Origin of the sequence: Acinetobacter seifertii, from assembly GCF_016064815.1 — a bacterium.
In the GTDB taxonomy this organism is placed as follows: Bacteria; Pseudomonadota; Gammaproteobacteria; order Pseudomonadales; family Moraxellaceae; genus Acinetobacter; species Acinetobacter seifertii.
The window spans coordinates 2,364,528-2,422,198 of record NZ_CP065820.1 but is presented as its reverse complement, the minus strand read 5'-3'; the positions used below and the strand labels follow the sequence as shown (position 1 = coordinate 2,422,198).

The window sequence follows — 57,671 nt, the reverse complement described above, 5'->3', positions numbered from 1 at the left end:
AACCTGAACGTAGACCCGGTAAGTTAGAACGCTTTGAAAGTGAGTGGAATACGATACAGTTTTTGTAGTCATCTCGTCCAAGTTCAGCACAAACTTCTAATAAACCTGTAGGTGCTTGGTCGAACCAAAGTTCTGAATAGCATTCATCAGAAGCAATTACAAAATTATATTGATCTGATAAAGCAATCAGCTTTTTAAATTGCTCTTTAGAAAGCACTGTACCTGTTGGATTACCCGGAGTACATACAAAAAGAAGGGCTGTCTTTTCCCACACTTCGGCTGGCACAGCATCAAAATCGCCTAAGTAACCGTTTTCTTCTGTGCAATTAATGAAATATGGCTTTGCACCTGCAAGTAACGCTGCACCTTCATAAATTTGATAAAATGGGTTAGGCATTACCACATATGGTGCATCTTCACGATTAATCAAAGCTTGAACAAAAGAGAAAATCCCTTCGCGCGTACCAGATACTGGTAAAATGTGGTTTTCAGCACTAATGCTGTTAAGTTTAAAACGCTGAGTTAACCAGTTTGCAATGCTTTGGCGAAGTTCAGGTAAACTTTTGCTGTTTGGATAAGTTGATAGATGGTTGAAGTTATCAATAATAGCCTGTTTAACAAACTCTGGTGCTGGGTGCTTAGGTTCACCAATTGATAGAGGAATCAATGGGAGATTAGCAGGAGTAGTATCCTTAAAAAGCTGGTTTAACTTTTCAAACGGATACGGATGTAATAACGACAAGCTAGAGTTCATTAAACAGTTACCAAGTAGTTGAGTTTCAGTGCTGACAAATTTGATTAGATGCTTCATCTAATGCAGCTTTCAGTTTTTCCGAGAAGAGTTTGACCTCTTCATGATTTAGCGGTTTTCCATCTTTTTTGGTGACAAAGAAAATATCTTCTGCACGTTCACCTAAAGTTGCGATTCGAGCTGAATGGATGTCTAAACCTTGCATCATAAATAAACCACCTACACGTGCAAGTAGGCCAGGATGGTCAAGTGTTGAAATTTCGACCATGTTCTGCTGTAAAGCTTCATTTAATGTTACGTCGACTGTATTTTCAATATCAAAGTGACGCAATTGACGCGGGATACGGCGTTGCATGAGTCCCGGATATTGATCTGGTTGGCTAAGTGCCTTCACTAATGCAGTTTTAACGGTTTCTTCACGTTCAGGATCAGTCAGCAATGTACCAAAACGATCAAGTACAACATAGGTATCTAAACTAAATGCAGTAATTGCTGTGATAATTTTTGCATCTTGAACGTCTAAATTCATGCGATCTAACACTGCAACTGTGGTCGCAAACAGGTTTGGCTGATCACGTGTATAAATAAAGATTTGAACGGCATCTTGAGCAGCTTTACGATGAGCACGTAAAAGTACTAATGGTTCAGGATTATCACCGTGTTTTAAAATTGCTTGTGTATGCCAGGCAATTTCATCGGCAGATTCTTTAATGAAGTATTCATCACCAAGTTCTTGCCATACCTTTTCGACATCTGCCAATGCGAAGTTATTTACCAGTAATTCACTTGCTGCAAATTTGGTATCTTCAATCAGCATTTGGTAGTCAACAGGGCGGCCTAAGCCAGTACGAATTACATCACGAGCATGCGTATAAAGTTGACGCATGAGGGATGCGCGCCATGTGTTCCAAAGTTTTGGATTTGTCGCATTAATATCCGCCACCGTTAAAGTGTACAGATAATCGAGATGTTCCATATCGCCAAGTTTTTCTGCAAAATCTTTTACGACATCAGGATCAGAAATATCTTTTTTCTGCGCTGTCAAAGACATGAGTAAATGGTTTTGAATAAGCCATGCGATTAATTTACATTCACGCTCTGTAAATCCGTGTGCACGGCCAAACTCAATCGCATCTTCAGCACCAAGTTCACTATGGTCACCACCACGACCTTTGGCGATGTCATGGAATAATGCCGCTATAAAGACGATATCTTGGCGAGCAAGACGCTGAAAAACTGAACTGACCACAGGGAACTCTTTAGCGAATTCAGGTTCTCTAAATCGGTTTAAGTTACGCAGTAATAATAACGTGTGGGCATCGACTGTATAGATATGGAACAGGTCATATTGCATAAGCCCCATAATTTGCCCAAAAGCAGGAATATAGTTTCCTAAAACACCATAACGCTTCATCGCAACCAATGTATCGTATAGGCGATATGGTGAGCGAATAATTGACATAAACAGCGCTTGGTTTTCTGGGTTATTACGGTAACTTTGGTTAATTCTTTTCGCCGCAAGAATCAGTAAACGCAAAGTACGAGCACGAATACCCTCGATATCTGGTCGATTCGCTAAAATATAGAACAACTCTAGAATAGCGCTTGGATGTTCTGCAAATATTTTATGATGTTGTACGGCAAGTTTGTTATCGACAATTTTAAAATGATCATTAATCACTTCAATTTTGCGTTCGTAGTTGGGGAGTCGAGGTGTGATGACAGACTCACTAAAATACGCGAGTAACATTTCATTGAGTGTCGAAACCTGTTGTGCAGTACGGTAGTAGCGCTTCATGAACTGCTCAACACCATAATTTACAGGTTGGCCTTCTTGACGCACATATCCAAACTTTGCGGCAATTTCCCTTTGGTGGTCAAAGAGTAGACGGTTTTCATCACGTTTGGCTAAGCGGTGCAAATGGTGCCGAATTTCCCAAAGGAAACTTTCAGCTTCTTCTAGAACGGCTAATTCAAATTCTGAAATGAATCCTAAATGTACTAAATCATAGATACGGTTTACGCGGAAATGACGTTTAGCAATCCAACCGATCTGATTAATATCACGAATACCACCCGGAGCATTTTTTATATCAGGCTCTAAGTTACTTTCTGTGTTGTTATGTTGATGGTAGCGCTTGGCTTGTTCTGCCATTTTCGCGTCATAAAAGGTTTTATCTGTCCAAGTCTGAGAGACGATACGACGAGGCCATTTTGCAAGCTGAGTATTACCCGTAATTAAACGGGCTTCAATGAGTGTGGTTGCAACCGTTAAATCAGTAGCGGCCTGCTCAACACAGCTTTGAATAGTTCGAACACTAATACCAGGTTTAAAGTTTCCGACATCCCATAATGAAGAAATAAAGGTAGAAATTCGCTTTTCGTTTTCTTCAGTAATTTCATGTTCTGACAAAATCATGATATCGACGTCGGAATAGGGCAACATTTCACGGCGTCCATAACCACCTACAGCGAAAAGGCCTAGACCTGTCTGATCCAGTTCAGCATGTTTCCATAAAAAGATCAGCGCTTCATCAACTAAATCTGAACGTGCTTTAATGATGTCACGAATAGATTGCCCATTTTCATATGAATCCTGCAACTGCTTTTCTACATCCGTTCGCCATTGATTAATGGCTTTAATATCATGATGACTTGAGACGTAGTTCAACAGTGGCGATGTATTGATCATGAAAATGGGTCTACCAATAAATAAAAATTAAGAGTTTGTTTGAACGATTACTTGATCAGCGGTTTCTTTCGCTAAAGTACGGGCAAGATCAGTATTTTCAGCACGAGCAGTTGCAACACCCATGCGACGTCGTTTGAAGCCTTCTGGTTTACCAAACAAACGTAAGTCTGTGTCTGGATGAGCTAAAGCTACATTCAGATTGCTATAACTTAAATTGTTGGCATCTACTCCAGCATAAATTACGGCACTTGCAGCAACACTGTGGCGTGCTGTGTTTACAGGTAAACCTAAGATTGCACGTGCATGTAATTCAAATTCACTTTGATACTGAGATGCTAAAGTCACCAGACCAGTGTCGTGTGGGCGAGGTGAGACTTCACTGAACCAAACTTTGTCACCTTTAATAAATAGTTCTACACCAAAAATACCACAGCCACCAAGTGCTGTTGTCACTTTATTTGCAATACGTTTTGCTTCTTCAAGTGCTGCAGGAGTCATGGGTTGAGGCTGCCAGCTTTCTACATAATCGCCTGCATCTTGACGGTGACCAATCGGGTCACAGTAGTGAGTTTCAATTTCACCAGTTTCAGGGTTTTTAGCACGCACCGTGAGTAACGTAATTTCAAAATCAAAATCAATTTGAGATTCAATAATGACTGTGCCTTGGTTAACACGGCCACCTTGCATCGCATATTCCCAAGCCGCATCAACTTCATCAAAACTTTTTACACGAGACTGGCCTTTGCCAGAAGAAGACATGACTGGTTTTACAAAATTAGGATAACCAATGTCATCACAAGCAGCACGGAAGCTTTCTAAAGAGTCAGCAAAGCGATAAGCAGAAGTAGGCAAACCAAGCTCTTCAGCCGCAAGACGGCGAATACCTTCACGGTTCATGGTCAGGTTTACTGCTTTAGCAGAAGGAATGACAGTAGCGGTTTGATTTGCTTCAATTTCAAGCAAAACCTCGGTTGCAATTGCTTCAATTTCTGGAACAATTAAATTCGGTTTAACTTTTTCAATGAGTTGTTTTAATTGAGTTGGATCAGCCATGTTTAACACATAAGAAAAATGTGCAACTTGCATAGCTGGTGCGTGATCATAACGGTCGGCTGCATGTACTTCTACACCAAGGCGTTGTAAGGAAATTACAACTTCTTTGCCAAGCTCTCCTGAACCTAACAATAAAACTTTAAATGCAGAAGATTGAAGTGGGGTACCGAGTGTCACGCTCATGCGAATCATCCTGACAAAATTATTTTTTTAAGCATAGCAGAACTTATGGTGGAGTTAAGCCTTATCACACATAAAAAAATGAATTTTGTCAGACAATGATGCAGATAATTTTTAAACGTTAACCTGATAGTTTAGACGCATTTCATCTGCATTTTGACCACGGATGCCCCAATTCTCTTTAGGTGTTTCAAAAATAGTGATTTCAATATCTTGTGGGGTAATTTTGCAATACTGTTCAATATTACGAAATAAAGTTTGAATGAGTCTTTTCTTCGCTTCAGTACTTCTGCCAGCAAACATTGAAAGTTCAATAATGATGTAGTGTTGGCTTCGATCTGAAGGATAGATAAAGTTTTCCGGTTTGAGACTCATAAAGCGTTGAAATCTTTTCTCGACAGGATATTTCAACTCTTCAATAAGAGCCTGATGAATAGCATGAGAAAGCAATTCTCGATACTGCATGATGGTTTGTTCATTTGCATAAATTTTAACTTGTGACATTTTTATCTCTAATCGCTAGATGGTGTTATCTTTTAATAAATTTAAAAAAATGAGTTTTTCATGCTAGAAGCTATTACTATTAATCACTTCTAGCCTTTATATATTATATAAGCATGATCAGTTTATCTATTTATAAAGGTAAATATGTGTAGATCAAACCATAAACGAGTGCAGCAGTTAAAGTCGCTGGAACAATTTTCTTAAATTTAAAATAAAGGGCTGCTAAAACTATAAAACCCATAAACATTGCGAAGCTCTTGTTGGGAGTTTCAAGTAAAGGGGGGAGAGTTGCAACTACAAGCATGGCGCTAATGGCAGAGATACCAATACTCCCTAAAGCAATTTTTATCCAGACAGAGCCGCGTTTTTGATGAGTACCTTGTAGTTTTTGTATAACGAAGAACGGGCCAAAACGTGAAGCAAAATTGGCAATACCGACAATAATGCCGACCAATATAATTTCTAAGTTCATATTAGGCTTCAACCTCTTCATGCTGTTTCAGCACATAGTGTTTAAATAAACCAGCTAAAATGCCTGAAAAAATACCAATAAAAATAGCTGCTGATAAGTTAATCCAATAACATGCCAAGGCTGAAACGACCAAAGATACTGCAACGACTAAAGTATGTTTGCGCTCAAAAGCTGCGAGCAAAAAGCTTAAAAATAAAGCGGGTAGTAAAAAGTCTAAAGCTGCTTGTAAAAATTTTGGAAGATGGGCGACTTGATCTGCAAATAAGCCACCTAACAATGAACCAGTTGCCCAAGACATCCAGCTGAACAGACTTAAGCCTAACATCCAAGATTCAGACCACTGTTGTTTACGTTGCGAAAGTTGAATCATTCCACTGGCAAAAACTTCATCTGTAAGCCCCCAAGCCCAAACAGCCGTCTTTTTTAGATTTAATTTATTGGGAATCAAGTTATACAGTGCTGGACCATAGAGTACATGGCGAATATCTAGTGCAATGACTGTTAGCGCCGTTAACCAAATAGATGAACCACTAGCCAAAAGTGCAACCACAAGAAATTGGCTTGCACCAGCATACATTGAACAAGAAAGAAAAAATGCTTCCCAAGGACTGAAACCAAATTGAGATGCAGAAACGCCAAAGGCAAAAGAAACAGGTAAATAGGTGAGTACGATGGCTTGGCTATCTTTGGCACCTTGCCAAAAAGTTGCTTTTTGAGCAGCCATCTGTTGTTGATTCGACACGATACACCTTGGCTGTAAAACAATTATAAAAACTTGAAAGATTGAGTATTGTAGCCGAATTTAATAGCATAGTGCCGAAATGTTTAATTCGGCAGTTTGATATGTTCAAATCAAAGACTCGTTTAGTTTATATCGCCATCCTGAGTGCAAGCGCATTTATATTGCAGGGTTGTGATGATGAACATAACCCAGATAAAAAAGTTGAAATTAAACCAGCGCCGAAATTAACCAATGATGCAACAGTCTATGCGAAAAAGGCATGGACATTAATTAACTCTGTTGACCCTTTAGTTTATGGAAAACAGCTTAATCAGATAAATGATAAGGTTCGCAAACCACTACGTCAGCTGAGTACGGACTGGCGTATTAACGTAAAAATGACAGATTCGGTAACTGAAGGAAAATATGCACTTTGCCGAAAAGCCTTAACTAGTCTAGATGTATGGGCACGAGAAACACTGGAAAATGAAAAAACAGTTGCTCAAAAACAAACAGACTACGAACGTGATAAACAGCAGTGTAAGGAAGCAATTGATAACCCAAATTTGGGAAATACATCTCCGAAATAATGGTAATAATAAAAAAAGCGAGATTTAGAATCTCGCTTTTTTAACACATAAATTAATATTAATTATGGTTTCTTAGCAGTGTTTGCAGTTTTTACAGCATCTTGTTTCATTTGATGAGTAGCTTGATTTGCTTCTTGTTTAGCGTTAGTCGCGCTAGTCATAGCAGCATGTTTCTTCTCATTCATATCTTTCTTAGCTTCTTTTTTAGCAGTCGTTTTGCCGCTCATAGCAACACATTTACCGCCTTTATGATGTGGTCCAGTTCCTCCTTGGAGTTGAGTTCCTTTTGGACATGCAAATGCCGAAACACTTAACATTGCCAATACGCCAGCTGTAAGAATTGTTGATAATTTTTTCATGTTAATCAGCGCCTTGTTGAGTATTATTGCTCAGTTCGAGTGTAAGATGAAAAATTCTGTTTTGGAATATTTATTTTGTGAAATAGAGTTTGAACAATGTTTTATTTTGCAGTGTTATCTAATTTTTTAATTTAATTTTAAGTTTTTATTATATAGATTTTTTTAATCTATTTAACTAGTAGATTTTGCAATTAAATTTAACTTTTCAATGTCTAAAATTTCAATTTTTCTGAACGCAATTTTAATAATATTCTGCTTTTCTAATAAGTTTAACTCATGATTAACAGTCTGTCTTGAGGTAGTGAGCATATTTGCTAATTGTTCTTGAGAAATATGAATTTGTCTTTCTTGTATAAGAATGTGATTACCATAACCTTCCAAAATAAACAAAAGACGTTGAGCAAGTCTTTGAGAAATACTGCGTGTTTGTATAGCAATCTGTTCTAAAAAAACATATCTGAGTTTTTGACTGGTTAAACGAGCAAAGTAGTACCAATAATACGGATTGTCTTTGAGTAATTGATTTAATGGTTTGGCAGGAATATGTAGAACGGTACTTTTTTTCAAGGCAATGGCATCATGTGAGCGCGGTTCATGGTCAATCAGAGATATTTCACCAAACCACATAATTGGCTCAGCAATTGCAGAAAGAGCTTCATTACCATTTACATCGACATAACCCAAACTAATTGAGCCTTCAAGCACAGTGTAAATGCCATCAAAGATATCTTGAGCGCGGAACACATAACTATTTTTTTCAAAAGTAATTTGCTTACCATGTTCTAAAATAAAATTTTGAAATGCTTCTGGAAGCACACTAAACCATGTATTTACTTTAAGTCGATTAATATAAATAAGATCCAATATCAGTCCATCCATGAAAAAAATCATTACTTTGTCAAATAGCTGACAACTTTAAGTTTTCCTTATTTGTACAGTATGACTATATGTAGATGAATAGGGAATCACTCATGACAAATCTGGAGCAACAGCTTAGCAAATATGCGGCTTATCATTTAAACCATCAAAATATTTTGACGCATTTTGTTGGTATTCCACTTATTGTATTTTCAATTTTATGTTTAACAGTGAGAGCTGGAGTTGATATTGGCAGTTTTAAACTGACTTTAGCTATGGTGTTGATTGCAGTTAGTACGATCTATTACTTCATTTTAGATAAAGTATTTGGTTTACTCATGCTGATTATTTTAGTTGCTGTGTATCCATTGGCAAGCCAAATTGCCGAGCTTTCTTTAGGACAATGGTTAGCGGCAAGTATTGGTTTCTTTGTAGTGGGTTGGGTCTTTCAGTTTGTTGGACATTATTTCGAAAAGAAAAAACCTGCCTTTGTTGATGATGTGATTGGACTCGCGATAGGGCCGTTATTTGTATTGGCAGAATTTATATTTATGCTGGGTTTTAGAAAGCCTTTGCATGCACGTATTTTACAAGAGGCACGCAGTAAACGAGAGACGATGGATTTAAGTCATTAATAATAAAAAAAGCCCCAATATATTGGGGCTTTTTTAGCTTTAACTTAAACGTTAAAACGGAAGTGCATTACATCGCCGTCTTGAACAACGTAAGTTTTACCTTCTAAACGCCATTTACCAGCTTCTTTAGCGCCGTTCTCACCGTTGTATTGTACAAAGTCATCGTATGCAACAACTTCAGCACGGATAAAGCCTTTTTCGAAGTCGGTATGAATCACACCAGCTGCTTGAGGAGCGGTTGCACCAACTTTTACTGTCCAAGCACGTACTTCTTGTACACCAGCAGTGAAATAAGTTTGTAAACCTAAAAGCGCATAACCGGCACGAATAACCACGTTTAAGCCTGGTTCTTCCATACCCATTGCTTCTAAGAATTCAGCACGATCTTCATCTTCTAATAATGAAATTTCAGCTTCAATCTGGTTGCAAAGAGGAACAACGATAGCGTTTTCTTCAGCCGCAAGTTTTTTAACTGCGTCTAAGTGTGGGTTGTTTTCAAAACCATCTTCTGCAACGTTTGCAATATACATGGTTGGTTTTAAAGTCATTAAACCAAAACCACGAACTAATTTACGCTCGTCATCAGATAAATCAGCTGCACGAGCTGGTTTACCTTCGTCAAGTAAAGGTTGGATTTTTTCTAAAACTGCTTTAGTTGCTACAGCTTCTTTGTCACCGCCTTTAGCAACTTTAGTTAAACGTAAAATTGCTTTGGCAACAGTTTCAAGATCGGCAAGCGCAAGTTCAGTATTGATGGTTGCGATGTCGTCTAATGGATCAATTTTACCATTTACGTGAATTACGTTTTCATCTTCGAAACAACGTACAACATGAGCAATCGCATCAGTTTCACGGATGTTAGCAAGGAACTGGTTACCCAAGCCTTCACCTTTTGATGCACCAGCAACAAGACCTGCAATGTCCACAAATTCCATTGTAGTTGGCAAAATACGCTGTGGTTTAACAATCGCAGCAAGTTTGTCTAAACGTGGATCTGGTACAGGAACAATACCTGTGTTTGGTTCAATGGTACAGAAAGGGAAGTTTTCCGCTGCAATCGCTGCTTTCGTTAATGCATTGAAAAGGGTAGATTTCCCTACGTTTGGCAGACCAACAATACCGCAATTAAAACCCATGAAAACCACTCACAAATGTGTAAATTAAAAATTGTCGCTGATTTTACATGAAAGCCATGACAAAGTCATGGCTAGAGCGGGGTTGTATTGCTTTTAAACTTTACGTTTATCAAGTTGCTGGGCTAATGCATCACCAGTCGCTTGTACCAGCATGACTAAAATAATGAGCACTAAAATTACAGCTAACATAATTTGCATATCAAAACGTTGATAACCATAACGATATGCGATGTCTCCTAAGCCACCTGCACCAATAGCACCTGCAATTGCTGATGAGTTAATCATAGTCACAATAGTCACGGTAAAGCCCGCCACAATACCCGGCAAAGCCTCTGGTAAAAGCACATGCCAAATAATTTGTTTACGGTTACAACCCATGGCTTGTGCAGCTTCAATTAAACCTTGATCGACTTCGCGTAAGCTGACTTCTGCAATACGCGCAAAGAAAGGAATTGCAGCAATAGTCAGCGGAACAACGGCTGCCCAGACCCCATAACTTGTCCCGACAATCCAGCGAGTAAGCGGAATAAGTGCAACCATTAAAATAAGAAAGGGCACAGAACGAGTAATATTAATGACCCAACCCAAAGCTTGATTAATCTTTTGTGATGGGTGAATGCCATGCTCAGAAGTGCTGACTAAAACAACAGCAATCGGTAAGCCAATTAAAAAAGCAATAAACGCAGATGCACCTACCATGAGTAAGGTATCTACAGTTCCAGTAATTAATAAATCAATGAGCTGGTCGTGCATAGCCAAGTACCTCAAATTTTGCAATTGCAGTTGATGCATCTTGTCGTATAGATGAAAGATCAATTTCTACGTTAGGAATACCGACTAAAAGTGAACCAATAATGTGCTCTTGAATGGTATCGACCTGACTTTGATATAAATTGACGGGTGCTTTAAATCTGGCAAGTAGTTCTTGAATATCTGGAACCTGATGTGCTTCAGCTTCATATTTCAGTTTTACAATAATATGAGTTGAATCTTCATCGGGTAGAGGACTGATTTCAAAAGGCAGAGTGATCTGCTCAAGGTTCAGTAACTCTTGAGTAATTTGTTGCTCTGGTCGTGAAAATACAGACCAGACTTGCCCAGCCTCTACAATTTCACCTTGGTCAATCACCACAACTTGATCACAAATTTCTCGAATGACCTGCATTTCGTGAGTAATTAATACAATGGTGAGGCCTAGTTCCTGATTAATCTTTTTAAGTAAAGCCAAAATAGTAGCGGTACTTTCTGGGTCAAGTGCTGAGGTGGCTTCATCACACAGTAAAATTTCTGGGTGGTGAACAAGTGCACGTGCAATACCGACACGTTGCTTTTGTCCGCCTGAAAGTTGTGATGGATAATGACCAGACTTATCTGCAAGACCTACGAGTGCCAGAACTTCATTTACACGCTCATCGATATCTGCTTTGTTGTAGTTGGAAACTTTTAAGGGCAATGCCACATTTTCCCAGACTGTTTTTGCAGACATTAAATTGAAATGTTGAAAAATCATTCCAATGCGTTGGCGAGTTTGAATAAGCTCGGAATGACTCAATTCAGCAATGTTTTGTTGATGAATATGAATACTGCCTGTATTTACTTGTTCTAAGCCATTTAACGTGCGGAGTAGGGATGATTTTCCGGCACCACTTTTACCAATAATGCCTAAAATCTTACCTTGAGGAATATCAAGGTTAATCTCTTTTAAAGCATGCAGTTTTTGACCCTGCGATTGGTAAAACTTATTTAAACCACGAATTTTGATATGAGGTAGGGAAAAATCAACTTGTGATCCAAAACTCACCATTGTCATTCTCCTTATTTCCAGCCTTGAAACCACATACCTTGGCCAAAGTCTTTATCCAGAATATCTTGTGCTTGTTTTGAGTTCTGGAATGCTTTAACAAAGGTTGCAAGTTTTTGGTTTTTATCTTGGTAATCGCGACGGGTCACAAACAAAATTGCATATTTTTTATCGATTGGATCTAAAAATAATGCGCTATGTGGGTCGGTTACCTTTGCCATTTTTAAGTAGTGAGGGAAGCCGAAAATTAAATCGACATCGTTATATGCATGTGCTGTCTGCGGGCCTTCAACCTCAACAAAGCTCAGCTGTTTGGGATTAGCAATAATGTCTTGAGTGGTTGAAAGTTCATTATTAATGTCTTTAAGCTGAATTAAACCTGCACGGTGCAATAAAATTAAAGCGCGAGCTAAATTGACGGGATCGTTTGGAATAGCAATACGTGCATTTGAAGGTAAGTCTTTAAGTGATTTATATTTTTTTGAATATAAACCCACATGACTTCCTGAACCCACGGCAAATGCATGTAAGTCATAACCCGTTTCTTTTACAGCATTACGTAGAAATACGCTTTGCTGGAAAAAGTTTGCATCAATATCACCGTTTTGTACGGCAACATTTGGTGCTCGCCAGTCAGAAAATTCAACGAGTTTGACATGAATGCCTTGCTTTTCTACTTCATTGGCAATACTTTGTAATAACTCAGCATACGGTGGACTAATGCCAATCGTTAAAACATCATCGGTTTGTTTATTTTTAATATAACGGTAACCGACGAGACCCAGAACTACGATAATAATCGTAATTCCGAGTAACCAAGGCTTATGCTGTTTGAACTGAATTGCCATAATCTTTCCGTTATTACTTCCAGCCAGGGAACCAAAGTTTTGGCCCAATCTCAGCATCTAACACAGCTTTAACTTTTGGTGAGTTTTGATAGATCTCAACAAATTTCTTTAATTTGTCGCCCTTATCTTGATAGTCGTCACGTACTACAAACAAAATGGCATAACGTTTATTGGTATTGTCATCCAGTAAAAGCGCACTATTAGGGTCAGCTGTTTTTGCTAAGCGTAAGTAATGTGGATAGCCAAAAGCTAAGTCAACATCATCAATTGCACGAGCAGTTTGTGGTCCTTCAACCTCAATAAATTGCAAGTTTTTAGGGTTTGAAACAACATCTTTGAGTGCAGATAAATGATTGTTTGAATCTTTAAGCGTAATTAATTTAGCTTGTTGTAAAAGTAGTAGGGCACGACCTTGATTCACTGGATCATTTGGAATGACTACACGTGCGTTTTGTGGCAATTCATCAAGACTTTTATATTTCTTTGAATACAGTCCCACATGTGATGCTGCACCCACTGCAAATGCCTTTAATTTAAAGCCGGTTTCTTTAATTGCATTGTCTAAGAAAGGTTGATGCTGGAAAAAGTTCGCATCAATATCCCCATGATTTAAAGTAATATTTGGGGTATTCCAGTCAGAAAATTCGACCAGTTTTACATTTAAACCCTGCTTCTTTGCTTCATCGGCAGCAGCTTGTAAAGGTTTTGCAAATGGTGGACTAATGCCAATCACAAGTTCATTTGAGCCACTTTGACGATGTTTATTCCATAAGAATAAAGCAACGAAAAGGACTACAACGACTAAGCCTACGCCTAGCCATTTTTTAGAGACTGTTTGAGCCATGTCTATCTCCAAATTTAAGCGATTATTTCTTCAATTTTTGTTAAGTTTTTGCTGTTGTTATAGGGACTACATCGGAACGCTTGAACAGGGTGTTGTTCTGGTAATTGATCACCCCGATTAAAAATTTTGTTCCGTAGTGAACCCGTTTTATATGAAGTTTTATAGCGACCACGTTGCTGTAGTTCAGGAATAACCAAGCGAATAAAGTCGTGGTGAGACTCCGGTGCAACTGTACGTGTCAAATTAAAGCCATCAATATCTGTCTCATCTAAAAGATGAATTAAGTATTCAGCAACTTCTTCGCCACTACCCACGATGAGGGGATAACGACCACCTAAAACATGCTGAGCTTTTAAGTCATTTTTCGTGATTTGTTGCTCTTTAAATTTTTCGGTAATCGAAACAATGCTGTTAATTTTTTGGTAAGGAATCGCTTCATCGTCAGCAAATTTACTTAAGTCGATGCCAGTTGAACTCGCATAATGCGCGAGGCCAGCTTCAGGACTTGCATACTGACGATATTCATTAAGTTTTTGTACAGCGAGATCATGTGTTTCGGCAACAACAACGGTGATGCCAACGAAGACTTTAATGTCATCCGCTGAACGGCCTTGCTGTTCTGCAAGAGCACGAATCTTTTTCACTTGTTCGCGTATTTTTTCGGGTTTGTCGCCACCAATAAATACACACTCAGCATGGCGAGTCGCAAATTGCATGCCTTTTGGTGAAGCACCTGCTTGAAACAGTGTCGGGGTGCGTTGCACAGAAGGAGACACCTGAAATACACCTTCACTTTGGTAATATTTTCCGTGGTGGTGAATAGTGTGAACTTTAGATGGATCTGTAAAAACACGCTGTACTTTATCTTTTTTAACGGCGTCGTTTTCCCATGAACCTTCCCAATATTTGTAGCAAAGCTCTAAAAATTCTTCGGCTTGTTCATAGCGAGCATCGTGGTCTTTTAAACCTTTTTGACCAATTAAGCGTTCGGCACTGTCTAGATAACCTGTCACAATATTCCAGCCAATACGACCTTGAGTTAAATGGTCAAGACTCGCAAAACGGCGGGCAAACTGATATGGATGCTCATAGCTTAAGTTCACAGTGACTCCAAAACTTAGGTTTTGAGTGACTGCCGCCATAGCTGAAATGAGTGTAGATGGGTCATGGCTCGGAAGCTGAATGGACTCTTTTAAAGTCAGATCAATACCATTTTGATAGACGTCATAGACACCTGTAATGTCCGCAATAAATAAACCATCAAATAAACCACTTTCTAAGGTTTTGGCTTGTTCTGTCCAATAGCTTAGTTCATTAAAGCGGTGTGATTCATCACGTGGATGTGTCCATAAGCCATGATTGATATGCCCCACACAGTTCATGTCAAAGGCGTTTAGTAAAATTTCTTTTGCTTTAAAATCAGCCATTACAATGTCCCCCGACGAGGTGGTAGAACACCGTTAAGTACATAGTTCCCAATAAAGTAATATTTCCATCTTGCAGCATCATGCAACGTATGCACACGTGCATTGCGCCAGAAGCGGTCTAGGCCATCTTGTGACTGACTACCACGGCTTCCTGCAAGTTCAATCAGCTTAGACGATGCTTTGAGTGCGATATCACTACTATGAGCCCGTACTTTGGCCACATCAATTGAAGCTTTTGCAATGCTTTCAGGCGTGGTTTCAATTTTTGCGGCATCAATTGATTGAGCGGCTTGTTTTAATAACACTTCACTTGCCCGTACATCGACAGCAATGCGTCCTAGCTCATAAATCGTTAAAGGATCTTGGTTGGCCGTTTCTACATTTGAATCAATCCATGGGCGGGCTTGATGCACTCTTTGCAAGCTTTCTTCAAAGGCTCCACGTGCAATGCCTACCTCAATTGATGCATGCATAATTTGAGCAAAAGGGCCCACTAAGGTTGGTTGTAAAAATGCAGTATCAAAAGGAATAACATCATCCGCATCTACAAAAACCTGATCAAATTTAACTGTGCCGCTGCCTGTGGTTTTCTGCCCAAAACCAGACCAGTCATCAACAAGTTTCAATCCTTGTGAACCACTTTTTACAAAGGCTAGATATTCTCGGCCTGCATCGTCTAAAACTAAGGTTGGAATACGGTGAGCAAATAAACTTCCTGTGCAGTAAAACTTTTCACCCTGAATCAAATACCCATTTTCATGAGGACGAATGTTGGTTTGTTTATGGGTTGAAGTTTTAGTTTTAAACTCGGCAAGTGCATTACCGAAGCGAGTGCCATTTAACACTTCGCCATATAAACGTTGTTTTTGAGCTTCTGTGCCTGTATTGCGCAATACTTCTAAAGCGTAAAAATGGTTTTGTGGAATTTGTCCGATTGAACCATCTGCACCGCTTAAAAGTGCAATCACTTTAGCGACTGTATGACTTGAAACTTCGGCACCGCCATATTGCTTTGGCACTGTAATTGCCCAAAGACCAGATTGGCTCAATGCATCGATTTCGGTATAGGGTAAAATTCGCTTAGAGTCTCGCTCAACTGCGGTTTTTTTAAATTGCTCAGCAAACTGTTTGGCAATTTCTAATGCTTCAGCATCATTTTGAATAATGTGTGCTTGGCCAGATGCCGATGTTTGTTTAGTTTGAACCGATTGATATGAAGTCATGACAATTTCTCCTTAAATCCAGGCATGGCGGGCAGGGAAATGACCATTAAGGTAATAATTGCCAATGGCATGTAATTTCCAACGAACGGGGTCGTGTAAGGTATGTACACGGGCATTTCGCCAATGTTGATCTAAATTGTGTTGGCTTAAACTTGAACGGCTACCGCCTAGTTCCAGCAATTTTTCAGAGATTTGTAGAGCCGCATCATTGGCATAGACTTTTGCTTCTGCGACCAAAATTGAAGCTTTTGCTACCTGTTCGTCAGTCACAGTTTCAAGTTGATCAAGTTCATCTAAATATTCAGCAGCTTCATCAAGCAGTAAAATTGCAGCATCGAGTAAAATATTTAACTTACCTACTTCTTGCAGGGTGTAATGTTCAAAGCTGGCTTTTTCAACATTTGCATCAATAATTGGACGTGCTTTATGAATAGTCGATAAAGTATCGTCAAAAGCGGCTTCTGCAATCCCCACATCAATGGCAACTTGTAATAACTGAGAATAAGCACCGCGATAAGTAGGGGCTTTAGTTAATAAGCGTTCATCAAAAATAAGTTCTGGATTAACTTCAACTTGATTTAATTTAACTGTACCACTCGCTGTCGTACGTTGCCCAAATCCATTCCAGTCATTAATGACTTCAATACCTTGAGCTTCTCGATTCACAATGACTAAAACCACATGACCTTCAGGATGAACCGCTTTAATTGCGAGCCAATGCGCAAAACTTGTACCTGTCGAATAAAACTTTTCGCCGTTTAAAATATATTTGCCGTTTTCAATGGTAAGTGTAGTTTTTAAAGTTTTTGAGTCATGTGTATTACGTTCTGGTCCACCGTTAGCAAGACGTTTGCCTGCCAATATTTCTGAAAAGATAAATTGTTTTTGTTGTTCTGTGCCCATAATTTCGATCAGGTTTAAAAGGCTAATCTGATTTTGTGGAATCTGACCAACGTTCGCATCACCTTTACTTAAAATACGAAAGACTTGAGCCAAAGTTTTATTGGACACAAAAGCACCGCCATATTTTTTTGCAATGCGAATTCCACCTAAACCTTTTTGACTAAAGCTTTCGATTTGCTCTAAAGGAAGTTGGCGTTGTTGATCACGTGTATTACGACCCTCTAAAGCAAAATCAGCCACTTGATAAGCAGCATTAATGGCTTGTTGATCATTTTGAATGACTTGGACGTATGCCGTCGTTTTAGATAGAGAATTAGACATAATGACACCTTGTATTGCTGTCATCACCTTACAAAAGAAATATTTTTCCACTAAACGAGGACTTATGCTCAGCTTATGAATAAAAATGCAAAGCACTTTTTTTGATTTTTAATAGATAAATATAGATATAGAAATTTATTATAAATCAATTAATTATAAAATATATTGGCTAAGAAAATTACTAAACTGGTTTTAATATGAAAAAGAGCTATAAGTACGGTAAAAAAAGATATAAAAAATATAGACCTAACTGTCAGTGAAAAATGAGCACAATATCCATTGTTTTCATTAAAAATAGCTTCTAAAGTATCTACTTAACGACGACGATTTTTGTACGAATAGTCAAATAAAAATAAACGTGGAGATTTTATGCGGGTTTTGTATCAGTTTCCTTTGTCTCATTATTGTGAAAAAGCTCGCTGGTTGTTAGACCATAAAGAACTTGATTACGTTGCACATAATTTGATTCCAGGCTTCCATCGTGCATTTGCACAACTCAAAACTGGGCAAAATTTATTGCCAATTTTGAAAGATGAACAACGTTGGATTGCTGAATCAACTAAAATTGCACTTTATCTGGATGATACTTATCCAGAGCATGCACTTTTGCGCCGTGATGAACAACTTCGACAACAAACGCTCAAGATAGATAGCTTGGCAGATGAACTTGGTGTACATGTACGTCGTTGGGCACTTGCTCATACTTTAGCCCATGGAGACCATGCTCTAGAGATTATGATGGGTGAGCAAGGTTACTTGCGCCAGTTTGAAAAAATATCAAAACCTTTCCTCAAAACTTTAGTAAAGAAGAACTATAAGCTTGAAGGGGAAGTTGTGAGCCAGTCAAAAGAACGTATGGATGAACTTATAAATGAGTTGAATCAGTACCTCATCGAAAACCAAGCACGTTATATGGTTGGAGACCGCTTAAGTCTCGCCGATATTTCAGTATGTTCTATGCTTGCACCTTTACTTGAAATAAAAGGTACACCATGGGAGCCCGAAGAGGATGAAGAGGTGTCACCAGAGTGGAGCAATTATCAGAAAGCTTTACTTGATTTGCCGCTTGGACAATATGTTTTAAGAATATATCAAACAGAAAGAAATGCTCGCGTTGATTGGCGAGGCATTTAATCTATAGGTTTTATAAAAAGGCTCGAAATAAATCGGGCTTTTTTTATATTTGTAGAAATATTTTAATTGTAAAAAACATGACTATAAATTTTATAAATGAATTTTATTAAAACATTTTTATTTATTATTTTGAGGTTGGTTTTGTTTTTAAATTACAAACTTAGACTTTTAGTCTAAATGCCTAATAAAATTAATTTTTCTTTTTATTAATAAAATAGTTTTTCTAAAAACAGTTTTTAGAAAAAATTAAGCCACTTTATTGTGCATGTGTTTACAATGTAATCAAAAATTGCCACATTTAAGTGTAATTAGATGAGCTTAATAATAGACAGAAGATTAAAATATAGATTAAAGTAGAAACATGTGAGCAGTTTTAAAGGTATTAACTCTGCGAAACAGATAAATAATAAGTGAAGCAAATGGATGAAGTCCTACTTGGAAAAGTTGGCTCGATAATTGCAATTTAATAATAAATCACTTTATTTCTCTATAAGAATGATTCTGTAGACAAATAGAGGAATGATCATCAAGGAGTTCTTATGAAACGTTCTGCAACCTCTCTCATTGTTTCAACAATTATGCTTTGTACGGTTGGTGCTACTTCTCAAATACAGGCAGCAGACACATTAGCAAAAATCAAAAGTACTGGAAAAATCGTTATTGGTCACCGAGAATCATCCGACCCAATTTCATACGTTGTTGGAGGTAAACCAGTAGGTTATGCAGTCGACATTTGTAACCAGTTCGCAAATGATATTAAGAAAGAATTGAAAATGCCTGGTTTAAAAGTTGAATACAAGGCAGTCACTTCATCAACACGTATTCCTGAGCTTTTAGCAGGAAATATTGATATGGAATGTGGCACGACTACAAACTCTAAACAGCGTCAGCAACAAGTTGGTTTTTCAACGAACTACTATGCAACAGAAGTGCGCATGGCTGTTAAAGCAAACTCTGGTATTAAAAGTCTAGCTGATTTAAATGGTAAAGCAGTGGTTACGACTCAAGGTACAACATCAGACAAGTACATTAAAATGAATGAAAAAGGTCAGTCACTTAATGTACAAAACATTTATGGTAAAGATCATTCTGACTCATTTGCCATGATGGCATCTGGTCGTGCCGCAGCATTTGTAATGGATGACAATATCTTAGCTGGTCTAATTGCTAAGTCATCTACACCAAAAGCATTCGCAATTGTAGGGCCAGTACTTTCGTCAGAACCTTATGGCATCATGATTGCTAAAGATGATCCAAAATTTAAAGCAGTTGCCGACCGTACCGTAAATAATTTATGGAAAACTGGTCAAATGGACGCTTTATATAAGAAATGGTTCTTATCTCCAATTCCACCAAAAAATACTAATTTAAATATGCAGCCAAGTGCATCTTACAAAAAGCTTAAAGCCCACCCAACAGATGCAGGGATCTAACTCGTTCCTTTTGTCCTAAATTTACTTGTGCAAGTGTAAAACCTCATTTGCACAAGTGGTCTATTTTCTAAGATATTCATTTAAGGGGCAAACATGTCAGTCGGCTCGCTAAACTGGACTATATTCTGTGCGGAGTCTAATGAATATGGTGTCGATAAAGCCGCATGGGCAGAATCAGTTTGTAAAGTCATTGGTAGCTCTAGCTACAATGCTTATGCTGAGGCGCCCACTTGGTTACAAATGTTAGGTTCTGGTGTCTTTACTATGGTATGGACTGCTGTTGTAGCCTTTCTTATCGCATTTTTATTAGGTTCTCTCCTTGGGGTAATTCGTACTTTACCCAACAAACCGCTTGCATTTATCGGCAACTGTTATGTCGAAATATTCCGTAATATTCCTTTAATTGTACAGTTATTCTTCTGGGCTTTTGTATTCCCAGAGTTCTTACCAGATAGTTTAAGTGCCGGAAGTGGAGACGTTGTAGCAGGTGGATGGTGGAAAAACCTTCTAAATCATCATCCTGCTGTTATTGGTGTTTTTGCTTTGGGTCTATATACCGCAGCACGTGTTTCTGAGCATGTAAGAGCGGGGATTAACACAGTTTCTCGCGGACAAAAGTTCGCAGCTTCTGCAATGGGTTTTACAACGGCGCAAAGTTATCGTTATGTGATTTTACCAGTTGCATACCGCACTGTATGGCCAACTATTACTTCAGAAGCAATGAACGTTTTTAAGAACTCAGCAGTTCTATATGCGTTAAGTGTTTTGAACTTCTTCGCTTATACCAAAACCATGCGAGAAGAGACTTCTCAGGATATTATCATTCTTATTCTGTCTACACCGGTTTATTTAATCATTACCTACACCATTAAATTTGTGATGGCATGGATTGAAAAACGTATGGCTGTACCAGGTTTAGGTTCGGGAGGAAAATAATTATGGATTTTTCTCTATTACATAATCCTGATGTTATTGCTGCACTCAAAGAAGGTTTTATCTTCACGCTTACGGTAACGGTACTTGCGATGATGGGAGGGATCCTGATTGGAACTCCATTGGCAATGATGCGTTTATCTAACAGCACAATCGCAAGTAACTTTGCGAAGTTCTATGTCGATCTATTTCGTGGTATTCCATTAATTCAGGTCATCTTTATTTTCTATTTTTTGTTGCCGAAAATATTTGAGTTTCAATCAGATACTTATTGGGGGCCATTATTTTCGAGTGTTGTGACCTTTGCTATTTTTGAAGCTGCATTTTTCTCGGAAATTGTACGTTCCGGTATTCAGTCTATTTCAAAAGGTCAGGTCAATGCAGGCTACGCTTTAGGTTTCACCTATGGTCAATCTATGCGTTATGTGGTGTTACCGCAGGCCTTCCGTAATATGCTCCCAGTATTACTTACTCAAACCATTATTCTCTTTCAGGATGTGTCATTAGTCTATGTGATTAGTGCACCAGACTTCTTAGGTCGTGCAGATACATTGGCTAATACCTATGGTCCTGAAACAAAAGCAACATTCTACTTAATCGTCGCTGTGGTGTATTTCTGTAGCTCGTTTGTACTATCGCAATTAGTCAAACGCTTACAGAAAAAAATTGCCATCATTCGCTAATTGGAGATTTTAAATGCCAATGATAGACATCCAACATATCTCTAAATGGTATGGTGATTTTCAGGTTTTAACAGATTGCACGACGAGTATTGAAAAAGGTGATGTCGTTGTTGTTTGCGGGCCATCTGGTTCAGGAAAATCAACGCTCATTAAAACCGTAAATGCTTTAGAACCATTTCAGCAAGGTGACATTATTGTTGATGGGGTTTCATTAAAAGATCCAAAAACTGATCTTGCAAAATTCCGTTCTCGCGTAGGAATGGTGTTTCAGCACTTTGAACTTTTTCCGCACATGACAGTTTTGGAAAATTTAACGATTGCTCAAGTGAAGGTATTAAAACGCTCAGTTGCTGAAGCTCGGGAAAAGGGACTTAAGTATCTGGAACGAGTTGGGTTACTTGCGCATAAAGATAAATTTCCAGGACAACTTTCTGGTGGACAACAACAACGTGTTGCAATTGCTCGCGGATTATCTATGGACCCAGTCTGTATGTTGTTTGATGAACCTACTTCGGCACTCGACCCTGAAATGGTAGGAGAAGTGCTTGAAGTGATGGTACAACTTGCAAATGAAGGTATGACCATGATGTGTGTTACTCATGAAATGGGTTTTGCTAAACGAGTATCGAACCGTTTAATTTTCATGGATGAAGGGAAAATTCTTGAAGATTGTCCAACCAATGAATTTTTTGATAATTTAGAGGCTCGTCACGAGCGCGCTAAACTTTTCTTAGAGAAAATTCAGGCAATGCATTAATTGTGACAATAAAAAAAGAGCCTTTAAAGGCTCTTTTTTTATATCTAGCTTTTAGAAATTATATTTAGCAAGTAAATTTATACGTGAGTAATCGCCTTTATCACCTGCAAATGTTTCACGCTGGCCGTAAGTGTATTCTGCACCTAAGTCAATGTTCTTAACTGGGTTCCAGATTAAATTAACCAGCGCATTATAAATTTCTTTGTTATAGCTGGTGTTATTTAAATTAGTATTGGCATATGTGCTGTCATCTTTATACTGAACTCCGCCAATTGCGAAAGTAGAACGTAATATTGGATTCCATTTGCGTTGATAGCCAATAACAGCGCTATCAAATTCTCCTAAGTTGATATCTTGACTAACTGTGTCATATGCATAAGCAGAGTTGCTATAAGATAAATATCGACCATCGCCTTTAACATGATAGTAATTCGCCATAACACTATCTTGAGGGGTAATATCATACTTTCCGCCTATGCCGACACCCCAACCAAATTTTTCTTCAGATGAACTATCTTTAGGTGCGACACGGTTTTCGTGAGCAAGCCCATGAAGTTGTAATAAGCCTTTATTATCGGCAGTTTTAAAATCATAACGCGTTGTTAGAGCAGGGAAACGGCTTCCACCCGCAACATTTCCTACTTTTTCAACATCGCCACCTTCTAAAGCAAATAAGATTTTTTGTTGCGCATCAATCGGCTGGGTATAGCGGACTTGTACGGTACGGGTTGTTCCTGTGCCCACTGCACCTGTAAAGTCTAATGTTTCTGGAGATGTATCGGTATTTACGAAAGGTGAAGTCGTTTGACCTGCTAACCATTTACCTAAAGACATATAAGCATGGCGTACACGGAAAGTTCCACTGCCATTGTCGCCATTACCCCCCATAAAGTCGGCTTCAATTTTTCCGGTTAAATCACCATATTGGGTAGGTCGAAGAATATCTAGACCAATACGTGTAGTTGCAGCAGATACATTTAAAGAATTTTGTCTTGGATCATCTTTATTTAATGGGTAATTGGCTGCATTTGAAATGCTTCCATTTGAACCTTTAAAGTCATAAGTTGCATCTACTCGTACGTTTCCATAGAGCTTAACTTGAGTTTGTCCATCAGGCATTTGCATCCATCCAGGTTTGCCTTGTGGAGCAGGTGGATTTGCCACAGTTGCAGTTTGTGGAGCTGCTGGAGTATTAGCTGCAAGTGCTGTTTTTTGCTGACTTGATAGTTGCTGAACCAGTTGTTTTAATTCACCGACCTCTTTGCGTAAAGCATCTACTTCTGCATCAGTAGCAGCATGGGCTGGCACCATTATACCTGTTAGGCTAACAGCACTCATGGCAAGAACTAAAGTTTTGATTTTTTTCACAGGTATTCCCCACATCGGATATAAAATTTTTCCAATATCTGCATATCAAAAACAGTGCCAACTTTTTGAAATTCTGAAAAGTAATTGATTTTATTTAGAAAATACTCATTATTCTTAAATAACATATTGTTTTACTAATGTGTTAAATGAAAAGTTGAAAGGATATAAGGCTATAAACCATTCCAAATGCGCTATAAACGTCATACTACTGCACAGTTAACAGGCACAGGTTTGGTCAACATATTGAAGTAAAGCTTAATTCTTTTTTTAATCGTGTTTGATTTTTAAAGTAGACTTGGCTTTAGGATATACTGTTCACTTATAAAGAGTACTGATTGGAGAAAAGAATGGAGTTAGACCGTTTTGATAAACAAATTCTGGAAATTTTGTCTCATGAAGACCTGAATTTGAATGAGCTCTCAGAACGGATTAATCTTTCAGTTAGCTCTGTTCATCGCCGCATTAAGCACTTAATTGAAGCTAATATCATGGGACAGCTTAAAAGAGAAATTAACTTTAGCAAATTGGGTTTTACCTTACATATTTTGCTACAAGTCTCTTTAAGTAAACATGATAGCGAGACCTTTGATAAATTCCTCTCTGAAATTGAAGCTATTCCTGAAGTTACAAATGCATTTTTAGTCACTGGTCAAAGTGCCGACTTTATTCTTGAATTGGTCGCACGTAATATGGATGACTACAGCGAAATTTTATTAAGACGGATTGGTAAAATTGACAATGTCGTCGCTCTACATTCGAGCTTTGTGATTAAAGAGTACAATGTGTTTAACTGTTATAACTTATTAAATAAGCTATAAAAAAACGCACCAATCGGTGCGTTTTTTAATTTCAATGTTTGGTTTAAGCATCTAATTGAGCTAAAACTTCATCTGAGAATTCAACGTTTGTATAAACGTTTTGTACATCATCAAGATCTTCAAACATATCGATCATTTTGAGAATTTGTTTTGCTTGGTCAACATCTGTAATTTCAGCTTTAGTTGAAGGGCTCATTACAACTTCAGCGTTATCAGATTTTAAGCCCGCAGCAGCGAGAGCATCTTGAACATCACCAAAAGTTTCTGGTGAAGTAATGACTAAAATTTCATCTTCTGAAACTTCAATATCTTCTGCACCAGCTTCTAGAGCAACTTCCATGATTTTATCTTCTAAAGAGACATCTTCAAAAGTAATTTCACCACGCTTAGTAAATAGATAAGATACAGAACCCGCAGTTCCTAAATTACCATTTGTTTTACTAAAACAGTGACGTACATCTGGCACTGTACGGTTTAGGTTATCTGTCATTGTTTCAATAAGAACAGCAACACCACCAACGCCATAACCTTCGTAAGTTACTTCTTTTAAATCATCATTATCTTCACCACCCACACCGCGTTGAATCGCACGGTTAATGGTGTCACGTGTCATATTGACAGAAAGTGCTTTTTCGACAACAGCACGAAGGCGAGGGTTACTAGCAGCATCTCCACCACCAAGTCTGGCAGCAGTCACAATTTCACGAATATATTTAGTAAAAACTTTACCGCGACTTGCATCTTGTTTAGCTTTACGATGCTTAATATTGGCCCATTTAGAATGACCCGCCATGGAAGTGAACTCCAAAAATTAAAAAATGCAAAAGTGCCAGAATATTATCATAGGCATGGTTTTCTTGAAAACTGTTGTCCTATGTTTTGTTAACCAATTAAGCACGCTTTGAGAGTCTAAATTTAGCTAAAAAAATAGACTCGAAGTTTGTGACTAAATTGGTTAGCTAATCTTTACATCAATATCATATTGCGCATAGAGTTCTTTAATTGTTTCAAGATCCTTTTGCAAATCTGAAGGGTAAATTTTGCCTAAAATACCGCCTTTTTTTGTTCTTGCATTTGCGTACATCAGTACGATTGGCACATTAGCAGCTTTAGCAATATGCCAGAATCCAGTACGGATAGGTCTGCGTTCAGATCCATCTTTTGCACGTGTTGCTTCAGGTGCAATGACTAGATTAAATGTATCGTGACTTTGAAATTTTTCGACCATTTGAGAGACAATATCTTTACTCGCTTTTCGATCTACAGGTATTCCACCTAATTTCTCAAGAATAGGCTTCATTGGACCTTTGAAAAGTTCCTTTTTTATTAAAGTATGAATTTTTAGGTCTAACATTTGAAACAGAGCAATAGATAAGATTGCATCCAAATTGGAAGTATGCTCAAAACCAATAATAACTTGTTTTTTCTCAAGAATTGTAGGATCTACATCATAGGTCCAACCAACTGCTTTAAAGATAGAATTGCCTAAAAACTTTTTCATAGAGATGTGGGAGACAATAAGGATGCGGAATTCTAATATGAGTTTGTCCAAAAAGGTAGAAAATTATCACTGCAGTAAATTTCATTTATTTTAATATTAATACTCAATAAACTTTATATTTATTAGTGCTATATTTTAACTAGTCAATATAAAAATATATAATATATTGGTTTGGGATTAACTTTTATCAGTTCAACTAAGATTTTCAGTTTTAATTAAATACTCGATATATTGCCATTTTTTGTTAGGATCAATCAAATCTTTATCAATTGTTCCATCAATGATAATCCCATCAATAACTGAGATAAGCATATGGGTAAGCGGAGTAGGGTTTTCAATACCAAGCTCTACTAATAAACTATTTAATAAATTGATTAACCAATTTGTATATTCTTGAAATGGTTCTCGAATTGAAGTGTATTGTTTAGATACTTCAATAAATGCCTTCTTAAATAGGCAGCCGTTAAAGTTTTCACTGTTAATCCAGTCGATATACCAATTAAAAATCAGATGTATTTTTTCAAGTGGCTCTGCATCTGGATGTGCATTCAACCTTTCATAAATAGAATTTTGTATATTAATGTTTCTATGCTCTAGGCACTCCATGATTAAACTTTCTTTAGAAGGAAAGTATTTATAAAAAGTCATCTTGGCGACATTTGATTCAGCAATAATTCTATCTACGCCCGTAGCGTTATAACCTATTTTATTAAAAAGGTTTAAAGCAGTATTTATAATATCTTCTTTTTTTGACATTATTTTTCCAGATAGTTAGAACTAATTATGAGTTGGCATAGCTTTTGATTTTTTAATCAATTTGATCATAATCAAAAACATAGTTTGATTCAAGTTAATATTATAAAAATAATCTTTATTATTTTTAAATTTTTTTTAATATTCTATTTGATTTAATATAATTTTAATTCTAAGATTGATTTTTAACAAAAGGAGTTTGGGTTTTAGCGTAATTCTTTGTTTTTAAAATAAAATATGGAAATCAGATAACTTTAATAAGTTTAACGAGAGTGAATTATGCCAAAAAAATTTGAGAACTTTAATAATCCTAGGAAAAAGGCACTCGCAGGGATGAAACAAAGCATTTCAGCTGAGCTTTGGGATAAAAATCTAGACTTTTTAAACCAATTAAGAGTTAAGATTTCAAAACATCCTGTTTCTCATCATCCCGCAATAGAAATTTTAAACAATGGAGAAATCAGTAAACAAAATTTAAAGCGTATTCATTTAGAGTATCGCCATGCAATTGTACAAACTTTTACAGATGCTTTATTAATGGCTCAATATCAGACAAAGCAATTAGAACCTAAATTGCATGCTGGAGCCAAAATGTTCCCGCGTTTTCTTTTAAGTCTGAATATATTTGATGAGTTCGGATTCAGGCCTGGTGCTGACCGAGATGGTTATTATCAAGGAAACCCTGAATATGCTCATTATCCATTATTTGAAGATGTTTTGAATGATTTTGGAGTAACTGAAGAGGAGCGTCGCAACTATAAGCCAACAGAAATCGCGCATCAGGTGAGAGATTTTTTAGAGAATTCTTATAATGACTATAAAGCTGTTTCTGCTTTATTAGCTGTGGCTGAAGAAGAGGTGATTTTGTATAGTCCACCTTTGCGTAAAGCAACCAGTGCTGTCGGTATAGATGTCGAGGGTGGTGGTTATTACCATGTTCATGGCATTTCTGAAGATGAAACTGCCGAGGCAGCAGATGATGATCATGAAGAAGATTTATGGTTCATTTTGATGCAGGCTTGTACTGAAGAAGACTATATTTATTTAGAAAATCTATGCCTTGAATATTGTAATTTGTGGGAAAAATTTTGGGATGTTCAAATGGAGATATCAAAATCAATGCCTAAACAAAATTTGGCTTAAGAATATCTCAAATATTGAACTCATAATTTATAATAAGCATAAATACTAAAAGGAATATTGAAAATATGGAAATAGCAAAACTCTTTTAGTCTTTAAGTGAGCAATCTTTGAATCGTGTAGTGCTATTCAATTGTATTTTAAGATATTCAGAATTATAAAACCCCCAAAATTAAATTTTTAGGGGGTTAAATTTGGCTAGCTAATGAATTAGAGAACTTAAATATTTTTATTTAAACTTAGATTAATCAGTTGTTTATGATGTTTCTCTATGTCATTTGTAGTTTGGTTTAGTGCTATTTAGGGGCAGATGTATTCTGATCATTGTAAAATCGGAATATCCTTATAATGAGATTGTATTTGCATAATATTGTTGGTCAATTCAATCAATAAATATGAGTTTATCCCTAGTATATTAATAATTTATAAGAGTTTACGAGTGGCGGTAGATCTACATTATTTTTTTTAAATGTTGATTTATATTAGCTTGCTAAATTGATTTCGATGCAAATTTATAACAATCCTAGCATTATTGCTCGAATGACTGCTGAAATTTTATTGTTTACATTGAGTTTTTGCATTGCATTCACCACATGAAAAGTTACGGTTCTCTCACTAATAGATAGAATTAGCGCGATTTCTGAAGCGGTTTTTCCTTCTGCACTCCAACGCAATACCTCTTTTTCTCTGTTAGATAACTTAAGATTTAAATCACGGAACTCTTGGTCATTCACGATTTTGGCAAGACTACTATGCAGCATTTGAGCAAGCCAAAACATTTTTGAGGATTGCGATTTTTGTTCTTGTTCGGAAATTGGATCGGCTGATCTGGCAAGTGTAAGCATGCCTTGCGTACCAATTAAATCTCGACATGATTGTGACCAACCAACGCTCAAGCCTTATGATTCTGCTTCTTCCCAAAAATCTTTTGGTGATTGTTTATTTGCTTTTTGGCTAGACCAAATAAGTGGTTTTAATGAGCTTAGACAATGGCGTACTGTTGGATCAATAACAATATACCGATGCTGAGCATAACGTTGCTGCCATTCTTCGGGATAGTTATTTAATAAGATTAACTTAGGTTGAGTAATAGAGAGTGGGATATGCATACCATACGCACAATAGTTATATCCCAGCTGCAAGCTAATGGATTTGGCTGTATCAAACAGCTGATCAGTATCTTTTGCATTTAAAGATGCAGAAAGCAGATCTTCTTGCCAATTTTCCATGTTTTCCCCTTGTCCTTAATGCATAAAATTTTATTAAAAGTATTTGATTTTATGGTCAAGTATTCCCTTGATAGGATTTTTATAACTCCAAATTATTGGTATTAATTGGTTAATAAATAAACTGCATGAGTGGTCCTTGCTGCTTTGACTTCGGTCTCACCAATTCACCATTAATAATATAATAGGTTTTAAATTGTATATTAATTATACATTATATTTAATCTTTAATTAAAGCTAAGTTTTTACCTGCGAACAAAAGCTAATCATGAATAAGAAGTAAAAGCTCCTGTCTTTTAATTATAAATGATGCATTTATTTTGATTGCCCTTAAATATGAAAATTCGTGTAGATGACAAAAAGTATGAATCTGCTGCACTATAAAATTATAGTGCAGCAGATTGATGTGATTGGTTAGATTTAACAAGAACCCCAAACAACACCAGACCAAACAGGATTGTTGTTAAGATAGAGTGTAATTTTTAAACCTTTTGGGATACCCCATGTTGTACAAACATCACCACAGACTTTTAGTGTGGCGCCAATTGGAATACTAATAGGAGATGGGAAGCAAATTTGCCCAATGATTGGAAAGTTGAAGCATATTTTGTTTGTTTTTGGATCATAAGAAGCTGAAACACAAGCTTGAAGGTTTAATGCTTGAACTCCAGCTGAATCTAGTTGGCTTTTGAGGCCTTCTACAGTTATATTATTTTCAGCTGTTAAGTTATTATTGTCACTTGCTAAATTAGCGTTTGCAGGTTGATTTTCAAATCCGACTTTTGTGTAGTCAGGGATCACGTCTTTTTCACATTGACATTTGCTCATTTTAATACTTCCTTTTAAATTTTCGTACTCGTCTGGCTTTTCCGAAATTCGCCCCATTTATTTTTTGTGGTTTCTGGAATCCACAGTCACTCCGTTATGGAATGATTTCTTGTAGGTAGATGCATTTTAGGATTCTGTGATATCAATACATCTGCTTATTCTTTGATCAAAATTTAATGGTTTTTTTGAAAGGAAATAACTGTAATTTTTTACGGTTTTTAAGCAAAAAATGATGTTTTTGAGTTTTGAAAGGGGCAAGTTCAATCAGTTGAACTTTTTAACGATGATAAGAAGGTGTAATGATTTAATTATGTAATTTTCACTGTTGTTTTTTCACAATCATTTATATTTGGAACTAAGAAAAATTCTTTAAAAACAAATATTTTTTGTTTTAAGCTACAAAGTATGGCTTTATTAAATAATGAAATAGACTAGCGTACTCATGATGGGTAATTGTCTTAAGTGAAAATTTTTAACTACAGCCTGACGTGTTATTAGTAGGAAGTTGAGAACATTCATAGGGAGATGAATATAAATACTTTTATTGTCTATCATGCACAGTTCAAGAAAACATTATGAAACCGCTTGTGCTAATAGGAAAAGGGGTAAGTAGCTGAAATTTTAAATTTTCCGAAGATAGATCGTTTTACTTTCTTTTTTAGTTATGAGGTATTGAATGATAGGACAGATATTTAATACTGATAAGAAAGACAAGATATTTAAAAATTAAATAGTGTGAAGTTTGACCTATAAACCAACGGATTATTAAAATTATGAACCACTGAAAAGATATAAAGATCCAGATGTTCTGAAAAATAGAAGACATTAAAAAACCTCATAACCTAAAAGATTATGAGGTTCGAATTTGGTGGGCCCACCGTGACTTGAACACGGGACCAACGGATTATGAGTCCGCTGCTCTAACCAACTGAGCTATAGGCCCTATAAGAAAGAAAAGCTTTTATTCTCAAGGCTTTTCAGTGCCTGCAATACTAATCAATTTTTTGTTTAAACACAAGTATTTTTCAAAACTAGATATGCAGTAGACCTGAAAAATATTTTGATATATTGTTAATTATCACAAGCGATACGGATTTTAGCTTATGAGCACTTCACGAGTAAAGCTAACCAAGTCATTTATTGATCAACTTAAACTCATTCCAGCAATTTATCGCGACAATGAGATTATCGGCTTTGCTATTCGTGTGAATAATTCTTATAAAACATATATTATAGAGAAGAAAATAAAGGGTAAATCTATACGTTGCAAAATAGCTGACTATGAAAAAATTACTCTTGAAGACGCACGTGTACTTGCACGGCAAAAGTTAAAAGATTTATCTGATACCAGTCTTGCTTGTATTAAAAATGATGAAATATTAAAAAATAATTTAAATAAGGAATATTATCAGCCCACTCTAGCAGAGTCTTTCCAAGCCTATATCGATCATCATAAACTGAAAGAAAGAACACTTGCTGATTATAAAGAAGTTATAGAAAAATACTTAATAGACTTGAAGGAACTTAAATTAATTTATATTACTGAACAAATGGTTATAGATAAGTATACTCAGCTATCTAAAAGTAGTTATGCAAAAGCCAATTTGTCTATGCGTGTTCTGCGAGCTATTTATCATTTTTCAGTAAAATATTATAAAAATACACAAACTACAATCCCAATCATGAACCCGATTGCTTTACTGAATTCAAGAGAAGTATGGCAAGAAATCCCAGCTCGAAATGATTATATTGATATAGATAATTTAAAAAAATGGGTTCATACAATAGTTGAATATAAAAATAGGGAGAAGGAGAATGAAACAAATAAAGATTTTTTATTCACGCTTGTCCTAACTGGACTTCTTAGAAATGAGTGTGAGTGTTTGCGTTGGGAAGATCTGGATTTACACCAAGGAACACTTTCTTTTATAAATACTTATAATAATGAGAGTTATAAACTTTATATGGGTGATTTTCTATGGCTTTTAATGAAAAAACGTAAAATTCAAATGGAGGGAGAGTGGGTTTTTCCATCTGCTAAATCTAAAACTGGTCATATTGTTAATATTTCTAAATTCCGAAAAAAGATAAATGAACAAAGTAATATTTCTTTTACTTTTCAAGATTTACGTAGAACATTTAACTTTATTGCAAGTAATTTAATTAATGAACCTATATTTATAAAAAACACAAATAAAAAGAAAATAATATTAGAATCTGACCATGTTGTTCATGATCAAGATATGCGTCACAAAATGAATAAAATTGAACAAATCGTTTTAAGTTCATATAGAGATGAACTTATTGCATTAATGAACATCAATTCCTAAGAACTTTTATTCTCAAAAATAAAAAAACACAGAACTGACACCACTTATCAAATAAGTCTAAGTTTTGTATGTAAAACACAGAATGAATATTTCTTCACATTTTTCACAACTATTTGTAATTGATAAATTTTATACTTGACTAAATCACTTGGAATTTATACAGTACCAGAGTATTTTCTCATAATTATTAATATTGCTTAGTCCTGAAATACAGTAAGAAGCCTATTCACTATGAATAGGCTTTTTGCTTTTTTTAATTGGTAAGCTTAGATAAGCTTGATTGAATAGTTTGAACAAGTTCTCTTGCTGCTTTTGATAAGGGTTTATCTTGGAGCCAAATAAGATAAATAGAGAGCGGCAAATGATTTTTTGTATTTTTAAAATCTAGTTGAACTAAATGCCCCTGTTCAATTTTTTCTTTTACTAAAGATAAAGGAAAATTTCCCCAGCCTAAACCTGCCTCGACCATATTAATAGCGGTTTGTAAATTATTGGTTTTCCAATACATTGCTCCAACGATTGAACGTGAGTCCTGCATATTTAATTCAGTACTTGCGACCACAATTTGTCGGACATTAATTAATTCTTCAATAGAAATGAGCTTGTTCTTTTGTTTTAAAAATGGATGATCAACAGAAATTGTGGCAACTAAAGTTTCATTCATAACTAATTGTAAGCTTTCACGCATTTTTATATTGAGATCTGAACCTGCAAGGCAAAGACTAATATTTTCTGTATAGAGCAAATTGAGTATATCGTCTTGTGGAGCAGTAATAATTTCTATATTGAGTAACGGAAATTTATCAGCCAATTGTTTTATCGCTTTAAGAAGTAAATCGGTGTTGGCATCTGAAACAACACCAATTTTCAGTTTACTTTCTAGTCCTAGAGAGAGCTCATACGCATGGGTACCTAATAATCTAAGTTGTTCAGCAATAATTCGTGCTTGAGGTTCTAATGCTAAAGCCGCAGAAGTAGGAATCACTTTACGGTGAGTACGTTCAAATAGATGATAACCAAGCTCCGCTTCGATATTGGCAATAGCCATACTCACTGCTGACGGTACTCGACTTAAATTGCGGGCCGCAGCGGAAAAAGATCCGGTATCTAACACAGTTAAGAAAAGCTCGATATTTTCGCTATTAAAATTCATTTTGATATCAGTACAACTGAAAGCTGTTAACTTTAATTGTGATTTTAACTGAAACTAAAATAAAAGTAAGTTAGAAAAGTTGATTGGTTATGCAAGGTTTAAAGCGTCGTATTGTTTATGTTTCTTCATATGAAGTTATTGGAATGGTAATTTCATCGGTAGGTTTAGCACTTTTGGCTGGAGACAGTGTAGAGCATACTGGCCCACTTTCAGTGATGATTACGACCATCGCGGTAACATGGAACTTTATTTACAACATTCTTTACGAAAAGTGGGAAGCTCGGCAAGACAGTAAGTCACGTACTGTTAAACGTAGAATCGTACACGCGATCGGATTTCAAATCACTTTAGTGATATTCTTAATTCCGCTTATTGCATGGTGGATGGATATTTCTCTCGTTGCAGCATTCTGGCTAGATGTTGCCTTTATTATCATCATTCCAATTTATACATTTATATTTAACTGGACGTTCGATAAATTATTCGGATTACCTGTTTCTGCACAGATTAAGCCTATTCAAGAATAGATAAAATTTCAAAGAGATATCAAAGTATTGATCTATTAACTTTGATATCTCACTTGAAATTATTTGATTTGTTCAAGCTCAAGATTTTTTGAAACTTTTATTTGAGCTTTTTTTGCTAGCACATAATATAAAATTGCAGTCGATAACAATCCAACTAACCATGATAAATCAATACCACCTAACATCTCAGCAATTTGTCCTTTGTAGAATTTACTGTCAATAAAGGGAAGCTGAAGTAATATGCCAAGAAAATAGCAACTAATGCCAATGGTGTTCCAGCGGCCATATTTTCCATTCGGGTCATATAGTGCGTCTACATCACATTCTTCTTTAGAAATAAAATAATAATCAACTAAATTAATTGCACTCCAAGGAATGAAGAATGTCAGAAGAAATAAAATAAAAGCTTTGAATGCACTTAAGAAGGTATGTTCACCTACAACTGCAATGAATGTCGAGATTAAAACCATTGCAAGAACAATGATAAGTCGGGTTAGTTTTGAAATTTGTCCAGTTGGTTTAAAGCTATTCCAAATGGTCGCTATACACATAAAACTGCCATAAGCATTGAGTGTCGATAAAGTGACCTTTCCAAAAGCAATACTAAAATATAAGAAAGTAATGATGAGAGCGAAGGGATTCATACCTACAACATACTGAACTTCATTACCAACAAAACCACCATTTGAGACTTGAGCAATTAATACACCAAGTGTCATGGAAATTTGTGAGCCGATCAAAGAGCCAAGACCAACTGCCCAAAATACCCGAGTTGAAGAGGTTTTTGTTGGTAAATAACGCGAGTAGTCGGCAACATAAGGCCCGAATGAAATTTGCCAAGAAGCCGAAAGAGAAACTGCTAATAGAAATGATGACCAGCTAAAGTGGCGTACAGCAAGCAATTCTGAAAAATTCGAGAGGGCCAAAATTTGAGTAAGAATAATAACAAAAGCAATTAAACCGATAATGCTTGCGACTTTTCCTACCCAATGAATTAAGCGATAACCAATCGTTGCAAATGCAATAATGAAACAAGCATAAATTAAAATACCTGTTGTATTACTGACGTGTGTAAGGTGTGCAAGTGCTTTGCCTGCGAGTACTTCACCAGTTGCGGTAAAGCCAATATACATCAGGCAAACCAGAATAATAGGAATACATGCACCATAGACCCCAAATTGCACCCGACTCGAAATCATTTGGGGAAGGCCAAGTTTTGGTCCCTGAGCTGCATGCAAAGCCATAACAGCCGCACCAAAGCACTGTCCAATAAATAGTCCAATGATTGACCAAAACACATCACCGCCTAATACGACGGCTAAAGCACCCGTGACAATCGCTGTAATCTGTAAATTAGCACCAAACCAAAGGGTAAATTGGGCGAATATACTGCCGTGCCTTTCATTTTCAGGAATAAAGTCAATACTGCGGTTTTCAACAAACCCATTTTTAGATGTTCCTGTTGCTGAATCCATATAACACTCTCCTTATCCTTTAAGAGCTTTTCTTTTATTTGAGTTTATTTTGTACAAACAAATACAAACATGTATATACAAGTAATTTTAGAAAGAAGCAATGGGTCAGTGAAATCACACTTATAAAATTTTTATGTCTATAAGTTTAAATACAATGGAAAATTCAACGGGGCTATAATCATTTTTATAAGTATGAAAATGTTTAATCAAAAAGTTAATTTCATAAAAAAGCCCTCCAATGAGGGCAGATAGTCAGACTTCAGCATCAAGAATGGCCTGAAAAAAAACAGGTAGTTCTGAAAATTGAACTAATTGAGTTTTATCATCATGTTTATAATAGTATTGATAATGCGGTGTTTCAAAAGCACTATCGAGATATTGAGTTGCATCGGAAAATTGGGCTTTGGCAACAGGTTTGTCTTTTTTAAATTTAACAATGATAGGATTTACAGAATTTAATTTAACGGGTACACCATTTTCAAACTTGGCAGTTTCAATGAGTAAAGAGATTTTAAAGTCACCAAATACAGCACAAAATTGGCCTCCTTTTTCTGTTTTAATTTCACGATCGTGAAACAGTTCTTTAAATAAATCTTTTAACGATTCTCTGTGCTTGTCTAAGGCTAATTGAAAATCATGATCTTGCTGTTCTAGTTTCTCTTGCTCTTCTTTTAGCAATTTGGCCTGTTTTTCGATTGTTGTAAAATCCAAATTCATCTTAATTTCTCCTTGTTGTATTTTTAAAACTATATATGGCAGCCATTTGTTAAGTTTTAAAGAAACATACAATCTTTGTTACAACGCAATAATTAAGATGAATTTGTGTGACTACTATTTCGTACAAGGTTTAGCCATAAGTGTCGGACGCTTAATGTGAATAAACCCACCACTGCTTAGCACACCGAGCATGACCAAAACAGTACCTATAAGCTGCCAGATATTAAGTGCCTGACCAGCCAATAGTGCCACCAACATACTAAAAACTGGAACAAAGTTAAAAAAGATTGATGCTCGGCCTGCGCCTAGTTTTTGAATGCCATTAAACCAAAATAAATAAGCAATCATGGTAGAGCAAATAATGACGTAACCCATTGCCAAGTGTGAAGTAATAGGTGCCATAACTACTGCTTTGATTGGATGTTCGAAAATTAGGCTTAATGTGATTAAAGTCAAAGCACCGAACAACATAGAAAAAGTTGTAGTTTCTAGAGGTGTAGCATTTTTTACATAGCGACGTGATAACACATTGGCTAAACAAAAACTGATACCACCGAGTAAGATAAATAAGTCACCGATTGCTATTTTTAAATGAAGTAGCGTTGATAGATGACCATGACTAATAACAAAAAGCACTCCACTTAAACCAAATACAACACTAATAGATTTAGCAAGTGTTAATTTTTCTCCATCAAGCAAAATTGCTAACAATAGAGTAATCAGTGGAGTAGTTGCCATGATTAAAGCACCATTGACTGCCGATGTTGTTTGTAAACCGTAGAAACAGCCTATATTAAAACCAGCAATACCTATAATTCCAATAAGCAGATAGATAAGTAAATTCTGCCGCAAAGCATCCCAACGCAATTTACCCGTAGCCGCAAAAATAATAGATAGCCCAAGGCTTGCAAGTGTAAAGCGCTCAGCTGCTGCTGAAAGTGGAGGCATATGTTGGATGATATAAGACATTGCATTAAATGCTGAGCCCCAAAACAGCATTGTGATCACAACGCCTGTATAGGCATAAACCATTGTTTTATTCATGATGGGACTCCGAAAAAAGAATGTCTCTATTCTGAGTAATCACTTAAAGGTGTACAATTCCATATTAATTCATCTTTGATGTGAAAATTTGCACAATGATTGATTGGGAAAATTTACATTACTTTTCAGTTTTTTCAGAAGAGAAATCACTTTCAGCTGCCGCAAGAAAGTTGGGAGTCGACCATGCTACTGTTGCAAGAAGAATCGCACAATTAGAACAGAACTTAAAATTAAAGCTAGTTGATCGTAGGCCACGTACATACGTACTTACTTCAGATGGAGAGCGGCTTGCTCAAGTTGTAGCTCGTATGATGGAAGAAACTTTTTCCATTGAGAGACTTGCTCAGGCTGGACAGCAGGAAGTTACAGGTACTGTTTCTATTAGTATGCCTCCGTTAACTGCTGCTCACCTCATCATGCCTCAACTTGGAAAGTTTTATCGCCATTATCCGCAGTTAAAATTACGTGTACTTGGTGATGTTCATTATGTATCTTTGCTGCATAGCGAAGCGGATATAGCTGTGCGATTTGGACGACCTAAAGATGATTATTTAGTTGCTCGTAAAGTTGGGGAAATCCCTTTTGGAATATATGCTGCTCCAAATTACTTAGCTGCTACGAGTGAAGAAAATTATGAATGGATTAGTGTGGAGGTCGGTGGTGTACATGGACAAAAACAACAAAAATTAAAAGAAAGATTAAATAATAAAGAGCCGATTATGATGACTAATCATCCTGAGTTGCAATGGAGAGCCGCATGTGGGGAAGTGGGTTTAGCTGTTTTGCCTGATTTTTTAGGTGGTCTTGGTAACTTAGAGAAACTTCCAGATGACCAGCCGATGAGTGCAGAAATCTGGTTGGTGACTCATGAGGATTTAAGGCATAGCCCAGCTGTGCGAGTAGCAATTGATTTTCTTGTGAGTTGTTTTGAGTCTTTTAAAGTCTAGATTTCGTTAATTAAAAATGAGTTTATCTTAATCAATTTAAAAGCTGCTGTAGTTCAGCAGCTCCTTCAATTTGACAGATCTTCCCAAGCTCACTTTTATTCCTCTACGTAAATAAGATTGGTCCCGATCAGAGTTAAAATTAATGTTTTAATGCTTCTGGTTGCCACGTTACTTAAATTATTCAGGGAAGTGACCTGCATCTTCTCGCCCTTGTTTTAAAGCTAGAAAAAAACATAGTAGAAAAAGTAAACCAATAAAAAACAAGAAAAAATCTAGATTGCTAATACCAAAACCAATTGCCGAAGCCCCTAAGCTTAATAATAAAATGCAAAATATTTTCCAAAAAATGAGCATGCTGTTTTGTTGTAAACATTTGAAGTTAGACTGTAATTGAAGAATATTTAAAGATTTTTTTATGTTTTTTTTCTTATAGGTTGTGTAAAACTTTATAATTTTTAGACTTTAAATACAGTGAAATGACATTCAGCATTAAAAAAAAACGATGTAATAGATTTTTTAGATATATTGAACATTAATCTTTGTAAATTTCAAATTTTCTTAATTAATAGAATGGTAATTCTTTAGAAAGTCTGTAGAATAGTGATATTGAATTTTATTTTTAATTTAATTGTATTTAAAATTAACCAGTTAGGTGTGTTTATCAAACCTTTGTTAAAAAAAAGACTTGATATTTAAGTTAAATTTTGGAATTATAGTGATGCAAATTGTGATCTATTTCCCACAATTTGTATTTCAGGTTAAGTGGTTATCACTAATGCTCATTGGCTTTATTCGCTGATGAGCATTTTTTTAATTTATTAGTTAGTAAAATTTAAAAATTGTCATTATTTAAAATCCTTTTTATTTAGTGTTAATTAAAAATAATAGTTTATATAGCTTTATTCACACTACAAATAGTGACGTAATAAAACTCAGTTTTGTATAAGTTTACAGCTAATCATATTGAATGGTTACAGTTGCATTAGCTTTGACTTCACCCGCTGTAACAGTAGTTGCTGTTTGATAGTAACGTGCTGTTAAAGGCACATCATATTCTACAGTTTGATTAGAACTTACAGTACCAATATCTAGTGGGTTCCCTTTTTGAATAGGGCTGTTCGCACCATTCATATTCCATAAAAGCTCTACACCAACGCCGTTCGCTTTTGTTGAATCAGCAGCACTATTATTAATAACCTGATTATTTGAGCTATCCGAATTATAGTCAAAGCTTAAGCTCAATGAATTGCTGGTAGGTACTCCTGAGTTATTCTCGCCTCCATTACAAAGAATAGATAGGTTAAAGTTTTTTTCACCTTGCGTTGAACCAATAGCTCTAAAACCTGATTTTGTTACTGTGGGAAGTTGCACAACAGTATTTGGACCATTTTGAATTTCACAAGATGATGATGCAATTAGAATAGGGGAGCTACCTAGTACTGTGGTTGTTAAGAACGGACGGTTTTGTTGTCCTGCCACATAGTAGGTACTATATCGACCTGTCACCAATGCACCGGAACCTGTAGTGGCAGCAGTTTTAATAATTTCCAGAACAATGTAGCCTGGTGAAAGTGTATAGGTTGTGTGAGGCGTCAATGTAAGTTTATAAGGGTAATAGCCAGAAGCGTTTGAAGAGTCTGTTACTTCACGATAAATTCGAATGCCTATACCCGGAATGTTTGTAGCATATACATTGTTGCCTATTGAGCTAATTGGATAATTTAGTGGTAATGCTGCTGTAATTTGGTCACCTGGACGGTTACACGTTGCCGTAGAATTATTTGGCGAAATCGTAAAAGTATTTTTTTGTAGAACTGTGCCTATTGGATCAGTCGGACGAACGATAATCGTACCAATTGTTATAGGAATATCTACTGTAGTAAAACCTTTGCTTAAAGTGCAGTTTGCATAAGCTTGGTTATAAATAAATAGACTAGTTACTAATAAGCCACTTTTCATTAGTACTTTTTTCATTTGCAGATTGCCTCTGTCATAATAATTGATTGTTTTTCCTGAGAGATTTTTGATTGAATGTCATATTCAAGTTGACATTCCTCATTATTCCTTTCACCCCACCTCACATACAGATGATCGTGGATTAGAGGTGTACGTAAATAAATTCGACTACCTTGGGCGACCATCCCAACTAATTCTTTGTTTTGGTTAAAAACTTGTGCTGCAAAAGGAAGATGAGTACCCGTTGAAGTTTGGGTATTAATGAAAAGTGCATATCCAGTTTTTGTCGAGAAATTTACCTTGGTGATGGACCCAGCATAAGGTGCTATACGATGACTTGTTTCTGAAAGCTCCACATTTGAAGGCATGCCTTGAGGATCTAAACTAATGTCATTTAAGCGATAAGGCGTAACATAGGGAATAACAGCATATCCTTGCTTATTAATACTTAAACCTGTTGTATTACCTATCCGTGCACCGGTAGCCTCAGGAGCATAGACCAATACCATCGTTTGGGCCTGGTCAGGTCCAAATAAAATACCTTGAGAGTGGGCAACAATGTTTCCATTTAAATTGATCATTTCTTGTTGATATGTATCGGATTGACTATAAGAAGCTCCTACGGTGGTGTAGTTAGTACGATAGTTGCCATTAATATTTATGCTTGTCTGAGCTTGATCTTGATATGTAACAGATGAACCATAGTCGAAGCGGTTGCCGATATAACCACTCATTCCTAAAGTTTTACTATCTTCTGAAATAGAGCTATTAAAATTAACCGTATTCTTCTTAAATTTGAGTGGAAAGGATAATGACAATAAATATTGTGTCTCATGTCCTGAATCTTGTTTTTCTAAGTCAAGTTCATGCCTAACTGCAGAAATACTGTAAGTTAAATCTTTAAACTGATTACTGTATCCAAATTGAAATTGTTGATTGCGATTAGGTTGATTCCAGTAATTAATCCAAGAACCCACTAAGTAAAAATTACCCCATTGGTTCGGAAGACCTTGGTTTAATGTGATCTGAAATTCACTTTTTTGTTTCCCTACTGAAAAACTATCTATATTTCGTTGTTGTAAATCTTGGATTAATATTGAATCTCTTAACTTTAAATAATTTTCTGTTGAATATCTGTATGTTGCTACAGTTAGGTTAGTGCGAGTTGGGGTAAATAATCGATTGTAACTTAGACGATAACTTTGCCCTTTGAGGGTAGGACTTTGGTCAAAATCAGCTTTTGATTGAGTTACATCAAATGCAATTGCACCAATTGGTGTCGCAAAAGCGCTACCTATTAAAAATGACTGATAATGTTCAGCAGATTGAAAACCTGCATAGCTTGTTAAATAGTTGTTTATACCTCTTTGGTATTTACCTTGTATCAGCCACGGTTTTAAATCGATATTCGCATCTCTAAACTGCCCTAAGGTAAAAGAATATCGACTCATTTTGGGACGAAGCATTTCTACTACAGATGCATAGGGAATGGAGAACTTTTGAATTTCTCCATTTGTTTCGTGTACAGAAACTTGTAGTTCACCACCAAAACCGGTGGGATAAAGATCGTTGATTTCAAAACTTCCCGGGGTAATGGTAGTTTGATAAATTAAATTTCCCTGTTGGCGTACCTCTACTTTTGCATTGGTTTTTGCATAACCTCGAATTTGAGGAGCATATCCAAGCATACTGTTCGGAAGCATGCGGTCATCACTTGATAGGTTAATACCCCGATAAGGAAGAGCCTCAAGAAAATTACTATTTGTAAAATAATCTCCTACAGTTACGACGCTATTTAATTTAGGAAAGGCTTTTTGGGCGTAGGTATTATTTGATGTATAAGAAGAATTCTTATTCTGTATTTCATTATGATCTTGCCATTTCCATTGTCCAGTGTGGCGTAATTGCCAGTCGTACAAATTTATCCCAACATTTGTACTCATAAAAGCATGATTTGTTTCATGATCATTATTTACAATGCGATAAGCAGAGGCGTTGTATGAAAAAAAAGCGGCGTTTATGCCACGATCCCATAAGCGTGGATCGACATATCCTTGAGCATTTTTCTGCAAAGCGACCTGTGGGATTGAAATATCGAGCCTAAGACGAGCCGTATCAAATTGATAAAAGGCATCTTTGATCCATTTTTCTAAATCATTACAGGTAGGTAAATTATTTGCTTCTCTATCAAGAGTTTCTGATTTAACCCCATATTCCAAAAGCATATCTGCCGTAAAACAGGTTTTTGCATTTTCATTGGAGTTTGTAGTCTTAAAAAGAAACTTTCTTTTACCGAACCATTGTCCATTAATATATACATCAAGACTATATTCGCCAGGTAAAATAGGGTTGCCGTATTTAAATCGACCAATATCAATTTTCTGCGCATTTCCTACTAAAAAATTAGTATCAAAGTCAGCTTTTAACGCATTTTCGTTATTGATATTGTCAGAAGCATATACAGCCAAAGGCACATTAATTGCGATGCTTAACACTAAATAATATGTACTTCGCTTTTTTAAGCAAATATGGGGTATGAACCACTCTGACATCATCTTTATGCCTATTCATGGATAGGTGTTTAAATTTAAAAATGGTAAATAAAATTAGAACTTGATTACTTGTTCAACTCGACCACCGTAATCATTTATGTAAACAAAACGCATATTTGTTATATTGCTATTTTTAAGTTTTATGTGATCTTCAGAAAAAGGAGAAAGCATTAAACCTTGCTTTAACAAATCTATTTTTTGATGATTTACTTCTTGAAAAATGGAACTTAATGTAACGTGAAAAGGTGTTGGGTTTTTAATAAGCAAATTATCTTCATTTTTTATCCATTGAATTTTTTCACCCACTGTATCAATACTCTCTTTTAAATTTACAGGTCGATAAAAGAATTTAATTCGAGAGCGTATGGCTAATTGAAGGAAATTATTAGTTAATATTTCATTATTTTCTTGTTTTTTCCCTTCTGGTCTTGGGGGAATATCTAATACATTAAGCCAAAATATACTTTCCTTATTTTGATTTAATTGTGATGCATTGGGTAATGCCGTAATTCTTAAAGTTTGCCCTTTAGACGGTTCGACTCTTGAAATAGGAGGTGTAATAATAAAAGGTACATTCGACTCATCTGGCGTAGATTTTGGATTTCCATCATCAATCCAAGCTTGAATCAGTGAAGGTGTTGTTCCGTTATTGCTTAGCTGTAAGCTAACTTCTCGAGCATCCGATGGATATACTACACGCGTGCCATGTAGTACTACTTCAGCATGCGCTGTAATAGCAATAGCTGCTTGAAGACAAGCCATTCCCCAAAAAAATTTACGACCACTAAAAAGCATGAGTCATATTCTCAATATAATAAACAATAGATGAGATATAGCTTCTATTTGATAATAGAAGCTGATTTTTAGTTTATTGATAAATAATGGTGTATTTAACTTGTGAAGTTACGGTACCAGCAGTCGATACACCCGTCGCATAATATTCAGCATAGTAATTAAGGTCAGCATTACCACCAGCTGAAACATCTACCCACTGTGAGTTATCTTGTGCGCCTGAAGCACCTTTAGCAAGTACAGGAATTACTGCATTATTGCTTCCTAATAACTGAATATTGACATTAGTAGCTGCACTAGTTGTCGCTTGGTTTAATAAGCGTCCACTATTAAAATCGACTGTTGCACCCGGTTCAAAATAAGTTGCAACTTTACCAGCTGAAGCACAATTCGTTAAATTGATTTGGAAGGGGGTACGTCCAGCAATATCACCAACATTTTTTAAAGATTGAGATGATACTGTAGGTAAATTTACGGTTAGATTTTTATCACCTGTATCAATCGTACAAGTATTATCGGTTACTAAACCATTAATAGTAATTGTGCCATCCGCAGCCTGTGCAGTGGCAATATTAAAAATAGAAGTTGCTGCTATAAAAATAAGCTTTTTCATAAATTCCCCAGAATATTTTATAAAGTAGATTTATTACTCTTCAGTGCTTTTATTCTGATCAAGTAACGCCGTGGAAATATAGCACCTTTCAAGTAAAAAACAAGAATTACATTATATTTTTATGTATTTTGATTGGTTGTTTTTTATGTGAAATTTTGTTTTAAAATTTAATTTATACCAGATGGTAAAATAATTAAGTTTTATTTTGTTAAAATAAAATTGATAATAATTTTCATTTAAGTTGTTGAATTTAATTAATTTAAGTTTTTCTTTAGAAAACAATACAAATTATTTATAAAATATTTTATTAAGTATCTGTTTTTTATTAATAAAAATAATTTGTTTATGTTGTATGAAGATATTTGTTTTTTTAAGAATTTTTTAAGGTTTAATTCCTAGTGTTTTAGTTGTGATTCAATAAAAGATCGTCTGGAGTTTATTTCCATGAACAGCATGAAATACAGTTATAAACCAAATTATTTTTTCTTTGCCCATAAATTAGTCTTATTCTTAAAGGACTATTTACTTAAACATCCCACAGAACAGAATACGACGTTTAATTTACAAACAATTTATGACATCTTTAGTCATGATTTAGCGTCTAGTACAACGAATCTTGAGGGTATTCTAAATATTGCGGATGAATACGTGTTTGAAACTGAAGAAGGCTTACTTCCATTGATTAGTAAACATTCAATCAATCTTAAGAATCATGTGCTATCTTTGGAGTTTTCTCCTCAGGCTTTAGCAAGTTTGTTATCGGGACATTCGCTTGTGAATCCTAAAGCTGCTTAGACTCTCTTTTAAGGTAGGGTTAACTCATATAGAATTCATAAATATTTATTTTTAAGAGTGATTTATGAGTAAAGACTTTAAAGCCTTAACTTATATTGCGGATGAGAACGTAGCAGATACAGTGACTTGGCTCATGCATCACCAAGATGTTTTTGAAACTTTCCACTTTGATGTGCTGAGCCAAGAGTTATCGGTTACACATGCAGCAGGTAGGGATATTATTCGAGTTGGAACTTTTCTGAATGCGACTTATGGAATACTAGTAACATCTATATAAAAAAAGCCCTGAATGATCAGGGCTTTTGAATTCTTGATGCTATTAAGCACTCATCGCATCTACCGATAGATCAGCAACAGTTGGTTTTGGCTTTTCAGCAGTTAAACCAAGTTTGTTAAATAATGCTTGGTCTTTACCTTCACCAGCATTTGGAGTGGTAAGCAATTTATCACCCGAGAACAGAGAGTTCGCACCTGCCATAAATGCTAAAGCTTGATCTGAATCACTTAAAGATTCACGGCCTGCAGAGAGACGGATATAACTATGTGGCATAATGATACGTGCAACTGCAATAGTACGGATCCATTCAATTACATCAAGCTTTTCAACATCAGCTAAAGGTGTTCCTTCGATTGGAACAAGCATGTTAATTGGCACAGATTCAGGATGAATCGGTAGAGTAGCTAGTTCATGCAATAGACCAATACGATCTTCACGGCTTTCGCCTAAACCCACAATACCGCCGCTACAAACTTTCATACCAGCTTGACGAACATAATCAAGTGTATTCAAACGATCATCAAAAGTACGAGTACTGATAATGTGAGAATAGTATTCACGAGAGGTATCTAAGTTATGGTTGTAATAATCTAAACCAGCAACTTTCAGGCGCTCAGCTTGAGATTGATTAAGCATACCTAAAGTCATACAGGTTTCCATACCTAATGCTTTAACTTCGCGTACCATTTCTAAAACATAAGGCATATCGCGTTCATGTGGGTTACGCCAAGCAGCACCCATACAAAAACGTGAAGAACCTGAATCTTTTGCAGCTTTCGCTTCACTAATTACTTTTTCTACAGCAATACGCTTTTCTGCTTCTAGTTTTGATTCGTAATGTGCCGATTGTGAGCAGTATTTGCAATCTTCAGGACATTTACCCGTTTTAATAGATAACAGGGTACTGACCTGAATTGTATTGGCAGTGAAGTGCTCGCGGTGTACTTGTTGAGCCTTGAAAACTAAATCCAAAAAAGGTTGTTCATATAAAGCTTGGATTTCTTCACGATTCCAATCATTACGTAGAGTCATTGTCATATCCATGATGATGGCATTAATTCACTGTACATAATCATACAGAATTCGTATTAAAGCTATAGGGCAAAAAACATCATTTTTTTAATTTGATCGCTGAAGTTGATTGAGTTGTTGTTCAATTGCCCAATCAATATGCACATTAACGATTTCGTCATGTAGATTTTTGCCTTTATGTAGCTGATCTACAATTTCTTTTGAATATGGCGCATTACCCATTCCAATAGCGATATTGCGTTTAAATGATTGATAACCTGTACGACGTATTGGACTACCTTCGGTATTGGCTAAAAAAGTAGCTTCATCCCACTGCCAAATATCGAGCAGACTAATATTATCTAAACCATGTCTAGGGTTGAAATCGGTAATTGAAGCTTTTTTTGCAAAGCTATTCCAAGGGCAGATTAACTGACAGTCATCACAACCAAAAATTCGGTTACCAATACCTGCACGCAGCTCTTCAGCAATAATTCCTTTATATTCGATAGTTAGGTAAGCAATACAGCGTCTGGCATCTAGCATATAAGGTTCGACAATCGCTTGCGTTGGGCAAATGTCGATACACGCGCTACAAGAACCACAATGTGCTGTTGCTGGTTCATCAAAAGGTAGATCTAGTGATGTAAATAGCTCTCCTAGAACGAAAAATGAACCTGACTTTTTGTGAATGAGCAAAGTATGTTTACCTGTCCAGCCCATTCCAGCACTTTCCGCCAGTGATTTTTCAAATATAGGTGCCGAATCTGCAAAAGGACGTGATTCAAAATCTCCGACTTTTTCACGAATTCGTGTTGCTAAAGTTTTTAATCTACCACGCATCACCTTGTGATAATCACGCCCACGTGCATATCGCGCGATAATGGCTGAGTTCGGTTCAAACGGGACATATCGTGGTTTTGGAGATTCCACAAGATAGTTCATGCGTACGCAAATAATACTTTTTGTGCCTGGAACTAATAAGGTTGGATCAGCTCGCTTTTCTAGATTTTCTTCTAAATAGGTCATATCTGCATGATAACCACGTTCAAGATACTCTAAAAAACGTGGCATTTGCTCTTGAGCATCTGGTTTTGCAATGACACAATCAGCAAAACCCAAGTCTAATGCTTGAGCTTTGATCCATGCTTTTAGTTCATAAGGATCAATTTGTTGCACTGCAATGCGTGATGTGTCGGAAGATGTCATAAACCAAAATGCAAGAGGATAATAATATGCAGGCGGTAGTTTACCATAGCGATGATATTCGAGCATGGGAGCAGCGCTGGTTTGCTGCGCAAAACTCATCATTAGGCTTAATGCAGCAGGCAGCTTGGTCAATCAGTCAACAGCTCATGGTACTTTTTGAAAAACATGCCACTAAGAATATTGCAGTCTGGTGCGGACAGGGTAATAACGCAGGTGATGGCTATTTTATAGCAAGTTATTTAAAACAAGCTGGATTTTATGTAGAGATATTTGCGGCTGAGTTGGGTGACTCAACTGATTTACAACATGCTGTCGATTTTGCGAAAGCAAACTATATTCAAATCCACCAAGGTTTTGAAGTAAATAGAACATTTGATTGCCATATTGATGCATTATTTGGGATTGGTTTAAACCGAGAGTTAAATGATTATTGGCAACATGCTATTCAACAATTTAATGAACTAGTAGGACTAAAAATCTCGATTGATATACCAAGTGGTTTGCAAGCAAATACAGGATGTATCTTACCTTCAGCTGTAAAGGCAGATCATACATTTACTGTTTTAGGTCTTAAGGCAGGACTGCTTACTGGTCAAGGTAAAGAGTACACGGGACAAATTCATTTAGTTAATTTAATTCCAATAAACCAAGAGCTGAAACCTTTAGCTTATTTGACACCAACACATATCAGACTTCCTAAACGTTTGGCTTTTGGGCATAAAGGAAGTTATGGGCATGTTTTGGTGATTGGTGGGCATGAGCAAATGGGTGGAGCTGTCATTATGGCTGCGGAAGCTGCGTTTCATGCAGGTGCAGGTAAAGTGACAGTGATTTGTCATCGCAACCATCATCAGGCTATTTTGTCACGAGCACCTAATATTATGCTTCGTGATATTAATGGACTTGATGAAAATGACATCAAAGATATTTTGTCTCAAGTTGATGCCGTATGTTTTGGGATGGGATTAGGCCGTGATGACTGGTCACAGCAAATTTATCAACAATGGTTTAATTTCTTAAATCAGGCTTCACACTTGGAAGTTGTATTAGATGCAGATGCTTTATGGTTTCTTGCCAAGCAGCCTGAAAAATTAGGTGTGCATGTTTATGCGACGCCTCATCCGGGAGAAGCTGCTACCTTACTGGGTTCTTCTACAGCGGAAATTGAAAATGACCGAATTGATGCAATTTATGCGTTGCAGCAAAAATATAGTGGGCAATGGGTGCTTAAAGGTGCTGGTAGCTTAATTTTAGAGAATAACTTGTACATTTGTACCCAAGGTAATGCAGGTATGGGTACTGGTGGCATGGGAGATATATTGGCAGGTATGATCGCGAGCTTAAAAGCTCAGTTCCACAAAGATATTGCATTACATGAGATAGTAACTTTGCATGCTCAGGCAGGTGATGAAATTGCAAAACAAGGCATGCGTGGTTTACAGGCTTATGAAATGAATCAGGCAATTACTCAAGTCGTGAATCAATAAAGCTTTAACGTCTACGGCTACTCGAGCGACTTCGTCCACGTGCCATACCACCTAAAGCATTTAAGACCGAAAGCTTACTCATACTTCCCGATGCATGAGCATGACAAATGGCAGCCGCAAGCGCATCGGCTGCATCGGATTGCGGTTTAATGGTCAGATTAAGTAATCGCATAACCATCATTTGTACTTGTTCTTTATCGGCAGCGCCATAACCCACTACAGATTGTTTGATTTGACGGGCAGTATATTCTGCAACTTGTAAATCTAAATTAACCAATGCAGCTATGGCAGCACCACGGGCTTGTCCTAATTTTAAGGCAGAGTCTGGGTTTTGAGCCATAAAAACTTGTTCAACCGCAGCTTCAGTAGGGCCGTGAAATTTCACAATTCGCTCGACGCCAGCAAAAATGCGCTTTAAGCGCTCTGGCATTTCTTGAGTTTCTGTTCGGATTGTACCAGCATCGACAAAACGCAGTTTACTACCATCTTTTTCAATGATTCCATAACCTGTTAAGCGTGAACCTGGGTCAATTCCAATAATCAATGCCATGTGAAGACTTATATAATTAGTTTAGAGAGTATTGTTACATAGCCAAAACGGTTCTGCATGCGTAATTTAAAGAATGCTGCTGTAAATAGTTATTTTTCGGGTCTAACTGGTCTAATTTTAATTGTTTAAAACTCTACAAATACTTATAAACCATAATGTGAAATAATTTGATGTAATTCTATTTTAATGGAATACTTATCTATAAATATGGAATTGAGTTTGCTCGATGGATGATATCAATATTAGGATTGCACATCGAATACGAGAGTTACGTTTAGCGCGTGGATATACATTAGAGATGCTTGCCACTCGATGCCAAGTCAGTCGTTCAGCTATTTCTTTAATTGAAAGAGGGGAAACAAGTCCTACAGCAGTTGTGCTTGAAAAACTAGCAAATGGACTTGAAGTACCTTTAACCCAAATTTTTATCAATGAAACAAGTAGTTCATCTCTTCAACCGCTTATTCACCGAAATGAACAAGCTGAATGGCGAGATCCGGAAACTGGCTATATTCGCCGTACCGTTTCGCCACCCAATTTAAGGCTACCATTTCAGATTGTTGAAATTGAGTTCCCGCCTCATTCTCGAGTTACTTATGAAATTAGTGAAAGCTCTAAAGTGGTACAACAGCAACTTTGGGTAGTTGAAGGGCAAATTGATATTCAATTAGGAAACAATTCTTATGCATTAGGCCAAGGCGATTGCTTGGCAATGCAACTAGATCAACCTGTCATATACAGCAACAATTCATCACAAGTCGCACGTTATATTTTAGTTGTCTCTAATCAACTCGTGTCTGCTCCTAAGGAATCTTTATGAACTATTCCCTCGATTCTAGTTTTCGTTTAATTGACTGTAATGAAGCAGAACATGCTGTGGCTATTTTAGAGATTTTGAATGATGCGATTATTAACTCAACAGCACTATATGACTATGTGCCGCGTTCGCTTGATTCAATGAAAACATGGTTTTCTGTAAAAAGAGAAAATGGTTTTCCTATTATTGGTGTGGTAGATGAATCAGGTAAATTATTAGGATTTGCTAGTTGGGGAACTTTCAGAGCTTTTCCAGCTTATAAATATACAGTTGAACATAGTATCTATATACATCATGAACATCGTGGTGCTGGTTTGAGTAAAGTATTAATGCAAGTGTTAATTCAGCGAGCTCAAGAAGCTCAGCTTCATGTATTGATTGGGTGTATTGATGCGACAAATCAAGCCAGTATAGGCCTACATGAAAAACTTGGATTCACACATGCTGGTACTTTTAAACAGGTAGGTTTTAAATTTGGACAATGGTTAGACGCTGCTTTTTATCAGTTAATTTTAAATACCCCATTTGAAGCTATTGATGGCTAAATTATAAAAGTCTTGGGGACACAATGACTCATATCAATTTTTAGATAATTGATCTGGGTCATACGGTAGATATATAGAATACTTAATTTTTCTAAACTTTTACAAAGTAATCTCTTTTCGTATAAAACTAAGTATTTAATCTAACAAAAGGGGTTAATTTAAGAAAAAATTGCAATCTTGTAGAAAAAACACTTGATAAAGTTTTTATAGCACTCATTAATAATGAAGTATGGCTATTTTATTAATTTGAAATCAGTCTTATTGATAGTATTGCAGAGTTTGGGCTTAGCGACGATTTTAGTTAAGTTACAAGAAAATATTGTCTAAGCTTTACAACCTATTTAACCCTTTTTTCAATTGAAAATGGTTCATAGGTTAGATAGTGAAATCTGCAATGAATTTTCTTTTTGAGATAGATAAAGTTTTACATGAATTTACTTCTTATTGTGGTTCTTGGCGCGATTCTTGAAATTGCCGTATGGATTGGCGTAGCACATTTCATAAGTGGATGGTATGTGTTCTTCTGGTTCATCATTGCCTTCTTTATTGGTCTAACGCTTATTCGTAAGAGTACGGCTGGTATTATGCCGCAATTACAACAAATGCAGATGACTGGACAATTAGGTAGCGATCCGACTGTGACTAAAAAACTAGCATATGCTTTTGCAGGTTTTTTATTGATGGTACCTGGGTTGGTTTCAGATGTTTTAGCGCTCCTAATTCTAATTCCGGGCGTGCAAACTGCGTTCCGTAATATCGCAATGAGAACACTTGCGAAGCGTCAGCAAGCCATGATGGAAAAAATGATGGGTGGCATGGGCGGTGCAGGTGGTGGTCAAAATCCATTTGCTGATTTAATGCGTCAAATGCAGGATATGCAGAACCCACAAGGTGGTAGCCCATACCGTGGAGATTCAAGCATTATTGATGGTGAAGCACGAGAAGTTACTCCAGACCATAAGAAAATTGAACATAAAAATAAGGATTAATTAATTCCTTATATAAAAGATAAAAGGCCTAAATCTTAACCGATTAGGCCTTTTTTATATTCTATCGATTATGAATTTGAAGAATCAATATTATCTGTTCCAGCTTGAGCTATTGCAGTTGGATTTTCTTCCAACTTCGTCTGCGGTTGATATTTGTTTGAAAGTAGGGCTGTCTGCTTGTTTTCAGATTGTTGATATTTTCGGCTTCTATTGGCTCTTTCACGAAAGCCACCTTTATTAATGAGCTGTGTGTGTGACATAGACTGGCCTAGAAAATAAACTATTTATGCATTTTAGCAAATTCAGCAAAATATCAAAATAAGAAAAATAGTACATAAAAAATAATATTTAATTTATCTCATTGTATAAATTAAATATTTTTAAAATGAACGCATTGTTCATTCAGATTGAATTCTCTTTTCATTTCACATAGGATAAATATAAAGGATGTATAAAGTAAAAATTGTAGCAAACCTATTAAAACAACAACGGTTGAAGTGAGGGAAGGAGGGTTACCTATGCTATATCAATATCATTGTGCATGTTGTGACAAAGTCGTGGCATCAACTGACAAATCATGTCCATATTGTGGTTCACACCATATTCGAAGTCCGTATGGGTTATGGATGTTCTGTGTGATGGCATGTCTGGCTGTGGTTGTTGTATTTAAAGTTGTTCATATTTATATTCAAAATCATCAAGATACACCTACGCAGTCGACTTTGTTGGACGTGCTAAATGAAGGTGATAAGACCACTAAACAGTAGTATGACTTAAGTTGTTGCTAAATACCTTTAAACAAAGTGTATTGAAAAGCTTATTGTTTAATTTTAACAGCATATAAAAATAATAAAAAAGCCCGCATTAAGCGGGCTTTTAATATATGAGGCTTATAGGCCCGCAGCATCTTTAAGTACTTCAACTTTGTCAGTTTTTTCCCATGTGAATGCAGAATCTGAACCTTCACGACCAAAATGGCCATAAGCAGCTGTTTGTTTATACATTGGCTGAATCAAGTTAAGCATACGAGTAATACCAAACGGACGTAAATCAAAATGTTCACGTACTAATTGGATAATTAACTCATCAGAAACTTTTGCAGTACCAAAAGTATTGATTGAAATAGAAGTAGGTTCTGCAACACCAATTGCATAGCTCACCTGAATTTCACATTTGTCAGCAAGACCAGCGGCAACAATATTTTTAGCCACATAACGGCCAGCATATGCAGCTGAACGGTCTACTTTAGATGGATCTTTACCAGAGAAGGCGCCACCGCCGTGACGAGCCATACCACCGTAAGTATCAACGATGATTTTACGACCTGTTAAACCACAGTCACCTACAGGACCACCAATAACGAACATACCAGTCGGGTTAATGTGGAATTTAGTGGCTGCATGGAACATTTCAGCAGGAATAATTGGCTTGATAATTTCTTCAATTACAGCTTCTTTAAGCTGAGCTTGAGTAATTTCAGGGTCATGTTGAGTAGAAAGTACTACTGCATCTAAACGTACAGGTTTGCCATTTTCATATGCGAAAGTAACCTGACTTTTTGCATCTGGACGTAACCATGGTAATGCGCCTGAACGACGAAGTTCAGCTTGGCGTTCCATTAAGCGATGTGCATAAGAAATAGGAGCTGGCATAAGCACGTCAGTTTCACGACTTGCGTAACCAAACATTAAACCTTGGTCACCGGCACCTTGATCTTCAGGTTTTTGGCGGTCTACACCTTGAGCAATCTCTGGTGATTGTTTACCAATCATATTGATCACTGCACAAGTTGAACCATCAAAGCCTAAATCTGAGTGGTGATAGCCGATACCGTTAACAGTTTGGCGAACAACAGCTTCTACATCAATATTCGCAGTAGTTGTGATTTCACCTGCAAGTACAACAGCGCCTGTTTTTACCAGTGTTTCACAAGCAACACGTGCGTATGGGTCTTCTTTTAAGATTGCATCCAAAATAGCGTCGCTAATTTGGTCGGCCATTTTATCGGGATGACCTTCGCTTACAGATTCCGAGGTAAAAACAGCGTACTCGCGCATGAAAGTCCTATCTTGGTTATTTCAAAAAGACATAATATGTTACATCGACTTGAGCTTGAGGACTAGTTCATACTGACTAAAAAGCATGAATTTATTTCATTTCTACTATGTTTTAATTGATAAGTGTATCAGCGAAATTGATATAGTAGATTGAAAATTAATTGTTTTTAAACAAGAGTTGCTTGTAGTCGTTTAAATTTTAAACATTTGATTTTGCGAAATATTAATCAATAAAATTTGCACTGTGAAGTGGAAAAGTATGGATAGCATACGCAAATTCATCTTTATATGCTCTTTATAGCCATCAAACGCCTACAATTGTTGATTAAAGAGGAACTATAAAATGCATTGTTTTATGCAACTTAAGAATCTAAATGTTTTTTGAGTAACCAAGAAACGGTTAAAAATAAAGAAATATACAGTGTTGGGGTTTACCCATAGGCGTTTTTTTAAGACAATATAGCGGCACTGAATGGTTATTCATCTTCTTCTTTTCATCAATCTATTAAAATTGGATTCTGATCTATGACGACCCCTTTAAACGAACGTCGTATTGCAAACGCAATTCGTGTATTGGCAATGGATGCTGTGCAACAGGCAAACTCAGGGCATCCAGGTGCTCCAATGGGGATGGCAGATATTGCTGATGTCGTCTGGCGCGAGTTTTTAAATCACAACCCAACTAATCCACAATGGGCAAACCGTGACCGTTTTGTTTTATCAAATGGCCATGGCTCAATGTTGCAATATGCTTTGCTTCATTTAACAGGTTATGATCTTTCAATTGAAGATTTAAAACAATTCCGTCAATTACACTCAAAAACTCCTGGTCATCCTGAATATGGTTATGCACCAGGTATTGAAACAACCACTGGTCCTTTAGGTCAAGGTATTGCAAACGCTGTTGGTTTTGCATTGGCTGAAAAAACTTTAGCTGCTCAGTTCAATAAAGATGATTTAAAAGTAGTTGATCACTTCACTTATTGTTTCTTGGGTGACGGCTGTTTAATGGAAGGTATTTCTCACGAAGTATGTTCATTGGCAGGTACTTTACAGCTTGGTAAATTGATTGCTTATTATGATGACAACGGCATTTCGATTGATGGTGAAGTAGAAGGTTGGTTCAGTGATGACACTGAAGAACGTTTTAAAGCTTACGGCTGGCAAGTTCTTCGTGTAGATGGTCATGATGCTGATGCTATTCGTCAGGCAACAGTTGAAGCTAAAGCAGAAACTCAAAAACCAACGATCATTATTTGTAAAACAATTATTGGTTTAGGTTCTCCAAACAAACAAGGTAAAGAAGACTGTCACGGCGCGCCATTAGGTAAAGATGAAATTACCTTAACCCGTGAAGCTTTAGGATGGACAGAAGAAGCATTTGTTATTCCTGCTGATGTATATGCTGCATGGGATGCTAAAGCAAAAGGTAACGAAGCAGAAGCAGCTTGGAATGAAGTATTTGCTCAATACCAAGCAAAATATCCTACAGAAGCAGCTGAGTTACTTCGTCGTATTAGCGGTGATTTACCAGCAGAATTTTCAGCTCAAGCAGATGCCTTCATTCGTGAAACAAATGCTAAAGCTGAGACTGTAGCAACTCGTAAAGCAAGCCAAAATACATTACAAGCATTTGGTCCTTTATTACCTGAATTGTTAGGTGGTTCAGCGGACTTGGCTGGTTCTAACTTAACACTTTGGAAAGGTTGCCAAGGTGTTCAAGAAAACCCAGCTGGTAACTACGTGTACTATGGTGTACGTGAGTTCGGTATGACTGCAATTGCAAATGGTGTTGCATTACATGGCGGTTTCATTCCTTACGTGGCAACATTCTTAATGTTTATGGAATATGCACGTAACGCAGTGCGTATGTCTGCATTGATGAAACAACGTGTAATTCATGTTTATACACATGACTCAATTGGTTTAGGTGAAGATGGTCCAACACACCAACCAATTGAACAAATTGCTTCTTTACGTGGTACACCAAACCTAAATACTTGGCGTCCTGCCGATACTGTTGAAACAGCAATTGCATGGAAATCTGCTTTAGAGCGTAAAGATGGCCCTACAGCACTTATTTTCTCTCGTCAAAACTTGCCATTCCAAACGCGTAATGAAGAGCAAATTCAGAATGCAGCAAAAGGTGGTTATGTTCTTGCTCAAGAAAAAGGTGACTTGAAAGCAATTATTATTGCGACTGGTTCTGAAGTTTCTTTAGCAATGGAAGCTTATGCTCAACTTGACGGTGTGCGTGTAGTTTCTATGCCATGTGCAGAAGAGTTTATGAAACAAGACGCTGCATATCGTGAAGCTGTATTACCAGCTCATATCCGTGCACGTGTTGCAGTTGAAGCAGCTCATGTTGACTACTGGTGGAAATTTGTTGGTCTTGATGGCAAAGTAATTGGTATGTCAACTTATGGTGAGTCAGCACCAGCAAAAGACTTGTTCCAATTCTTTGGTATTACAACTGAAGCTGTAGTAGCTGCAGTAAAAGAATTAACTGCTTAATTTAATTAAGTAGTATAAAAAAGCGCTCTGATTGGGGCGCTTTTTTTATGATAATTAAATCACTGCTACTTCATTGAAACTTGAAAGATTAAGATATTGTGATGAGAAAAGAATTTGAACTTCGTTTTTTTGAAGAAATCTTAAATGATATTAAATATGACTATTTGAAAAATTTAAATAAAAAAGAAATGCTTTGGCAGTGTGCACAATATAATTTTTTATTTCGCGCATTACAGGAAAGTTTCAAACATGAACATGGTAACTCAGCATTTGGTGGCGATTATGCTTATCGTGTGCAGACTTATTTTGAAGAGACTATTCAAGCTCGGGTTAAATATCATTACATGCCAAGTTGCGCGAAGTTAAAGGGCAAAATATTAGCATTTGATGTGCACTCATCAATGTTTGACTGTTTAGGTGAAAAAGAAACAGGTGGTTTTATAGATGGCTCTGATACACCACCTCCTGAATTTTGGATTCATTTCGATGGGGAAAATTTATATTCATTTATTCCAAATGAGCTCACAAATATTGTCGACCTAGCAATAGATATTTCAATGAGTGGCTCATTGGAATGGCACACGGATGTGATTGAAATTTAGTGTAAGCAAGGACCACTTACTCAATACTTAATTCACTCTGAATCGAAATATTCGAAGTCAATAACTTATGAATGGGGCAGCTTTCAGCAACTTTTAGTAGTCGTTTATGTTGGTCTTCGGTGAAATCACCCTTTAGTGTGATTTTACGCTCAATGTTATTTGTGCCTGCTTCCGGATCACCATTTGGATTTAAGGCTAAATCGACTTGTACATGCTCAAGCTTAATCCCTTTGTGACTTGCATACATTTCTAAAGTAATGGTGGTACAGGCACCTAAAGCCGATAGTAAAAGCTGAACTGGATTTGGAGCTGTGTCTTGTCCACCTTTATCAGTTGGTTCATCTCCAAACCATTGATGACCAGATGGATCAGTAAGTGTTACTCGGTAAGGAATAGAAGTGCTTTGTGCTTGGACTGTGTTAACCATGTTTTACCTTGTTATTTATCAATAAAATCGAAGTAAAAACCAATAAATCTGAAGGTTTCGGATAGAAAAATATCTATACTTTATAATATGGGTTTTGAATAACAACTGTAACGCTTTTATTGTTGCATGGATGAAACATATCGTTTTATAAAGAATAGTGAATTAAATTACTTGATGTATACACTAACGACTATATCAATAAAGGATACGAAAATGCATCTTAAAACATTAAGCTTCGGTTTAGCAGTAGCATTGGCAAGTACAGTTACTTTGGCTGCTCCAGTGGACTATAAAATTGATCCAACGCACACAGCTACTGTTTTTTCATGGAATCACTTTGGTTTTTCAACACCAAGTGCTAACTTCTCAGATATTCAAGGTGTAATCAAAGTT

57 protein-coding genes, 1 tRNA gene and 1 pseudogene (2 of these 59 cut by a window edge) are annotated in these 57,671 nt (G+C 36.4%); 22 read left to right on the top strand and 37 right to left on the bottom strand.

What is annotated here, in order from left to right:
• The 6 genes from dapC to I8T81_RS11195 form a co-directional block, all read right to left on the bottom strand.
• Positions 1-754 carry the 5' portion of a succinyldiaminopimelate transaminase gene (dapC, locus tag I8T81_RS11220; protein WP_198072770.1) on the bottom strand. Its footprint begins 416 nt before the window's first position, so only the first 754 of its 1,170 coding nucleotides appear in the window; it begins with the start codon at positions 752-754; the stop codon falls past the left edge of the window.
• A 25-nt stretch (positions 755-779) separates the two neighbouring features.
• Positions 780-3,443 (bottom strand): [protein-PII] uridylyltransferase, encoded by a 2,664-nt coding sequence (glnD, locus tag I8T81_RS11215; RefSeq protein ID WP_004702176.1) that lies wholly within the window; start codon positions 3,441-3,443, stop codon positions 780-782.
• Positions 3,444-3,470: 27 nt separating this feature from the next.
• Positions 3,471-4,688, bottom strand: coding sequence for a formate-dependent phosphoribosylglycinamide formyltransferase (purT, locus tag I8T81_RS11210; protein ID WP_077168466.1), 1,218 nt, complete (start codon positions 4,686-4,688; stop codon positions 3,471-3,473).
• A gap of 102 nt (positions 4,689-4,790) precedes the next feature.
• The gene (locus I8T81_RS11205) at positions 4,791-5,180 is read right to left on the bottom strand and encodes a tautomerase family protein (RefSeq protein WP_004702172.1); all 390 of its coding nucleotides are present in this window, start codon (positions 5,178-5,180) and stop codon (positions 4,791-4,793) included.
• Positions 5,181-5,310: 130 nt separating this feature from the next.
• Positions 5,311-5,652 (bottom strand): L-valine transporter subunit YgaH, encoded by a 342-nt coding sequence (gene ygaH / locus I8T81_RS11200; RefSeq protein ID WP_004702171.1) that lies wholly within the window; start codon positions 5,650-5,652, stop codon positions 5,311-5,313.
• 1 nt (position 5,653) lies between these two features.
• Positions 5,654-6,376, bottom strand: coding sequence for an AzlC family ABC transporter permease (locus I8T81_RS11195; protein WP_019458924.1), 723 nt, complete (start codon positions 6,374-6,376; stop codon positions 5,654-5,656).
• Positions 6,377-6,495: 119 nt separating this feature from the next.
• Here I8T81_RS11195 and I8T81_RS11190 point away from each other — a divergent pair, with 119 nt between their 5' ends.
• The gene (locus tag I8T81_RS11190) at positions 6,496-6,963 is read left to right on the top strand and encodes a hypothetical protein (protein WP_198071185.1); all 468 of its coding nucleotides are present in this window, start codon (positions 6,496-6,498) and stop codon (positions 6,961-6,963) included.
• Between the two features lie 62 nt (positions 6,964-7,025).
• Here the strand turns inward: I8T81_RS11190 and I8T81_RS11185 are convergent, their stop codons facing one another.
• Both I8T81_RS11185 and I8T81_RS11180 read right to left on the bottom strand, forming a co-directional pair.
• Entirely contained in the window at positions 7,026-7,322 is a 297-nt protein-coding gene (locus I8T81_RS11185) for a hypothetical protein (RefSeq protein ID WP_004702158.1), read from the bottom strand.
• Between the two features lie 171 nt (positions 7,323-7,493).
• Entirely contained in the window at positions 7,494-8,201 is a 708-nt protein-coding gene (locus I8T81_RS11180; RefSeq protein ID WP_077165784.1) for a Crp/Fnr family transcriptional regulator, read from the bottom strand.
• 92 nt (positions 8,202-8,293) lie between these two features.
• Between I8T81_RS11180 and I8T81_RS11175 the strand changes: the two genes are divergently transcribed.
• On the top strand, positions 8,294-8,815 hold the full coding sequence (locus I8T81_RS11175) for an Mpo1 family 2-hydroxy fatty acid dioxygenase (RefSeq protein WP_077165771.1): 522 nt from the start codon (positions 8,294-8,296) through the stop codon (positions 8,813-8,815).
• 44 nt (positions 8,816-8,859) lie between these two features.
• Here I8T81_RS11175 and ychF read toward each other — a convergent pair whose 3' ends face one another.
• From ychF to I8T81_RS11135, 8 genes are all read right to left on the bottom strand, one after another.
• Complete coding sequence (gene ychF, locus I8T81_RS11170; protein ID WP_004642544.1) at positions 8,860-9,951, bottom strand: redox-regulated ATPase YchF; 1,092 nt, start codon at positions 9,949-9,951, stop codon at positions 8,860-8,862.
• A 93-nt stretch (positions 9,952-10,044) separates the two neighbouring features.
• On the bottom strand, positions 10,045-10,704 hold the full coding sequence (locus tag I8T81_RS11165; RefSeq protein ID WP_100291418.1) for a methionine ABC transporter permease: 660 nt from the start codon (positions 10,702-10,704) through the stop codon (positions 10,045-10,047).
• Positions 10,685-11,761 carry a methionine ABC transporter ATP-binding protein gene (locus I8T81_RS11160; RefSeq protein ID WP_198071184.1) on the bottom strand — a complete coding sequence of 359 codons (1,077 nt, stop codon included), beginning with the start codon at positions 11,759-11,761 and terminating at the stop codon, positions 10,685-10,687. Before I8T81_RS11160 ends, I8T81_RS11165 begins: the two co-directional genes overlap by 20 nt.
• Positions 11,762-11,766: 5 nt before the next feature.
• On the bottom strand, positions 11,767-12,600 hold the full coding sequence (locus I8T81_RS11155) for a MetQ/NlpA family ABC transporter substrate-binding protein (RefSeq protein ID WP_198071183.1): 834 nt from the start codon (positions 12,598-12,600) through the stop codon (positions 11,767-11,769).
• A gap of 13 nt (positions 12,601-12,613) precedes the next feature.
• Positions 12,614-13,444, bottom strand: coding sequence for a MetQ/NlpA family ABC transporter substrate-binding protein (locus I8T81_RS11150; protein ID WP_198071182.1), 831 nt, complete (start codon positions 13,442-13,444; stop codon positions 12,614-12,616).
• A 14-nt stretch (positions 13,445-13,458) separates the two neighbouring features.
• Complete coding sequence (locus I8T81_RS11145; protein ID WP_198071181.1) at positions 13,459-14,871, bottom strand: LLM class flavin-dependent oxidoreductase; 1,413 nt, start codon at positions 14,869-14,871, stop codon at positions 13,459-13,461.
• Positions 14,871-16,094, bottom strand: a complete 1,224-nt coding sequence (locus I8T81_RS11140) for an SfnB family sulfur acquisition oxidoreductase (RefSeq protein WP_192833487.1) — start codon at positions 16,092-16,094, stop codon at positions 14,871-14,873. Before I8T81_RS11140 ends, I8T81_RS11145 begins: the two co-directional genes overlap by 1 nt.
• Before the next feature lie 12 nt (positions 16,095-16,106).
• Positions 16,107-17,342 carry an SfnB family sulfur acquisition oxidoreductase gene (locus I8T81_RS11135; RefSeq protein WP_198071180.1) on the bottom strand — a complete coding sequence of 412 codons (1,236 nt, stop codon included), beginning with the start codon at positions 17,340-17,342 and terminating at the stop codon, positions 16,107-16,109.
• Between the two features lie 345 nt (positions 17,343-17,687).
• On the opposite strand from I8T81_RS11135, the gene I8T81_RS11130 reads away from it, so the two are divergent.
• From I8T81_RS11130 to I8T81_RS11110, 5 genes are all read left to right on the top strand, one after another.
• On the top strand, positions 17,688-18,452 hold the full coding sequence (locus I8T81_RS11130; RefSeq protein WP_198071179.1) for a glutathione S-transferase family protein: 765 nt from the start codon (positions 17,688-17,690) through the stop codon (positions 18,450-18,452).
• 539 nt (positions 18,453-18,991) lie between these two features.
• The gene (locus I8T81_RS11125; RefSeq protein WP_004702139.1) at positions 18,992-19,885 is read left to right on the top strand and encodes an amino acid ABC transporter substrate-binding protein; all 894 of its coding nucleotides are present in this window, start codon (positions 18,992-18,994) and stop codon (positions 19,883-19,885) included.
• A gap of 93 nt (positions 19,886-19,978) precedes the next feature.
• A complete protein-coding gene (locus I8T81_RS11120; protein ID WP_198071178.1) occupies positions 19,979-20,821 on the top strand; it encodes an amino acid ABC transporter permease in 843 nt (280 codons plus the stop codon).
• A 2-nt stretch (positions 20,822-20,823) separates the two neighbouring features.
• The gene (locus I8T81_RS11115) at positions 20,824-21,501 is read left to right on the top strand and encodes an amino acid ABC transporter permease (protein WP_002049960.1); all 678 of its coding nucleotides are present in this window, start codon (positions 20,824-20,826) and stop codon (positions 21,499-21,501) included.
• Positions 21,502-21,514: 13 nt separating this feature from the next.
• Entirely contained in the window at positions 21,515-22,258 is a 744-nt protein-coding gene (locus tag I8T81_RS11110) for an amino acid ABC transporter ATP-binding protein (RefSeq protein ID WP_019458936.1), read from the top strand.
• Positions 22,259-22,309: 51 nt separating this feature from the next.
• Here I8T81_RS11110 and I8T81_RS11105 read toward each other — a convergent pair whose 3' ends face one another.
• The gene (locus I8T81_RS11105; RefSeq protein ID WP_198071177.1) at positions 22,310-23,626 is read right to left on the bottom strand and encodes a DcaP family trimeric outer membrane transporter; all 1,317 of its coding nucleotides are present in this window, start codon (positions 23,624-23,626) and stop codon (positions 22,310-22,312) included.
• Positions 23,627-23,973: 347 nt separating this feature from the next.
• On the opposite strand from I8T81_RS11105, the gene I8T81_RS11100 reads away from it, so the two are divergent.
• Positions 23,974-24,444 carry an Lrp/AsnC family transcriptional regulator gene (locus I8T81_RS11100; RefSeq protein WP_002050132.1) on the top strand — a complete coding sequence of 157 codons (471 nt, stop codon included), beginning with the start codon at positions 23,974-23,976 and terminating at the stop codon, positions 24,442-24,444.
• 43 nt (positions 24,445-24,487) lie between these two features.
• On the opposite strand, the gene I8T81_RS11095 is transcribed toward I8T81_RS11100, so the two are convergent.
• From I8T81_RS11095 to I8T81_RS11085, 3 genes are all read right to left on the bottom strand, one after another.
• Positions 24,488-25,237 carry a YebC/PmpR family DNA-binding transcriptional regulator gene (locus tag I8T81_RS11095; protein WP_004702129.1) on the bottom strand — a complete coding sequence of 250 codons (750 nt, stop codon included), beginning with the start codon at positions 25,235-25,237 and terminating at the stop codon, positions 24,488-24,490.
• A 162-nt stretch (positions 25,238-25,399) separates the two neighbouring features.
• Positions 25,400-25,945 (bottom strand): 1-acyl-sn-glycerol-3-phosphate acyltransferase, encoded by a 546-nt coding sequence (locus I8T81_RS11090; RefSeq protein ID WP_039252793.1) that lies wholly within the window; start codon positions 25,943-25,945, stop codon positions 25,400-25,402.
• A 192-nt stretch (positions 25,946-26,137) separates the two neighbouring features.
• On the bottom strand, positions 26,138-26,701 hold the full coding sequence (locus tag I8T81_RS11085; RefSeq protein ID WP_019458940.1) for a TetR/AcrR family transcriptional regulator: 564 nt from the start codon (positions 26,699-26,701) through the stop codon (positions 26,138-26,140).
• A gap of 276 nt (positions 26,702-26,977) precedes the next feature.
• Between I8T81_RS11085 and I8T81_RS11080 the strand changes: the two genes are divergently transcribed.
• The gene (locus I8T81_RS11080) at positions 26,978-27,841 is read left to right on the top strand and encodes a heme oxygenase-like domain-containing protein (protein ID WP_198071176.1); all 864 of its coding nucleotides are present in this window, start codon (positions 26,978-26,980) and stop codon (positions 27,839-27,841) included.
• Positions 27,842-28,350: 509 nt separating this feature from the next.
• Here I8T81_RS11080 and I8T81_RS11075 read toward each other — a convergent pair.
• The 3 genes and pseudogenes from I8T81_RS11075 to I8T81_RS11065 all read right to left on the bottom strand — a co-directional run bounded on the left by I8T81_RS11075 (position 28,351) and on the right by I8T81_RS11065 (position 30,835).
• Positions 28,351-29,067 (bottom strand): annotated as a pseudogene (locus I8T81_RS11075) (autoinducer binding domain-containing protein).
• Positions 29,068-29,484: 417 nt separating this feature from the next.
• A complete protein-coding gene (locus I8T81_RS11070) occupies positions 29,485-29,892 on the bottom strand; it encodes a hypothetical protein (RefSeq protein ID WP_031944963.1) in 408 nt (135 codons plus the stop codon).
• Between the two features lie 866 nt (positions 29,893-30,758).
• Positions 30,759-30,835, bottom strand: a tRNA-Ile gene (locus tag I8T81_RS11065).
• 160 nt (positions 30,836-30,995) lie between these two features.
• Between I8T81_RS11065 and I8T81_RS11060 the strand changes: the two genes are divergently transcribed.
• Entirely contained in the window at positions 30,996-32,222 is a 1,227-nt protein-coding gene (locus tag I8T81_RS11060) for an integrase family protein (RefSeq protein WP_198071175.1), read from the top strand.
• 253 nt (positions 32,223-32,475) lie between these two features.
• Here I8T81_RS11060 and I8T81_RS11055 read toward each other — a convergent pair whose 3' ends face one another.
• Entirely contained in the window at positions 32,476-33,375 is a 900-nt protein-coding gene (locus tag I8T81_RS11055; RefSeq protein WP_198071174.1) for a LysR family transcriptional regulator, read from the bottom strand.
• A gap of 89 nt (positions 33,376-33,464) precedes the next feature.
• Here I8T81_RS11055 and I8T81_RS11050 point away from each other — a divergent pair, with 89 nt between their 5' ends.
• Positions 33,465-33,902 carry a PACE efflux transporter gene (locus tag I8T81_RS11050; RefSeq protein WP_004702112.1) on the top strand — a complete coding sequence of 146 codons (438 nt, stop codon included), beginning with the start codon at positions 33,465-33,467 and terminating at the stop codon, positions 33,900-33,902.
• Positions 33,903-33,961: 59 nt separating this feature from the next.
• Here the strand turns inward: I8T81_RS11050 and I8T81_RS11045 are convergent, their stop codons facing one another.
• The 3 genes from I8T81_RS11045 to I8T81_RS11035 all read right to left on the bottom strand — a co-directional run bounded on the left by I8T81_RS11045 (position 33,962) and on the right by I8T81_RS11035 (position 37,138).
• On the bottom strand, positions 33,962-35,377 hold the full coding sequence (locus tag I8T81_RS11045) for a purine-cytosine permease family protein (RefSeq protein ID WP_198071173.1): 1,416 nt from the start codon (positions 35,375-35,377) through the stop codon (positions 33,962-33,964).
• A 252-nt stretch (positions 35,378-35,629) separates the two neighbouring features.
• Complete coding sequence (locus I8T81_RS11040) at positions 35,630-36,094, bottom strand: hypothetical protein (protein WP_100192680.1); 465 nt, start codon at positions 36,092-36,094, stop codon at positions 35,630-35,632.
• 114 nt (positions 36,095-36,208) lie between these two features.
• Positions 36,209-37,138: a DMT family transporter gene (locus tag I8T81_RS11035; RefSeq protein ID WP_198071172.1), complete on the bottom strand. Its 930-nt coding sequence runs from the start codon at positions 37,136-37,138 to the stop codon at positions 36,209-36,211.
• A gap of 95 nt (positions 37,139-37,233) precedes the next feature.
• On the opposite strand from I8T81_RS11035, the gene I8T81_RS11030 reads away from it, so the two are divergent.
• Positions 37,234-38,085, top strand: a complete 852-nt coding sequence (locus tag I8T81_RS11030) for a LysR family transcriptional regulator (RefSeq protein WP_198071171.1) — start codon at positions 37,234-37,236, stop codon at positions 38,083-38,085.
• A gap of 954 nt (positions 38,086-39,039) precedes the next feature.
• Here I8T81_RS11030 and I8T81_RS11025 read toward each other — a convergent pair.
• The 4 genes from I8T81_RS11025 to I8T81_RS11010 all read right to left on the bottom strand — a co-directional run bounded on the left by I8T81_RS11025 (position 39,040) and on the right by I8T81_RS11010 (position 43,998).
• A complete protein-coding gene (locus tag I8T81_RS11025) occupies positions 39,040-40,059 on the bottom strand; it encodes a fimbrial protein (protein ID WP_151762330.1) in 1,020 nt (339 codons plus the stop codon).
• A complete protein-coding gene (locus tag I8T81_RS11020; RefSeq protein ID WP_198072769.1) occupies positions 40,056-42,593 on the bottom strand; it encodes a fimbria/pilus outer membrane usher protein in 2,538 nt (845 codons plus the stop codon). Before I8T81_RS11020 ends, I8T81_RS11025 begins: the two co-directional genes overlap by 4 nt.
• Positions 42,594-42,647: 54 nt before the next feature.
• Complete coding sequence (locus tag I8T81_RS11015) at positions 42,648-43,388, bottom strand: fimbrial biogenesis chaperone (RefSeq protein ID WP_077166250.1); 741 nt, start codon at positions 43,386-43,388, stop codon at positions 42,648-42,650.
• 73 nt (positions 43,389-43,461) lie between these two features.
• Complete coding sequence (locus tag I8T81_RS11010; protein ID WP_191000211.1) at positions 43,462-43,998, bottom strand: fimbrial protein; 537 nt, start codon at positions 43,996-43,998, stop codon at positions 43,462-43,464.
• 444 nt (positions 43,999-44,442) lie between these two features.
• Here I8T81_RS11010 and I8T81_RS11005 point away from each other — a divergent pair, with 444 nt between their 5' ends.
• Positions 44,443-44,793 (top strand): hypothetical protein, encoded by a 351-nt coding sequence (locus I8T81_RS11005; protein ID WP_004702088.1) that lies wholly within the window; start codon positions 44,443-44,445, stop codon positions 44,791-44,793.
• 64 nt (positions 44,794-44,857) lie between these two features.
• Positions 44,858-45,070, top strand: coding sequence for a hypothetical protein (locus tag I8T81_RS11000; protein ID WP_004702086.1), 213 nt, complete (start codon positions 44,858-44,860; stop codon positions 45,068-45,070).
• A 42-nt stretch (positions 45,071-45,112) separates the two neighbouring features.
• Here I8T81_RS11000 and bioB read toward each other — a convergent pair whose 3' ends face one another.
• The gene (gene bioB / locus I8T81_RS10995; protein WP_004702085.1) at positions 45,113-46,102 is read right to left on the bottom strand and encodes a biotin synthase BioB; all 990 of its coding nucleotides are present in this window, start codon (positions 46,100-46,102) and stop codon (positions 45,113-45,115) included.
• Positions 46,103-46,189: 87 nt separating this feature from the next.
• Positions 46,190-47,290, bottom strand: a complete 1,101-nt coding sequence (gene queG, locus I8T81_RS10990; RefSeq protein WP_198071170.1) for a tRNA epoxyqueuosine(34) reductase QueG — start codon at positions 47,288-47,290, stop codon at positions 46,190-46,192.
• Between the two features lie 26 nt (positions 47,291-47,316).
• Here queG and I8T81_RS10985 point away from each other — a divergent pair, with 26 nt between their 5' ends.
• Positions 47,317-48,777, top strand: a complete 1,461-nt coding sequence (locus I8T81_RS10985; protein ID WP_198071169.1) for an NAD(P)H-hydrate dehydratase — start codon at positions 47,317-47,319, stop codon at positions 48,775-48,777.
• 4 nt (positions 48,778-48,781) lie between these two features.
• On the opposite strand, the gene ruvC is transcribed toward I8T81_RS10985, so the two are convergent.
• Positions 48,782-49,327: a crossover junction endodeoxyribonuclease RuvC gene (gene ruvC, locus I8T81_RS10980; RefSeq protein ID WP_002121356.1), complete on the bottom strand. Its 546-nt coding sequence runs from the start codon at positions 49,325-49,327 to the stop codon at positions 48,782-48,784.
• A gap of 226 nt (positions 49,328-49,553) precedes the next feature.
• Between ruvC and I8T81_RS10975 the strand changes: the two genes are divergently transcribed.
• The 3 genes from I8T81_RS10975 (at position 49,554) to I8T81_RS10965 (ending at position 51,678) form a co-directional block, all read left to right on the top strand.
• Positions 49,554-50,147, top strand: a complete 594-nt coding sequence (locus I8T81_RS10975) for a helix-turn-helix domain-containing protein (RefSeq protein ID WP_198071168.1) — start codon at positions 49,554-49,556, stop codon at positions 50,145-50,147.
• Positions 50,144-50,689, top strand: coding sequence for a GNAT family N-acetyltransferase (locus tag I8T81_RS10970; protein ID WP_198071167.1), 546 nt, complete (start codon positions 50,144-50,146; stop codon positions 50,687-50,689). The genes I8T81_RS10975 and I8T81_RS10970 overlap by 4 nt, the downstream gene beginning before the upstream one ends.
• A 428-nt stretch (positions 50,690-51,117) precedes the next feature.
• Positions 51,118-51,678, top strand: coding sequence for an FxsA family protein (locus tag I8T81_RS10965; RefSeq protein WP_019458956.1), 561 nt, complete (start codon positions 51,118-51,120; stop codon positions 51,676-51,678).
• Positions 51,679-51,746: 68 nt separating this feature from the next.
• Here the strand turns inward: I8T81_RS10965 and I8T81_RS10960 are convergent, their stop codons facing one another.
• Entirely contained in the window at positions 51,747-51,938 is a 192-nt protein-coding gene (locus I8T81_RS10960; RefSeq protein ID WP_198071166.1) for a hypothetical protein, read from the bottom strand.
• Between the two features lie 258 nt (positions 51,939-52,196).
• Here I8T81_RS10960 and I8T81_RS10955 point away from each other — a divergent pair, with 258 nt between their 5' ends.
• Positions 52,197-52,445, top strand: a complete 249-nt coding sequence (locus tag I8T81_RS10955) for a hypothetical protein (protein WP_004702072.1) — start codon at positions 52,197-52,199, stop codon at positions 52,443-52,445.
• 123 nt (positions 52,446-52,568) lie between these two features.
• Here the strand turns inward: I8T81_RS10955 and metK are convergent, their stop codons facing one another.
• Positions 52,569-53,735 (bottom strand): methionine adenosyltransferase, encoded by a 1,167-nt coding sequence (metK, locus tag I8T81_RS10950; RefSeq protein WP_004702069.1) that lies wholly within the window; start codon positions 53,733-53,735, stop codon positions 52,569-52,571.
• 525 nt (positions 53,736-54,260) lie between these two features.
• Here metK and tkt point away from each other — a divergent pair.
• Together tkt and I8T81_RS10940 are read left to right on the top strand one after the other, a co-directional pair.
• A complete protein-coding gene (tkt, locus tag I8T81_RS10945) occupies positions 54,261-56,249 on the top strand; it encodes a transketolase (RefSeq protein WP_198071164.1) in 1,989 nt (662 codons plus the stop codon).
• 101 nt (positions 56,250-56,350) lie between these two features.
• Positions 56,351-56,851 carry a hypothetical protein gene (locus I8T81_RS10940; protein WP_198071162.1) on the top strand — a complete coding sequence of 167 codons (501 nt, stop codon included), beginning with the start codon at positions 56,351-56,353 and terminating at the stop codon, positions 56,849-56,851.
• A 16-nt stretch (positions 56,852-56,867) separates the two neighbouring features.
• Here I8T81_RS10940 and I8T81_RS10935 read toward each other — a convergent pair whose 3' ends face one another.
• Positions 56,868-57,278 (bottom strand): OsmC family protein, encoded by a 411-nt coding sequence (locus I8T81_RS10935; RefSeq protein WP_198071160.1) that lies wholly within the window; start codon positions 57,276-57,278, stop codon positions 56,868-56,870.
• Positions 57,279-57,491: 213 nt separating this feature from the next.
• Between I8T81_RS10935 and I8T81_RS10930 the strand changes: the two genes are divergently transcribed.
• Positions 57,492-57,671: the start of a YceI family protein gene (locus tag I8T81_RS10930; protein ID WP_019458961.1), read on the top strand. Its footprint extends 402 nt past the window's final position; only the first 180 of its 582 coding nucleotides appear in the window; its start codon is at positions 57,492-57,494; the stop codon falls past the right edge of the window.

Excerpts from the sequence above, each read along its gene's own strand:
- I8T81_RS11180 (WP_077165784.1), bottom strand. The coding sequence starts at position 8,201 with ATGGATGGACTGATATTGGATCTTATTTATATTAATCGACTTAAAGTA.
- I8T81_RS11030 (WP_198071171.1), top strand. The coding sequence starts at position 37,234 with ATGATTGATTGGGAAAATTTACATTACTTTTCAGTTTTTTCAGAAGAG.
- I8T81_RS11045 (WP_198071173.1), bottom strand. The coding sequence starts at position 35,377 with ATGGATTCAGCAACAGGAACATCTAAAAATGGGTTTGTTGAAAACCGC.
- ychF (WP_004642544.1), bottom strand. The coding sequence starts at position 9,951 with ATGGGTTTTAATTGCGGTATTGTTGGTCTGCCAAACGTAGGGAAATCT.
- tkt (WP_198071164.1), top strand. The coding sequence starts at position 54,261 with ATGACGACCCCTTTAAACGAACGTCGTATTGCAAACGCAATTCGTGTA.
- I8T81_RS11205 (WP_004702172.1), bottom strand. The coding sequence starts at position 5,180 with ATGTCACAAGTTAAAATTTATGCAAATGAACAAACCATCATGCAGTAT.
- I8T81_RS11055 (WP_198071174.1), bottom strand. The coding sequence starts at position 33,375 with ATGAATTTTAATAGCGAAAATATCGAGCTTTTCTTAACTGTGTTAGAT.
- I8T81_RS11135 (WP_198071180.1), bottom strand. The coding sequence starts at position 17,342 with ATGACAGCAATACAAGGTGTCATTATGTCTAATTCTCTATCTAAAACG.
- metK (WP_004702069.1), bottom strand. The coding sequence starts at position 53,735 with ATGCGCGAGTACGCTGTTTTTACCTCGGAATCTGTAAGCGAAGGTCAT.
- I8T81_RS11115 (WP_002049960.1), top strand. The coding sequence starts at position 20,824 with ATGGATTTTTCTCTATTACATAATCCTGATGTTATTGCTGCACTCAAA.
- I8T81_RS11175 (WP_077165771.1), top strand. The coding sequence starts at position 8,294 with ATGACAAATCTGGAGCAACAGCTTAGCAAATATGCGGCTTATCATTTA.
- ygaH (WP_004702171.1), bottom strand. The coding sequence starts at position 5,652 with ATGAACTTAGAAATTATATTGGTCGGCATTATTGTCGGTATTGCCAAT.
- I8T81_RS11060 (WP_198071175.1), top strand. The coding sequence starts at position 30,996 with ATGAGCACTTCACGAGTAAAGCTAACCAAGTCATTTATTGATCAACTT.
- I8T81_RS10940 (WP_198071162.1), top strand. The coding sequence starts at position 56,351 with ATGAGAAAAGAATTTGAACTTCGTTTTTTTGAAGAAATCTTAAATGAT.
- I8T81_RS11090 (WP_039252793.1), bottom strand. The coding sequence starts at position 25,945 with ATGAAAAAGTTTTTAGGCAATTCTATCTTTAAAGCAGTTGGTTGGACC.
- I8T81_RS10985 (WP_198071169.1), top strand. The coding sequence starts at position 47,317 with ATGCAGGCGGTAGTTTACCATAGCGATGATATTCGAGCATGGGAGCAG.
- I8T81_RS10965 (WP_019458956.1), top strand. The coding sequence starts at position 51,118 with ATGAATTTACTTCTTATTGTGGTTCTTGGCGCGATTCTTGAAATTGCC.
- I8T81_RS10970 (WP_198071167.1), top strand. The coding sequence starts at position 50,144 with ATGAACTATTCCCTCGATTCTAGTTTTCGTTTAATTGACTGTAATGAA.
- purT (WP_077168466.1), bottom strand. The coding sequence starts at position 4,688 with ATGATTCGCATGAGCGTGACACTCGGTACCCCACTTCAATCTTCTGCA.
- I8T81_RS11040 (WP_100192680.1), bottom strand. The coding sequence starts at position 36,094 with ATGAATTTGGATTTTACAACAATCGAAAAACAGGCCAAATTGCTAAAA.
- I8T81_RS11070 (WP_031944963.1), bottom strand. The coding sequence starts at position 29,892 with ATGAGCAAATGTCAATGTGAAAAAGACGTGATCCCTGACTACACAAAA.
- I8T81_RS11015 (WP_077166250.1), bottom strand. The coding sequence starts at position 43,388 with ATGCTTTTTAGTGGTCGTAAATTTTTTTGGGGAATGGCTTGTCTTCAA.
- I8T81_RS11125 (WP_004702139.1), top strand. The coding sequence starts at position 18,992 with ATGAAACGTTCTGCAACCTCTCTCATTGTTTCAACAATTATGCTTTGT.
- I8T81_RS11050 (WP_004702112.1), top strand. The coding sequence starts at position 33,465 with ATGCAAGGTTTAAAGCGTCGTATTGTTTATGTTTCTTCATATGAAGTT.
- queG (WP_198071170.1), bottom strand. The coding sequence starts at position 47,290 with ATGACATCTTCCGACACATCACGCATTGCAGTGCAACAAATTGATCCT.
- I8T81_RS11120 (WP_198071178.1), top strand. The coding sequence starts at position 19,979 with ATGTCAGTCGGCTCGCTAAACTGGACTATATTCTGTGCGGAGTCTAAT.
- I8T81_RS11165 (WP_100291418.1), bottom strand. The coding sequence starts at position 10,704 with ATGCACGACCAGCTCATTGATTTATTAATTACTGGAACTGTAGATACC.
- I8T81_RS11110 (WP_019458936.1), top strand. The coding sequence starts at position 21,515 with ATGCCAATGATAGACATCCAACATATCTCTAAATGGTATGGTGATTTT.
- I8T81_RS11185 (WP_004702158.1), bottom strand. The coding sequence starts at position 7,322 with ATGAAAAAATTATCAACAATTCTTACAGCTGGCGTATTGGCAATGTTA.
- I8T81_RS11085 (WP_019458940.1), bottom strand. The coding sequence starts at position 26,701 with ATGTCAAAAAAAGAAGATATTATAAATACTGCTTTAAACCTTTTTAAT.
- I8T81_RS11160 (WP_198071184.1), bottom strand. The coding sequence starts at position 11,761 with ATGACAATGGTGAGTTTTGGATCACAAGTTGATTTTTCCCTACCTCAT.
- I8T81_RS11025 (WP_151762330.1), bottom strand. The coding sequence starts at position 40,059 with ATGAAAAAAGTACTAATGAAAAGTGGCTTATTAGTAACTAGTCTATTT.
- I8T81_RS10975 (WP_198071168.1), top strand. The coding sequence starts at position 49,554 with ATGGATGATATCAATATTAGGATTGCACATCGAATACGAGAGTTACGT.
- bioB (WP_004702085.1), bottom strand. The coding sequence starts at position 46,102 with ATGACTCTACGTAATGATTGGAATCGTGAAGAAATCCAAGCTTTATAT.
- I8T81_RS11140 (WP_192833487.1), bottom strand. The coding sequence starts at position 16,094 with ATGACTTCATATCAATCGGTTCAAACTAAACAAACATCGGCATCTGGC.
- I8T81_RS11080 (WP_198071176.1), top strand. The coding sequence starts at position 26,978 with ATGCCAAAAAAATTTGAGAACTTTAATAATCCTAGGAAAAAGGCACTC.
- I8T81_RS11100 (WP_002050132.1), top strand. The coding sequence starts at position 23,974 with ATGGAGTTAGACCGTTTTGATAAACAAATTCTGGAAATTTTGTCTCAT.
- I8T81_RS10955 (WP_004702072.1), top strand. The coding sequence starts at position 52,197 with ATGCTATATCAATATCATTGTGCATGTTGTGACAAAGTCGTGGCATCA.
- I8T81_RS11155 (WP_198071183.1), bottom strand. The coding sequence starts at position 12,600 with ATGGCAATTCAGTTCAAACAGCATAAGCCTTGGTTACTCGGAATTACG.
- I8T81_RS11145 (WP_198071181.1), bottom strand. The coding sequence starts at position 14,871 with ATGGCTGATTTTAAAGCAAAAGAAATTTTACTAAACGCCTTTGACATG.
- I8T81_RS11005 (WP_004702088.1), top strand. The coding sequence starts at position 44,443 with ATGAACAGCATGAAATACAGTTATAAACCAAATTATTTTTTCTTTGCC.
- ruvC (WP_002121356.1), bottom strand. The coding sequence starts at position 49,327 with ATGGCATTGATTATTGGAATTGACCCAGGTTCACGCTTAACAGGTTAT.
- I8T81_RS11150 (WP_198071182.1), bottom strand. The coding sequence starts at position 13,444 with ATGGCTCAAACAGTCTCTAAAAAATGGCTAGGCGTAGGCTTAGTCGTT.
- I8T81_RS11130 (WP_198071179.1), top strand. The coding sequence starts at position 17,688 with ATGCGGGTTTTGTATCAGTTTCCTTTGTCTCATTATTGTGAAAAAGCT.
- I8T81_RS11020 (WP_198072769.1), bottom strand. The coding sequence starts at position 42,593 with ATGTCAGAGTGGTTCATACCCCATATTTGCTTAAAAAAGCGAAGTACA.
- I8T81_RS11000 (WP_004702086.1), top strand. The coding sequence starts at position 44,858 with ATGAGTAAAGACTTTAAAGCCTTAACTTATATTGCGGATGAGAACGTA.
- I8T81_RS11035 (WP_198071172.1), bottom strand. The coding sequence starts at position 37,138 with ATGAATAAAACAATGGTTTATGCCTATACAGGCGTTGTGATCACAATG.
- I8T81_RS11010 (WP_191000211.1), bottom strand. The coding sequence starts at position 43,998 with ATGAAAAAGCTTATTTTTATAGCAGCAACTTCTATTTTTAATATTGCC.
- I8T81_RS11195 (WP_019458924.1), bottom strand. The coding sequence starts at position 6,376 with ATGGCTGCTCAAAAAGCAACTTTTTGGCAAGGTGCCAAAGATAGCCAA.
- glnD (WP_004702176.1), bottom strand. The coding sequence starts at position 3,443 with ATGATCAATACATCGCCACTGTTGAACTACGTCTCAAGTCATCATGAT.
- I8T81_RS11190 (WP_198071185.1), top strand. The coding sequence starts at position 6,496 with ATGTTCAAATCAAAGACTCGTTTAGTTTATATCGCCATCCTGAGTGCA.
- I8T81_RS11095 (WP_004702129.1), bottom strand. The coding sequence starts at position 25,237 with ATGGCGGGTCATTCTAAATGGGCCAATATTAAGCATCGTAAAGCTAAA.
- I8T81_RS10935 (WP_198071160.1), bottom strand. The coding sequence starts at position 57,278 with ATGGTTAACACAGTCCAAGCACAAAGCACTTCTATTCCTTACCGAGTA.
- I8T81_RS10960 (WP_198071166.1), bottom strand. The coding sequence starts at position 51,938 with ATGTCACACACACAGCTCATTAATAAAGGTGGCTTTCGTGAAAGAGCC.